We start from the raw sequence: 57,671 nt of genomic DNA on the forward strand, positions 1-57,671 counted from the left end.
CGGTTTACACGGATGCACGCAATGGCAGTGACCGTCATGTCGAATCCATTACCCGGGCTGTGGGAAGAGATGAGGTTGTGCTTTCTCCGCAAATTAAACAGGATATTTTCCGCTCGCTGGATCAGTTTTTCCAGGCGGATCGCTCCTTTTATCGAGATTACGATATTCCGTATAAACGGGGGATTCTGCTTTATGGACACCCTGGAAATGGCAAGACTACTCTTGTGAAGTCCATTGCGGGAAGCGTTCCGGGGCCTGCTGCATATTGGCAAATTACCGAATACACAAACAGTGAATCGGTGCGTGAAGTGTTCGAAGCAGCCAAACGTTTGGCACCGATGGTGCTGATTATTGAGGATATTGATTCCATGCCGGATGAAGTGCGTTCCTTTTTTCTGAATACATTGGATGGGGCAACGTCCAAAGAAGGGATCTTCCTGATTGGTACAACGAATTATCCGGAGAAAATAGACCCAGGGCTCATGAACCGTGCCGGTCGGTTTGATCGGGCTTATGAAATACCGCTGCCGGACGAAGCGCTGCGTCTGCAGTATTTGCATCAGCGCGGTTTCAAAACCTTTGCGGGGGAAGAGGGAACGCTTGAAGCCGCACGATTGACGGATACCTTCTCTCTTGCACAGCTGGGAGAACTGTATGTCAGCGCAGCTCTGGAATGGCATCAGAATGGACATACGGACATTGTGCAAATCATTCAGTCGATGCGGGGAGAGCTGGACAAGAGTCATAAACATAACTGGTTGACACAGCCAGGCAAGGGGCGTGCAGGTTTTTATTAATAGACTATAAATTTTTTGGGAAAACCGTAACCGGAACGGCTGCTTTGCTGTATGTTAAATTTTTAAAATAGACCAAAAATATTATCACCTCAAATGGGTATACTAAGGCTGTCTGATCCAACATACAATGACTTTCGGGAGGTACATATCGCAGTCCTGAACTGTGTAAGATGCCGGAAAGTGACGCGAACTGTTTTCAGTGGTTTGTTACATGTTGTATGACAGAGGAAAGAGCATATGAACAAAAGGTAATATACAACAATTTTCATGCCAATTGTTTAAATCCTTCTGTAGCGGTTAATAGTAGACAGACAACAACAAAAACTTTAATTAGAGGTGAATGATATGGGTTGGTTATGGTCATTAATTATCGGTGGTATCATTGGTTGGTTGGCAGGTTTAATCGTTGGTCGTGACATTCCAGGCGGTGTAATCGGGAACATCATCGCCGGATTTATCGGCGGTTGGTTAGGTGGAGTCGTTCTGGGAGACATGGGTCCGGAAATGGGCGGATTCCACATTGTACCGGCATTAATCGGTGCCATCGTATTGGTAGCGATTGTGAGCTTGATCTTCCGTTCGATGGGTCGTAGTCGCGGGTAACAAATTCAAGATCTCTTGAATTCAGTTATCAGCCATACAAGTTTTGATGAAGAGGTTGATTGAGAGCCATGATGATGGCTTTCAATCAACCTCTTGTTGTTTTATAATTTGTTTATATACACGAAGGGATGAGTGGGGATGGAAAAAGCAACATTTGCCGGGGGATGCTTCTGGTGTATGGTTACACCGTTTGAAGAGCAGCCAGGCATTCATGGTATTGTATCCGGCTATACTGGCGGTCATGTCGATCATCCAACATATGAGCAGGTCAAAACCGGGGAGACCGGTCATGTTGAGGTTGTTGAGATTACATTTGATCCTGAGGTATTCCCGTACGAAAGACTGCTGGAGCTGTACTGGCCTCAGATTGACCCGACCGATGACGGAGGGCAATTCCAGGACCGGGGTACTCAATATAGAACTGCTGTATTTGTGCATAACGAGCGTCAGCGTGAATTGGCTGAGCAGTCCAAACAGGAACTTGCAGCCAGTGGTCGATTCGTGCAGCCGATAGTCACCGAGATTCGGGACGCTGCTGTATTCTATCCAGCAGAAGACTACCATCAAGATTACCACAAAAAGAATCAGAAGCATTATAAAGAAGACCGTGCGTTATCCGGACGGGATGAATTCATTGAAGAAAACTGGAAATAATTGATTTCAGTACTTCAGTCAGGTGTCATCAGCTTGCATGGAAAAGCCGGGATTAGTTCCAACAGGAACTATCCCGGCTTTATTGGGTTGTTCAATGAACAGGAGATTGCTTAGGATGCTTGCAGCCTCAATGGCTACAGTTCTTATCTGCGTTTCCCCACAAGTATTTCTAAATCAATGGTGATCTGCGACAAGGACCTTTGAACGCTGGCTATGGCTGATTCTGTTCCATGCCAAGAGAGGGGTGTCATATGAATAATTGAATTCACCATAACTTCCGTTACGGGCAAGGTGTATGTCAGCGGAATGCTCTCTATAAAATGGTGATGGTTGCGAAAGCGGTCCAATACATATTCCCGGTTGTCTATATGGTGTTGTCGTTCCGGGAGCAAAAGCTCCCTGAGTTCCATTAGATATCGCTCACGGGGAATCACTTTGATGATCAAGCCATCAGGCTTCGTAATCCGTCCAAACTCTTCATAGTTCGAAGGGGAGAGGATATTCAGGATCACGTCCAGCTGCCCCTCTGCAAAGGGACTGTAAGCCAGATCACCGACAAACCAGACTTGCTGGTCGTAGGTAGAGGAAGCCATGGCAATCCCCTCTTTGGCAATGTCGATCCCCCAGCCTACTGCCGGAGTATTCTGTGTAATCTGCTCCAACAGGGTTCCTTCTCCTGCACCTGCATCCAGAATATGCAAGGGCTGACTGCTGTCAGTAGTATAATCTTCAATCCAATTGCGAATGAGTACAATCAGAGGCGTATAGATCGCAGATTGAGTTAAAATATTCCTTTTGGCCGTAAATAAACGTTTGTCATAGTTGCCCTTGAAAAAGCGTGTCATAAAATTGATATAGCCTTGTTTTGCCAAATCAAAGCTGTGTCTGGAACTGCATTGAATATTGTCCCGACTAATCATTGTCATTGTGCGATGACAGACGGGACACTTAAGCATATGGATATAGGCTTGAATAAGCGCAGCACTACGTTCTCTGCGATGGATTGACATGGAATAGCACCCCATTCATTCAGAACTGGATAACTGAAGAAAAGGGCATAACAAATAAACCTCTATCGTACATTTTTTAAAAAAAGAGGTTGATGTTATGCCCGCAGTTATCTGTACCGAATGAATTGAATAATCATGGGAGGGTTACGCTCCTTTTGCCAATTAAGAGTAGGGTGAAAAAGTTAACGATACTATTATAACAGTTTGCGCAGAGAGGATAAAAGAGAGGGGACTGCACTTTTTGTGAAATAAAAAAGCGCCCTGTCCAACCGTTAGTCGGTCAACCAGAGCGCTCTATTTTCTATTTAGCTGAGTTTGTCTTCAATACATACTTGGATAATACATCGTTATTGATTTGATAGATGATATGATCATTGTACGTTGAATATCCATCGAGCAATCCAGGAGAGGAAGCAAATACATATTCATGTTCGGTGTCCAATGTCTGCGGATCAAGGATATAACCTGCCTTGGCAAAATTCAGTTTGTAATTTTCATCCTGTGTACGCTCAACAACCATCAACGCTTCCTGCTGATCTTTGAACGTTCGCTCTGTGACTTTGCCCTTCATGGTGTACAGCTCCAGCTTCTGACCTGTAAACACGGTATATCCGTTGCCAGCGGTTTGAACATAGGCATCACCGGCAATGGCACGGCCCCAGGCCATCTTGCCATCGGTGCCAAAGCCCATCAGTTTGTTGCCAGTGTTCGCGAAATTCGCACGCATGATCACGGAGCCATCATCCAGAATGGCCAGTGATTCACCGCCGCCGTCTCCCAGGGTGTTGGCATTACCTGGGAACTGATAGAAAGAAAGACGATTCAGCGTGCGATCATAGATCTCCACTTTGGGATTTGCTGCTGCTTGCCAGAAGTTGCCGACTTTGGTTTGTTTGCTGGCGTCTACGACGATTCGATTGCTGCCTGCTTTGAGCACAGCGCCGTTAATGGACTTTTCCGTGATCAGTTTGCCCTTTTTGTCATATAGCGAGATAGCCGAACGCACGGAACCATTCGATTGTACACCTGCGCTTGAGGCAACCAGTAATGTATCATTATCCAGCAGGTAGATGGAAGATGAATTATTTAGGGTCTTGACCCAGTTGGTTTTGCCGGATGTATTATACGAATATACTTTCTTGGTTCCATCGGAATATTCCATATATACATAGGCTGTGCCGTTGCTGGAATAGAGGGAGTTGGAGTACGTCGTATAAGGGCCGCTTTTCTCATGGAAAATAACGTTCCACTTCAATTGTCCTGTCGTGGCATCCAGTGCCTGGAGCGAATCCAGCTGCCAATCCAGCTTGGTATTGCTGCTTGTTTTGATCACGGGCTGTGAAGAATGAACGTACACCAGGTTTTTGGACGGCACAGCATTCAATTCCTTGATGATGACGTCTTTCTCCGTATTCACTTCAGTGAGTGCGAGTGAAGATGAGGTCCATGCAGCCTTGGGCAGTGGGGCATTTGACTCTGCTGCGTAGCTTGGTGTATGCAGGCTGAAGAGGAGCGTGCCGCTGAGAATGAGGGCAGCCCATGTTTTGGACTTTCGTTTGTTGGATGTATGCAAGTTACAAACCACCTTTCTTCGATTCAAAATAGAACCGATTGTTGAATTCTACCATTTCATGCATATGTAATTCAACCTGAGTGTCTGTAACCTTTTATCATTAGAATATATGATTATTGTTGTTTTGCGAATTTTAACGGTTACAGGGAATTCATCTTCTTCCTGTTGTGAGAGAAGTCTGCTATATTTAGTCCGGTGACATTGGCTAATCAGGTAAGAGCCTGACAGATTAGAGGAACGACAAGGAGAACAGACATGAACTGGAATGAAAATGTGACCACTGTGGGTATAGGCGTGATTGTCCTTTTACTGCTCATCGCTTGGATCATTCGCCGTGTGATTCACCGAGGGCAACGTATACGAAGTGAAGCGAATCCGCGTAAGATTACGATTAAGGATATTGATAGAATGCAGGATGGATCGGAGTTTGAACTGTATCTGTATCACTTATTCCAACAGCTCGGTTATGACGAAGTACATAAGACGACAAGCAGCCGGGATTTTGGCGCGGATCTTGTATTTGTGGATAGAGCAGGCAGACGTAATGTCATTCAGGCCAAGCGTTACGGAGCAAATCATCCGGTAGGGCTAAGCGCAGTGCAGGAAATCTACACGTCCATGCGCTATTATGAGGCAGATCGATCCATCGTGCTCACTTCAGCCAGATATACGGAAGCATGCCGGACGCTGGCGGCGGTCAACGGGGTGAAGCTGCTGGATCGGGAAGATTTAGTAGACCTGATCATGTTGTTTAAGTCCAGAAGAATGGAAGAGGCACTGGAACTGATCGAGGAAGATGACCATGAACCTGTGGAAACGTGGCAATCGAGGCGAAAAAGGGTTCCACGTTAATCACCTTCACTTGTCTGGCTGCACATGATATATTGAGTGCATACCAATCAAGGGAGTGTGTTCATTACAATGGCACGTACACAAACGCAAAAAGCATTGCGCAAAGCAGAACGGTCAGGACAATGGTGCCCTGAGCAAAGTCGAAGAGTAAACGGAGATTATGGAGCGTTATCCCAGCATGTTCGACTCATGCCCACGAAACAGGAAAAATTGCAAAAGGTCAAACACAAGAAGCGGACCCAGGATGGTGGTGCTTCTTTTTATTTTGTCTATAATGTGTGGAGTTTGTGTAAGCATCACGTACCCAAAAGCGTTTCCTTCGGTTGGAATGAGTGACCTCCAAACATATTTCAAATAAAAATTTTATTGGCTGGGGTATTTTTAAATCTTTTTGTCGAAAATTGGAATAAATTATAGTATTATGTAATAATATCGCCCCTAATATTTTAGGGAAAGATTATTAGGAAATGAGGTATACATATGATAAAAAGAGAAGGTAATTATGTTTTACATCCAGATTCAAAAGAGGGGGTAGGGGAATTTTTTAAAATAAAAGAGTTCATTGATGAATATGCAATGAATTTTTCGGTTTTTAAGCTCTCTAGAAAAGAGGCATTAAAAGAAGTTTTAATTATACATTCAGAGTTTGTATTTATGCACAATCAAGGAAGAGTAAGGGCATTACCCGATATAAAAATGGATTTTAGGAATAATGAAGTATTAATACAAGAATCTTTAAAATGGGCTATTAAATTAATATATAAGTTTTGTGAAGAAAAGCCTAAAAAAAATAATTTGATTAAACCAACAAGAAAAGAAATAATCGAATTTATAATTTACTGTTATAAACTTGACTTGTTCTATAACTTGTTTAATTCTGCTGGAAAAGGACAATACCATATTAAGTTATTAGATAATAGAATATCCTTTCATTCATCTTCAGAGAATAATGGTTTTTTGGCATATAATTCTTGGAGACAGGCTTATAGAGAAAGAAAACAAATAAATGATATTAATAGCGTTGATAGGAAAGCTATACAAGAAGTTCATATGAGTGATTTTCATATGCCTGAAGAATGGGATCTGGGAGCCTATACTTTAGCAGAATTTAAAGAAGTTAGTAAACAAATCGATAAATTGTGCACTGCCTGGTTTATAAATCATCTTAGAGAAAATAAATATGTAGTTGTTGGAAAGTATAGAGCCGATGGATTAGTGAAAATAAACCATAAAAATTGGTGGGTCAACCAATTGGTTGATTTAACCGGATTTTCAACTAAAGTGATTGAAAGTATTGTGGATGACTTGACTTATGTGGATACAAATAACAGCGACCCTTGTTACCAGTTTTTTATTCAATTGAAAAATAATGAGTTAGCTTTACCAGCTGGGTTTGTTGCATCATTTGTTAGACCAGAAAGGAATCTAATTGCATATCTTCCTAAAAAAGATCAGAAGTTATTTAGCCGTCTTTCTAACGATTGTGAAGATCAACAAATTCAATATATCAAGAAGAAATTAAAAAATAGTGGAATAATAGTGATAAGTAAAAAGACAAAGGCTCAAGATAAAAGAGAAGGCATGGATTTAATGCTTTTAGATCCTAAGAGTTTGGATTTATTGATAATAGAACTTAAATGGAGAATACCTCCTGCAAGTGCCAGAGAAATGTATGGTACTGATGAAGCGATAAATAAAGGAATCAAACAGATAAAAAAAGCAGAAGAATGGGTTGAAAAGAATTTAAATTCGATTCTTAAAGAATACTTAGGGGAGGATTACTCTAAAACTGTTCCTAAGCGTATTTCATACTGTGTTGTCATCAATGAAAATATTGGTGCAGGAAGCGGTTGTGAATTACTTGATCCTATTATCACAGTAGATCATTTGTTAGAGCTGTTAGAGCATGGTCTTGGTCATACAATTAATTGTTTAGACACAAGGGAACACCGTATCCCTCAAAAATATATTAAAATGAAACCTTTAAGTTTTAATATTTCTAATTTTAAATTCGAATTCTCAGGGACTGAGCTGCTAGGAGAATGGTTAGATAAAGTTCTTGAAAAATAATTTAATTACTAAGTAAAGATAGTTTGAAAACCATGTTAACGAGTTGAGGGTGTATGAGGTAATAAAACAACCCTGTTTATTGTAAAAGTTTATGTGTCACAGTCATCAGTCAGAGTTGAATCCTCTCCACCCTTGGCTGTTAAAATCAATATATCTGTTGAATTTGAATTTGAATTGCTGCCGCTATATTTCCTCATATCTTAATTGAAGGGAAGAACCCTACATATGACCACAGTGCTGCGCATGAATAAAAGAATCGTTCGGCGTTTTTTGCTGCAAACGCAATCTTTATTGGCACGTTGGCCTGCCGCTACCTTGCCCTCGGGACCCGAACAGGTCATGCAGCTGATCCGCTCCCTTGGCTGCGTTCAGATTGATCCAGTCGCAGCCGTAACCGGAAATCAACATTTGGTGCTGGGCGCTCGTGATCCGGGCTATACCTCCGAGTATTTACATACCTTGCTGAGTAATCATCAAGTGTTCGAATATTTTGCCAATGCCGCATGTGTTATTCCAATTGAAGACTATGCTTTGTTCGAACCTGTGCGTGCCCGATTACGGGCGCGTCTGGCTCCCTCTTTGCAAGGGCTGGAGAAGACAGTGCAGCATGTGCTGAAGCGTTTGGAAGAGGAGGGGCCGTTACCCTCAAGAGCCTTTCGTGCCGTCGAACGGGTAAGTGGATATTGGGACAGTCCCGACGTACCGAAAACAAAGGACACCACACTCGCGTTGAACTTGCTGTTGGATTCGGCTGCCATTCGTGTTGTGGCAAGGCAGGGGAATGAACGTTATTTTCACATTACGGAATCCGGATTGATGGAGCAGGGCCAATCCATGACAGCGGAGATCGATCTTCTGACTCAAAGGCAGGCTCTGATGGACAAGTACATTCACGCATATCGGGTCGTGGACGTTCGGGATCCACGCTTGGGCTGGGTGAGATCCACGGCTGCTGAACGTCGGAATGAGATGGCTGCACGTGTCGCAGATGGTCGCATGATCCCGCTGGAGGTAGAGGACGTTGCGACGCCTTATTACATCCGTGCAGAAGATGAAGGTTTGTTGCTTGAGATGAAAAGGGAAGAACCGCATTTTGATCCATCAGGTCCGGTACGATTCCTGCCCCCGCTGGACAACCTGCTGTGGAGACGGGAACGGATTGTGGATTTATTTGATTTCCATTACAAGTGGGAAATTTACACACCAGAGGTGAAACGCACCTACGGATATTACGCGATGCCCATTCTTCACGGAGATCGGCTGATTGGACGCATGGACCCGCGACTGGATCGCAAAACGGGCGTGCTGACGGTTCGATTGTTATCTATGGAAGAGACCGCTCCGCCTGTGGAGGAATGGATCGCGGATTTTCGGGAGGGGCTCCAATTCTTTGCAACGATGCATGGAGCGCGTTCCATTACGGTAGAGAAGACAGTCCCAAAAGGGCTGAAAAAGCTGCTCAAGTCGATCTGATTCAAGGAGTGGTGAACAAGAAGGCGGGACGAAAAGAAAAGAAAAGAAAAGAAGAGAAAAGAAGAGTGTACACCCGTCCTGTAAAATGAACCTAAAAAGGGAGCCATGTCGGCTCCCTCTAATTACTATTTCACCATGAAACGCAAACCTTGCTTTTTCTCCAGCCCACGTAGGTTAATATGCATTTCAATTAACGCAAGTGCGGTACTTCAACGTTTGGATCAACATCTGCTTCATAATCCACGCCGTCGGTCTCGAAACCAAACAGCTGGAAGAATTCACGGCGATAACCTTCCAGATCGGACAGGTCGTAGATGTTCTCTGTGGTCAGCTCGCTCCAGAGCTTCGCCACTTCTTCCTGAACGTCTGCTCTCATCTCCCAATCATCGATACGAATGCGCCCTGCTTCATCGGTTGGAACTTCTCCTCCCGTATACAGGCGTTCAGCAAACAAGCGTTGTAACTGCTCCACGCAGCCCTCGTGCAAGCCTTTTTCCTTCATGACTTTGTACAATGCAGAGATATACAGCGGCACTACAGGAATGGCAGAGCTCGATTGGGTTACCAGAGCTTTGGCTACGGTGAGGTAAGCACGTCCACCTGTTGCACTCAGGCGATCATTCAGCTTGTGTGCTGTCGCTTCGAGATGGTTTTTGGCCTGACCGATGGAACCATCACGATAGATGGCATGCGTAAGTTCAGGACCGATATAAGAAAAGGCAATGGTTGTTGCATTGTCGGCGAGTACACCACCTTGTTGCAAGGCATCCATCCACAGTTCCCAATCATCTCCGCCCATCACGGCCACGGTCTGTCGGATTTCTTCATCGGATGCCGGATCAATCGTAACGGACGTCACTTCTCCGGTATGGAAATTGACTGTTTTGTTCGTGTACGATTGCCCAATCGGTTTGAGCACTGAGTTGAATACTTCACCTGTGTTGGGGTCGGTACGGCGTGCGGAGGCTACGCTATAAACGACCAGGTCGACTTGACCGAGTTCACTGCGAATCAGTTCAACGGCCTTTTCTCTTGTTTCATTGGCAAAGGCATCACCTGTGATGCTGTACGATTTCAGTCCTGCTTCTTCCGCAGCTTTCTCAAATGCAGCGGAGTTGTACCAGCCTGCTGAAGCCGTACGTTTCTCTGTGGAGCTGCTTGGGCGGTAAATGCCGATGGTGTTGGCTCCGGCACCAAATGCGGATACGACGCGTGAAGCGAGTCCATATCCCGTAGAGGCCCCGATAACGAGTACGTTACGCGGTCCGTCCAGCTTTGGCTGGGATTTCACATAATCAATCTGTTCCTGTACTTGTGCAGCACAGCCTACAGGATGGGAAGTCGTACAAATAAAACCACGTGTTCTTGGTTTAATAATCATTCATTTGCATCCTTTCATAGTCAACTCTTGTCATCATTAATGGATCATATTCCTGTACATACCTCCTTATTGTAAAACAATTGCCTCCGAAACGGAAACCGTTTCGATGGATATGACCAGAAGACAGGTATTCCAGCTTCTCTTCCGGGATGATATTATATAGAAGATTCTAAGGATTGAAACGAAAGGAATACGAGCCATGCTGAAGGAACGGATTGAATTTCTGAGCAAAAGAAAGCAAATCTCCCGTAAAGACCTTGTAGAAGGTCTGGTCACGCAGGCTCACTTTGCCAATATTCTGGCGGATCGTTATCCACTCCCTGAAGACTTGGCTGCAGCTATTGCTGAGCGGCTGGGCGTTAAACCAGCCTATTTGATGAATGCTTCAGCGCAGGACGAAGAAACATTGGAGCGGGCTGAAGCCATATTTGAACAAATGTCAGTTCCGGCCTCCGCTATATCCGAAGATATCGTGCACGGGCTGGAGGATCGGGATGATTCGCTGACTGTAGAGCTGACCACGGCCTTGATGAAGGCGGTCTATTATCAGCAATTAAATGATGCAGCAGCTTATGAATATATACATACATCCTATTTGAATTTTTATCTGGAGAAATACGGCCGTCCTGACGATGTTGATCTGCCGCGTCCGTTAGCGAAGGCGTTATTATATTACAAAGTGCAATACTATCGTTCCAAGCTTGCCTATGTGGATGTGTTAACGCACGCAACGAGGCTCAGTGAATTGGCCCTTCCTGGTAGTGAATTCTGGCTGTCTGTGCAAAATATCAAGATGGAAGCCTACATTCAAGTCAAACAGTACGAAGATGCCAAGCAGGTGTTCGATCTCACCATGAGACATGTCTATGATCAGCGGCTTTTCCATCGGTTGTCCGGGTTATATGTGGCGTACAGCGGATATTGCTTTGCGATGGGACTTGTGCAGGAGGCACTCTCGGCATTGACGATGGCGGAGGCGAATCTGGTGTATGCCGGGAATCAGGGAGATCTGGTCACAGCTATTGCGAACAATCGAATAGTCATGCTGACCATGACGGGGGAACTGGATCAGGCACAGTCGGAGATCGAGCGATTCGAATCCCTGTTGCAGCAGGAACCGGAAGAAACCCAGCAGGCTATGAAGCCGTTAGTCAGTGTGTATCGGTGTGAAGTGGCACTGGCACGAAAGAATTGGGGTGTACTTGCGCAGAGTGTGGATCAACTGTTGAAATGTGCAATGACCCAGGATCAGCAGATGAGCGTAACGTTCTACCAGAGCCATCTGGCTCTAGCGCATGGAGATCGCGAGGTGTTTATGGAGCGTGCACTTGCATGTCTGCCTTACTTTGAGTCCGTACAGCATTTCATGCGGCTTGAACCGTTATATGAGGGAATGGCCGTGGTGTCCGAGGATCAGCGTAAATATAAGGAAGCTGCCATGTATTATCGGAAGCTGGTTTATCTGTTACGCAAAAAATAAATGGAAAATCAGCTTGAAAAGGCCATTTTCAGGGTGGGTTTTGTACGTCAACAACGGATCTGCCACAAAATATAGTTGCTGATCCTTCATTCAAGAGCCGTGTAGCGGCTCTTTTTTTGCGGAATTAACTCCAATGTATACAAAAGAGACGATCATTCTGTGTTTCATTTGCCGAATTTTTCGTTTCTTTTGTATGCGGCCAGAAGGGTATTCAAGGACAAGCCCTCGTGATTATAATTTAACTATAACCAACAATAAAACAAATGAGGTGTTCACAATGGGATGGTTTGGTAAAAAGAACAAGCAGGAAGATGCGATTGCCAAGGCGGATAAAATGATGAATAAAGGACTCACCGGCATGATGATGAAAGGTTTTGTATCGAAGGAACATCGGGAGGCCATCAATCAGAGTCTGGATTCAGCGAAGCAGGCGCAACTGGCAGCAAGTGGTGCTCTTCCATTAACTGCAACTGCCACGGTACTCACGATTACGGATACAGGTAAATTGATCAATTTTGATCCGATTGTTGTGCTTGTTCTGGATGTGAAAGAGACGAACGGCAATCAGTATCAGCGAACACTGGAGACTCTGGTGTCCAAGATGCAGATTCCACGAGTGGGAGATCGGGTGGGATTGGGCCAAAATCCAGCGAATCCCTCTGAGCTGATCTATATGGGACTGTTATCCGTCTAGAAGATGCTCGGGTTACGAGAGGGTAGTCTACTATTTCAATAATGCAATTAACAACGAATAAAAGAGAGATAGAGAGGGTGGGGGATATGGTAGGATTCCTGAGATTCATTGGCGTATTGACTGTATTTGGGGTAGGGTTCTCCCCGTTTCTGGCACAGCAGCTGTGGAATGATCCTTTTATCATTATGCAGGCATGGTGGTATACACCGGCAATTTTTGCCGGATTTGGGCTGATCTTTATCCCCTCCATTTTGGGTAATATCTTTGGCGTAGGACGGGTGAAATCAGGTTTACCAGCGGTTGGTGTCATTAAGAGCGTCCAGCAGACGGGAACGTATATTAATGAGCAGCCGGAAGTTCGATTGGCTCTGACCGTTTCCCGCAAAGGGCGGGAGAAATACGATACCGAGTTAAGAACCATTATACCGTTGACGTCTATGGCTCAGTTCCAGCCGGGCAGCTTCATTCCGTTAGTCGTCTCCGTCAAGGATGAGCGCAAGGTAGGGCTGGATCTGAAAGGGCGACTGTCACAGGGAGATATGCAGCAATTGCTGGATGAGAAGATGATGCAGCAAGGTGTGGCCCCCGAGATGGTGGAGATTGCCCGAACGGGCGAAAAAGCGATGGCCAAAATTCTCGATGTTACCCCGCTTGGAAACGGAGGCCATAATAAAATCAAACTTCAGCTCCAGCTCAGTATCACGAAGTCAAATGGAGAAACCTTTAATGTGACGACACAAAAAGAGATCTTACCGTCTGCGCTGCCTCAAGTGCAGCAGGGTCATATCATTAACGTGATCTATTCGAAGCATGACCCATCCAAATTGGTGCTGGCATTGAATGTACAGGAGGGACAATTAAGCGATCTGTTCTCCTCTTGATCCAATCTGTAATAAAGAAACCTGTACCATCACGATTCAAGTGACGGTGCAGGTTTCTTTTGTGAGTTTCTTCTTTGTGTTTTGTTTTTGGGGCAAATTTTGATGAGCTTAGCTTGAGGTCAGACGATGCCAAGTCGCATCCGATAAGAGAACAAAACTTCTCTGGATTCACCGGAAAATATGCGGGTAGCCAAATGTCTGAACTCGTCTGCTGCCGCGAGCAGATCAGTGGCTCCAAGCTTAACCGCCGTTTGCAATCCTCCTTGACTAAGGGCCAGATTGACGTATCGGTCTGCATCGAATGTTTCCCGGTGATGAAACACAATTTCACGCGAATAACGGAATAAGCCGGATTGCTGAATCTGCTGCAAATGTCCGTCTTTACTCCATTTATGTGCCTGATTTTCCTGAGGGGCCAGACTGGCTGCTCGATGATCGGCTTCGGTATTCAGCTGTAGATACGCTTGCTCCAGTTGCCAATCCAGCACAGGGGGCCAGTCACAGTCGTAAGCGGCAAAAATGCCTCCCGGACGAAGTACACGCGCGAACTCGCGTAGTGTGGACTCGGGTTCCATCCAGTGGAACGACTGTGAGCAGGTTACGATATCCACACTGCCATCGGGCAGTCCCAGTTCATGAGACAGCCCGGACACAAAGCGAAGATGGTCCGGCTTGCCTGCCGCCTCCCATTTGGACTCCGCAACAGCTCTCATGTCGTCGCTCGGTTCCACACCAATAACTCGTTCTGCCTGATCCAGCCAAATCCACGAGGATAAACCGGTACCACAGCCAACATCTGCGACCATGCGAGGTTTGCTGCCCAAATAATTCGTCAGAATATCCACGACTTCGGTGGGCGCAGCAGGCCGGTTCTGGTCATACAGCGTACCGAAACCTTTGAATCGTTCCACATTGTTACGTCTAATGTCTTGCATGGACAAACCTCCTTCAGGAAATGGACGGATATGAAACCAAAAGATTCAACAAGATGATCATAGTTTCATTATATCATTCATTTTCCAGCTCGTTGTTAACGACCTGTTGCAAATGTTCTACCGCTTTGATATGTCGTCTGAGCAGTTCCTGTCCAATGTGTGGAGGCTTGACTACGGTCAGGTCCGATCCGAACGACATCAGGAAGGAGTACAGCCATTCTCCCTCATTCAGTTCAAGGGCAACGCGCAGCCTGCCATCGGGCTCTTTTTCAATGCGTGACGGTTCAAAAAAATCATATACTCTATACGCAATAGAGCTTGAGAACAATAGTTCCAGAGGAATTTGATGGATAGAGGCGTGAGCCTCATTTTCAGTTGAACCGATGTTCACGTTGTTCCTGGAAACCCTCGGAAGAAATTCCAGTTGGGTAATGCGTTTCATTTTGAACGTCTGAAATTCGTTTCGGTTAGGCTCATCGTGGATGTATCCCTTGAAATACCAAGTACTGTTCTTGAACAAAAGTTTGAGCGGTTCCACGGTTGGAACACTCTTCTCTCCATCCGAATTGACATAGTGAAACGTTATCCATTGATTTGTGAAGATCGCCTGCTTGACCTGATTAAACAGTTCTCTCTCCTGCAGCGGAATGCTGCCCCATGGTGAAAAATCAAACTCGATCCAATCCAGCTTGTGGTCAAACAGAGCAGTCAGTCGTTTCAGCATATGCGCACTGTTGAGGTGAGGGATGGCGCTGACACTATAGAGTCCCAGCAGAATTTCATTCTGATCATCCTCAGACAACAGGGATTTGTCCATCACAAAGTTGTCCATCAGATGGATGCCGCCATGCTTTCCGGTTGTTGTGTATACGGGAATACCCGCCGCACTCAGTCTGTCGATATCACGGTAGACCGTACGCACGGATATCTCGAACAAACGCGCAAGTTCCGGGGCGGTAGCTTTCTTTTTCTCCAATAGCAGCAATAACATTCTGAATAATCGGTTATTTTCCATGGTAATATTATACCATGACAATAGGTGTCAGGGTATGGATGGTACACTGAATGTACAGTGTTACGAAGATCATGAAGGAGGAATGGATGATGTCGATGAAAGACGGATTTTTCTGGGGTGGCGCAACGGCTGCCAATCAGTTTGAAGGTGGATGGGACAAGGGTGGTAAAGGCCCAAGCACTGCCGATATGATGACAGGTGGAACTCACACAACACCACGACGGATTACACCAGTACTGGAAGAGGGCACATATTATCCGAGCCACGAAGCGGTTGATTTTTACGGTCATTACAAAGAGGATATTGCCCTGATGGCCGAAATGGGCTTCAAAATGTTTCGCATGTCGATCAACTGGTCCAGAATCTACCCGAACGGTTACGATCTGGAGCCGAACGAAGAGGGATTGCAGTTCTATGACAACGTCTTTGCCGAGTTGAAAAAGTACAACATTGAACCGCTCGTAACCATTTCACATTACGAGACACCTTTCGGTCTGACCGAGAAATATAACGGCTGGGCTTCCCGCGAAGTCATCGATTGCTATATCCGGTATTGTACAACCCTCTTCAACCGATACAAAGACCAGGTAAAATACTGGCTGACCTTCAATGAGATCAACTGTCTGACGATGCCACTGGGGTCTTATATGGCTGCAGGAATCCTCTTTGAAGGCAAGCAAACGTTGACGGACGGCATCGATGATCCGCAGACCCGCTTCCAGGCGCTGCATCACCAATTTGTTGCAAGTGCAAAAGCGGTGAAGCTGGGACATGAAATCAATCCTGACTTCCAAATCGGCTGTATGGTCGCTTTCATGACAACCTATCCGAATACATGCAACCCGGACGATATTTTGCTCGCCCAGAAGAAGGACCAGCTGTCCAACATGATCTGTGGAGACGTACAGGTTCGTGGAGCATACCCTGGATTCGCCAAACGTTTCTTCGCCGAAGAAGGCATCCAGATCGAGATGCAGCCGGAAGATGCACAGACTCTGCGTGAAGGCTGCGTAGACTTCTATTCCTTCAGCTATTACATGTCTTTGGTCGAGAGTGCGGATGAGTCGTTGGATAGAGCAGAGGGAAATCTGCTGGGCGGCATCAAGAATCCGTATCTGGAAGCATCCGATTGGGGCTGGCAGATCGATCCGAAAGGATTGCGTTACACACTGAACCACCTGTATGACCGTTACCAGATTCCATTGATGGTTGTGGAGAACGGATTGGGTGCAGTGGATGTGGTGGAGGAAGATGGCTCCATTCAGGATGATTATCGTATTGATTATTTGAGAGGTCATATTGAACAAATGAAAGAAGCCGTTGCCGATGGTGTAGAACTTATCGCTTACACGATGTGGGGATGTATCGACCTCGTCAGCGCATCCACGGGTGAGATGAAGAAGCGTTACGGCTTCATTCATGTGAACAAAGACAATGACGGCAATGGTGATCTGAGCAGAACACCGAAGAAGAGTTTCTACTGGTACAAAAAAGTCATTGAATCCAATGGCGAGGAACTCTAAGCTGCCACTGTAAAATGGTTTCATAATTACGTAAAGAACCTCACTGGAGCAGGACGCCGTGAGGTTCTTTTGTATTCGACAAGGGTGTAATCAAGGATGTGCGCTGGCGGATTAGCGCACATCCTTCTGAAAAGTGCTTGTGAAAAAAGACAAGGTCTAGGCCAGCTTCCTGGACTGTAGCAGGGAGATTCGTTCCAAATAGCGCTGGTAGAACCATATGCATATGGCAAGCCAGCATCCACTTAAAAAGTAACCTCCGACTACATCACTGGGATAATGCACGCCCAGATAAATACGGCTCATGCCAATGGTCAGGATGAAAGCTGCACTCACAATGATCATGAATACGCGCCCGGCTGCTGTAGGTATATGCTTCCAGATCAGAAAAGCCAGTCCCCCGTACAAGCTGAACGCTGCCATGGAGTGTCCGCTGGGGAAGCTGTATCCGGTTACTTCAATGATACGGTGAATGGTTGGACGCGCACGATGAAACATGAGCTTCAGCAAGGTGTTCAGTATCGCTGAACCTGCGATGACACAGCCCAGAAATAGAAGTTCCCGTCGGTGCTTCAAAAAGACATACAACACGATCATTGAAATGATTGTAATACCGATGACGGGCAAGCCGCTGCCAATCCAGGTAAAGAACTCCATCCACCGGGTCATGCTGGGAGATTCCATGCCCTGAATCCACGCAATCAGAGAATCGTCAAATTGATGGATCTGGTTATCGCTGATGGACAGGGCAATGATTGCAAATACAGCAAGGCTTAGTGCTGCGGCGAGCAGTGGGATGGAAATGGTCTTTTTCAAATATTTCATCAGAAGTTATGTTCCTCCAGGTGTCTTTTTTCTTATCGTTCTCTAATCTCCCCTTAAAGCTGTTCCCAGAAAAGAGGGTTATGATCAAATGCAGGTTCTTTAAATTGGGAAAAGGGGATTGCCTATGTCTTTCATATTAATAGATTACCAGCTTTTTCACTGGATTAACCTGCAGTCGGCACAGCTCACATACTTGAATGGCATCATGATATTCTTTGCGAAATTTGCGATTTTTATGTTCCCGGTAGGAATATTTGCTTATGGGGTATCAAAGAGTCGTAGAAACCTCCTGATGGCACTGCAAGCCATTCTGGCAGCATGTGCCGGTACCGCCGCCAGTTTTATTATAGGTCACTTGCTGTACAGAGATCGCCCATTTGTGACTCATTCGGTCATTCAATTAATCAGCCATAGTGCGGATGCTTCCTTTCCAAGTGATCATGCAACGGTTGCATTTGCATGTGCCACTGCCTTTTGGCTGGGTCACGTCCGGTACCGATGGGGTTGGGTTTTCGTTGCCGCTTGTATTGCATTTGCCCGAGTATGGTCTGGCGTACACTATCCTTCGGATGTAGCTGCCGGCGCGCTCCTTGGTGTGGGAAGTGCGTGGGGAGTCAGACAGATCTTCATCCGGTTGAAACTTCCAGCGCTTGTCATCCGTTCACAGGCCAAAGCATCCCATTCAAAAAAAAGCAAATAAAATACTGTTCATCCGAAGCTTCAGATCAGCTGTTTCAGAATCGGGATTCCATGCTGCAGTGGTGGAAAAGAGGGCTGTTTTGCAGCCCTCTTATGCATGACCGGGTTCGGTTTGCCGCCTTTCAGAAGGCGGGTATGCGGGAAGCAGAATGGTCACGGTAGTTCCTTCATCTTCCTGGCTATCGATGAGTATCTTTCCGTTGTACCGTTTGACGAGACGTTCCGCAATGGCGAGTCCCAGGCCGGTACCGCCTTGTTCACGGCTGCGGGCTTTATCGACACGGTAGAAACGATCAAAAACAAAAGGCAAGTCTTCTCTTGGAATCCCCATGCCTTTATCGGCAACCTGAATACAGACATCGTTGTCACGTCGCGTTCCGCAGACCTGAATCTCTTTGGTCAGCGGTGAATATTTAACGGCATTATCAACCAAAATCCGCAGAATCTGCTCCAGATGTTGAGGAAGGATCTCCACTTCAATACCGGATAGGTGCTCCAGATCAATGTCAAAGGCAGCGGCCGGGTGCAACTGCACAACGTTGGTGAGCGCATGCTGGACAGTCTGGCGAAGATCGACCGCAGCGTCTACTGCAATGTGCCCGGACTCGGATTGGCTGAGCATTAACAGTTCATTCACAATGGTTTTCAACCGTTTAAGTTCCTGGGCCGAGACATCCAGGGACTCATTCAAGACGTCCGGGTCATGCTTGCCCCAACGGTTCAACAGGGAAATGTGTCCTTCAATGATGGCAACGGGTGTACGCAACTCATGCGAAGCATCTTCGACAAACTGCTTTTGTTGCTGAAACGAAAGCTCCAGTTCATCCATCAGGCGGTTGAACATCCGGGCGAGATTGGACAGTTCATCATGTTGATCGGGCACATCGACGCGCTCATGAAGTCCTTTCTGCTGGATCTGGATCATCGTTGCATTCATAGTCATAATGGGCTTGACGAATTGGCGTGATAACAGAAATGCGCCCAGAATGCTTAATCCCACAGCTGCAATTCCCCCGGCAAACATCACCAGCAATAGCATATCGCTTAATTTATCCGTAGTTTCCAGGTTAGTCACGATTTCAATCGTCCCGCTAAACTTCGTGGTCATGAGTGGGGACCTCATAATAAGCAGGTGATCTTCGTAATGCCATGCAGTAATCAAAATGCGTTTTTGCACCGTTTGCGGCTCAATCCACTGTTCAGGAAGGCGGTCGGTCACTTCAAGCAGCGCAGTTCCTTTCTGGTCCAGAATGCGGATCATCTGATTCTCCTGATTTAACTTGGTAATCAAAGAACGGTTATCTGCGATTTGTGCTGCTGACACTTCTTTCTCTTGCAGGTAACTTTCGATCTCATTCATGCTTTTCTCAATGTTTTGCTTTTCCTGAACAATGAGCCATTCGTTGATGACAAGGTATTGGACAATGTTATACACAATAAACAGCGCGCCCAGCAAGAGCGAAATCCAGATCGTCAGTTTCCAGCGAATAGACCAATGGGCACGGGGAAGATATTTTCGAATCCAGCGAATCATTTCTGAATCCCGTAACCCAAACCGCGTATCGTCTGAACAAAGCTGGGGGAGCCCGGAGCATCGATTTTACTGCGCAAATAACTGATATACACATCCACTACATTCGTCTCTACGTCAGCATCGTATCCCCACACCAGATCAAGCAGCATTTCCCGGGTCATGACACGGCCGATATTTTGCATGAGGATCACTAACAGGTCAAATTCGCGTCTCGTTAATTCAACAGCCTCTCCGTATTTCTGAAAAGTGCGCCCCTCCAGATCCAGCTGCAATCCTTGATGTATTAGTAAAGAATTTTCGCTGACCGTGTTGGAACGACGAAATAAGGATCTCATCCGTGCCAGCAATTCTTCAATTGCAAAAGGCTTCGGAATATAATCATCGGCTCCACTGTCAAGCCCCATGACCCGATCCATAACACCATCCCGTGCCGTAATCATGATGATTGGCGTTTGTTTTATGTTGCGTATTCTTCGGCACACTTCTACGCCATTAATGCCGGGCAACATGAGATCGAGCAGGATCAGATCCCACTCCTTTTCGAGTGCCAGTTCAAGTCCGTTTCTTCCATCGTAGGCTACACTTACCGTGTAGGCTTCATGCTGTAGTTCCAGTTCTATAAAGCGAGCCAGGTTTTTCTCATCTTCAATCAGCAATATGTTTTTCATTAGAATCGGTCCATTCCTTTAATTTGGAGGCAGCCAGATCGAGCTTACAGGTTAAGCTTACCAAGTCCAGTGTACAACATTCAAATTGGAAAAGATTAAAAAATGTAATGCGGTTTTCTTATCAAATTTTAATGAAGAAGGTTTAGACTGAGCTTTAACTCCAGTACAAGAGAGAAGTGATCATGATGAGCCGGCCGAATCGGGTTCAATCCATTAGTTCAACTACATATGCTAAAACACCTAATAACGAGATCAAATCTGAGCCAGCCAAAATCACGCCAAAAGTACTGCCTAAAAAGAAATCATCGGGGATGGGGTGGCTTGTTGCCCTGATCTGCATTGGCGCTGCCGGAGCATCCGCATTTTTTCTGGTTCCGTCTGTCAAGGACGCCGTACTGCATGCCGTGGAGAACGTGACTGGAGTTCATGCAACACCGACTGTTGCATCTGCCAATCCAGTCAGTCAAGCTCAGGCATCATCCATGGCTTCGTTGAAAGCACAGAAATCCGTTCAGCCACAGGCCACAGCTTCCACAACTTCGGTGGTTCCGGCTGTACAGTCAACGGTTCATATGGCTGCAGCGAAGGACGTTGCCAAGACTTATGCCGGTATGCCTGCAAACAAGGCTGCTGCTGCACTCGCACAATTGACCGATCTGGAGATCGTGTATGCCATGACCGAAATGTCCCCAGAACAAAGGGCGCTGATTTGGAGTAAAATGGACCCGGACCGGGTTGCCAGCCTTTCGATGCAAATGAAGCCTCGCTCTGTAGTTACGGATCATGATCTTGCGCTTATTCAGCGTAAAATCAACAAGCAGAATAGCAACATAGCTAACCAATCGGTCAAGGAACTGGTTCAAACCTTCTCCAAAATGTCTTCTCCAAGTGCAGCCCTGCTGATCCAAAAATTGTTCCAGGCCGACTCTGCCAAAACGATAGACGTACTGAAGAAGATGGATGTGAATACACGAGCGAGTATTTTAACGGTGATGTCCAGCAATTCGGTTATGATGGATACGGCGAAACAAATTTCCCAGTCTTTTCTGAAATAATAAAAGGCAGCTGGATCACAAACCAAGTGATAGCTCGAAAAAAATCCCCATTATGGGGATTATCATTATGTTATAATAATTTATAATTATGGAATTTGGAGGAATTTAGCAATTTACATATCATGGCATGTTCAATTCAGGAAGAAGGAGAACGGAAATGAAACGTTTAGTCTTGATAACGTTGGTTCTGTTAGTCATTTCAACTGGATTCACGGGATTTTGGGAAGTGAAAGCTTATGCTTGCAGTTGTGTCGATTCGAACGCCCAAGAGAAACTGAAGACGTACACATCGGTTTTTACGGGTAAAGTGGTGAAAAAGGGGGGGACGCAAATATTCAGCCCTGACCGATTGAGAGCATATACCTTTGAGGTGGACACCGCATGGAAGGGCGTTTCTTCCAAACGAATGATTATCATGGGAAATGATGCGGGCTCAGAATCTTGCGGGATTCAATTTGAAAAGAATCAATCCTATCTGATCTTTGCCTACCAGGATGAAAAGGGAAGTAAGCTGCATACGAATCTTTGTAGTGGAAATGTTTCCCTTGATCAAGCTGGAGACGCGTTAAAGCTGTTAGGAACAGGAAAAGTAGTGAGTCAGAATGATTTTGGAGAAACCATTCATGGACAAAGCTGGTCGTTGTATCTCATGATATATGGTGGACTTATTTTATTGCTTGTATTGGTCATGGGCTGGATCTGGAGAAGAAAGAGACGTACATGAACGTACATGATAGAAGGTCTAATGGAGGAGACACATCATTACGGCAAAAGAAAGAAAAAAATCAAATCCCCGCATGGAACGTAGAGGTATACTCGCGTTTGCATGCGGGGATTTTCTGCATAAGGTGGGATCAGTCGTACCGATTCAATTAGTTGAGTTGCAGCATATATTCATAAGCCGTGATACCGAATACCCGTTTAAAGTGTCTGTTCAGATGGGTCAGATCTACAAATCCACATTCGGCTACAGCAGAGTAGATATCCTTGTGTGTTTCGATGGATTGCCGGGCACGTTCCACCTTGCAGTTCAGGAAAAATTGGTAAGGAGATATGCCGGCTTGTGATTTGAACTCACGGATAAACTGAAACTTGGACATGTTGAATTCCGCACTCAGATCGTCCAGTTTCAGCACATCTTCGATGCTGGAAAACATCATTTCTTTGGCTTTTCGGACCAGACTATCCTGAGGTCGCCAAAGCTTGGTGTCCATTTCAGATTGGGAGAGCAATTGGATCAAGTCGAAGAGCAGTTCACTGCACTTTGCTTCGTCCTGACTGCTCTGAACAGCATTGTTCAGCAGCAGAATGCTTCGAGCGAGCTGGGGATCATAAACGATAGGGGTGGAAAAGCGCAATTCCTTCTTCCCCAGAATCTCTTCGACCAACTCCGGCTTGAGATACAGCATCACATAATCTATGCCAGCCTTGTCATAGGAGCTTCCATCATGGGACTGTTCGCGGTTGAACAGCATCACGCCATTTCTATGGGAGGCCTGATAATGTCCGTCCAGATGGTATTGCTGAATGCCGCGCAGGGTTACCCCAACCGCATATTCTTCATGGCAATGCTTTTTATAGGTAAAATCCGTAAAGCTGGCGGATAGAGCCAGTACATCTTGTGTTTTTTTATAGTTGAACAATTCCACGCTATACACCTCCAAGCGCTAGATGATTCCTGACACCATAATGGCTGAGTATAGCAAAAAGAGGGCCATAAGGATACTCAGTACTTTTTGATGACGATTCAGCAATGTTCTGAATACTGCCCCAAATACGACCCAGCTGGAATAGGCCAGAAATCCAATTACAGTAATCAGCATGACAAACAGAAATGATGATAACGAGCTATCGTAATAAGGCAATACATAACTGGGAATGACGGTGAACGTGAACAGGACTACTTTCGGATTCACAAATTGCATAATTAAACCGTTCAGAAAACCGGTAATGTGCTTTGCTTCTGTCTCGGTGGAACCCATTTTATAGACTTGATAGGCCAAGTATATCATATACATACTACCGACCAGTTGCATTACACGAAGAATGCCGGGCAGTACTCCAGCAAGAAGATGATTGAGAAATGCTGAAGCGGTAAGCAGCAGACCAAATGCAAGTGTGGCGCCCCCAACGTATGGCATGGTTTTTCGCGGGCCTACCTTCTGAGTGGAAGATAGAATGACGATATTGCTGGGTCCAGGTGTAAAGGTAACGACAATGCAATAGATCAAAAAGGATGTGAAATTCATAATGCCTCCCAGTGTGTTTGTTGCTTGATCATACTGCGGGATTGCATAGGCTTATAGTACATTATTGCAGCAGGTAGGTCCTTGGGTAGGGACAGAAGGATATCACTGGAAGATGAAGAGTGGTTTCTTTTTTTTATGATTGCGTTTACAATTTAATCGAAATGCAAGCCGACAGATTATTGGAGGAAGTGAACGGAATGAAAAAAATGCTGCTGGTTTATATTTTGCTAATCTCGGCATTTGCATTGTATGTGCTTCGGTTCGAATACTCCAGCCAGGTGAATGGCTCCTGGGAAGACAGGGGACTGCGCGGGGATATTGGCGAAACGTACATGATGATCACATTCCAGTCCGGGCTGGAATATTGGAAGAGCCCGCTGAAAGGCTTCGAGGACGCAGGAGATGCGCTTGGCGTAACCGTGGAGTATCGCGGTGCTACCCGGTACGATGCAAAGGAACAGACAACGGTGATCGAACAGGCCATTGCACGCAAACCAGCGGGAATTGCCATCTCTGCGATCGATCCGCAATCACTGATTCCCGCAATTAACAAGGCCATCGACGCGGACATTCCCGTCGTATTGTTTGATGCGGATGCACCCGCAAGCCGGGCATATTCTTTTCTCGGAACGGACAATTACAAGGCGGGTGTAACGGCTGCTGACAAAATGGCCGAGCTGATGGCCCGCGAAGGGGAAGTCGCCGTGCTGACTCTGCCTGGACAGCAGAATCATGAGGAGCGCGCCAAGGGCTTCCGCGATACGATTGAGCAGCGTTATCCATCCATGAAGGTGGTGGAAGTTGCGGATGGACACGGAGATGCGATGGTATCAAGGGACGAGACGCTTAGACTGATGAAGGCACACCCGAAGCTGGCGGGTATTTTTGTGACCGAGGCGACCGGAGGAGCAGGTGCGGGTGAAGCTGTCCAGAATTCCAAGGTTGGACGTTCGCTCAAAATTATATCTTTTGATACAAACAAGGCCACGCTGGATATGATCAAGGGCGGCACGATTTCGGCTACAATTGCGCAGGGAACCTGGAATATGGGGTACTGGTCGCTTCAATATTTATTCCATCTGCATCATCAGCTAACCGTACCTGCCCCATCCACTTCAGGTGAGAATGCACCGCTGCCGGTAACGGTGGATACCGGAATCTCTGTGGTGACAAGCGCGAATGTAGATGATTATTATGCCAAATAAACCCAATCGGCAGGGGAGCAGCCGGAGCAGGGAAGCGATCCGCAACAGGATGAAGAAGAGCCTGCACCGTTTGCGCTTGCGTAATATGCCGCTCCGTTATCAGCTGATGCTGCTCTTTTTGTTATTTGCAATCGTGCCTTCTGTAGGACTGGGGTTGTTGGTGAACTGGACCGTAGAGCGGATTGTGGAGCGACAGGTTGAGGGACATACGATGCAGCTCATCGGCAAAGTAAATGAAGCGCTTGACAGCAAGATGGAGAACCTGCAAAACATGACGTATCTGATTGCATTTGATCCCGACATTATCGCTTTTATGAAAGGAAAAACGGCGTCGGATAACGATACTGGCACGGGCACTATTACATCGGAAAGGGAACCAAATGTAACGGATCAGGATCAGCTGTATGGAATCAAGCAAACTTTGCAGGGGTTCACGACGTTGTATCCTGAGATTGCCGGAATCGTTCTTGCTAATGGAAGCGGTGACTATATCAGCAATGAAATGTACCCCCGCGCGAAGCAAAGTCTAACCCGGGAGGACTGGTACAAAAGGGCTTCGGCGAATCCTGGCATTTTTACAGTGCTGGGTCAGCCAAGGGAGCGAAATATTACGACACATGTACGGTATAAGGATAATGAAATCGTATCGGTTGCGCGCTCCATAACAGATGAAGTGTCAGGTCGTGTACTGGGTGTCATTATGATTGACCTCAAGCTGCGATCTGTCTCTCAGGCAGCCAGAAATGTAACCCTGGGAAAATCGGGCTATGTGATGGTGACGGATGCAGAAGGACGGAGCGTCTATATGCCGGAGCATCCGCTGGTTGAACAGATTCCTGCAGACTGGTTCAAGTCTGGTGACAGCGGGACATTTAACGCCGAAGCTGATGGGAAGGAGCTGTTATTTCTGTATCAATCCTCCACGTTCACGGGATGGAGAACCGTAGGGGTGTTTCCCGCCCGGGAATCCATAACGGAGGTACGCCAAATTCAGTTTTATGTGGTCAGTTTTGTATTCGTGGTTTGTTTGTTCGGTCTGAGCACTTCCCTGTGGTTTTCGCGCTCCATTGCGCAGCCGATCTTCCGGCTGATGTCTTACATGCGCAGGGCCGAAACGGGAAATCTCATGTCGGGCCGCTGGAGCGACCGTGCTGATGAGATCGGTATGCTGGGCAGAAGTTTTAACCGCATGCTGGCACAGATCCGGCAACTCATATCCCTTAATGAATTAAAGGAGCGGCAGAAGCGGGAGGCAGAGATGCGCAGTTTGCAGGAGCATATCAAACCTCATTTTTTATACAATACGCTGGATACGATCCATTGGATGGCTCGCAAGGAAGGCGCGGATGATGTATCCGAGATGGTTGGCGCCCTGTCCCGGCTTTTTCGCATCGGTCTCAGCAAAGGGAATGACTTCCTTACACTACACGCCGAGCTTGAACATATTACCAGTTATTTGAAAATCCAACAGACCCGGTACCGTGATCGTTTGCAGTATGAATTAATTGTTCCCGATGATATACGGGAGTTGTTTGTGCTCAAACTGTTGCTCCAGCCTCTTGTAGAAAACGCGATCTATCATGGGATCAAGGGCAGGCGAGGGCCTGGCAAGATTCGGGTCGAGGCCAAAATAGAACAGGGCAAACTGCTGCTGTTGATTCAGGACGATGGAGCAGGCATGTCCAGGGAGCGGTTGGCAGAAATGGAACAGCTTCTGGCAGCCCCTATGGAAAGTTTGGAATCGGCGTCGCTGTCCGGAAAAGCGGGAAAAAGCTACGGAATGTTGAATGTACAGGCCCGTCTTCGCCTGACGTTCGGCGAAGAATACGGTATTGTACTGGGCAGCAAGGAAGGAAATGGTACATGCGTGACGATCGTTCACCCGTTACTGCAAGAACTTCCGGCGGTGCAGTTATTGGACAGTAAAGCGAGGGAGGGGAGCGAATGAAACATTTTACAGCATCAACAACATGGACTTCTGCGGAAGGGATGACAGCATCGGCTGCAACAGAAACAGAGCCTTTGGGGAGATATTACCGGGTTCTGATTGCTGATGATGAGCCCATTATTCGGGAAGGCATCCGGGATTCGATCAACTGGACTGCACTGGGCATGGAGGTTGCCGGAGAAGCCGAGGACGGGGAGGAAGCGCTGGAACTGGCTGTAGATCTGTGCGTGGATATCGTATTGGTCGATATGAACATGCCCTTTCTGAACGGGATTGACTTGATACGCGGCCTTCAGGATCATTGTCCCAATTGCCGCTGTCTGATCGTGTCTGGACATGATGAATTTGCTTATGCACAGGAGGCTGTTCGGCTAGGGGTAGAGGATTACATCTTGAAGCCTGTACAATCGGAGCAGCTGTATGCTGCACTTGCACGTCTGCGTCAGCGTATGGATGAAGAGCATAAGCGAACAGCATATGTAAAACAGGCTGCAGATCAGATTGAACGCAATATTCCGCTGCTTCGTCAACGTTTTTGCCTGGATTGGCTGGAGGGCCAAATCGAGGGAAAAGGGCTGATCGAGCAGCTCACCTTTTTGCGTCTGCCATCGGAACCGCCTGTGCAGATTGGAATCGTACGCTGGCCCGCGGCAGAAGCACGCCAGACCCTTATGCGGGAGAATGATCGTCAATTATTCCTTTTTGCCACGGAAAATATCGTTGCCGAATTACTGGGGGACCTGCCGTATGTGCTGTTCCGGGACCCGAATGGACTGATTGGCATCTGTTTATGGCAGGCGGCATCGGAAGATCTGGAGTCTTCCATTGAGCAGACCGTCATTTCATGCCTGAACATCGCTGTCCACGCCCATATGGAGATGCATACCGGTACCGTGGAGGAAGCGCCGAATACGTATCGCGAGTGTCGTGAATTGGTATATGGCGAAGTTCGGCTGTCACCGCTGGTGCGCCGGGCAAGACAGCTTATTCAAGCGGAATATGCGAATCGGAATCTGACACTGGACACGCTTGCTTCCCGTCTGCAAGTGTCTCCGGTATATTTGAGTCGGGTGCTCAAAAAAGAGTTGGATGATTCCTTCGTGACCCTTGTTACGCATGCTCGCATCCGGAAGGCAGTACAGCTGCTGGATTCTACGGTACTGCCTGTGCACCAAATTGCTGAGCATGTGGGTTACGATACACAGCATTATTTCAGTACCGCATTCAAAAAAACGATGGGCATTTCACCTGCACAGTACCGCAAAAGTGGAGGTACGAGGATTGTGACGTCATCCAAGAGAGGATAGGCTGGTTGAACAAGGGATATTCATCAAGGGATTTGTTCTGCTTGTATCAAGCGGAGCAGCTCCCTTTTTTTGTTGTTAGCTGCTGTCCGCATTATTTCTTCTGCACGGCAAGTCTGCTCATCCGTAGTTCCATATTCCGCTCTTTACAAAAGTTGAAATTTTATAAAAAAGGTTCAAATGCAGCAAAGACCTCTCTTGTTTCGGCATGCTACGATGGATTCAGAAAGAAATAACCGCTTACATAAATGCGATACATTGTAAGCGTTATCCTAATGAGTCGTTGAAGTTCACATGATTTGAGGAAAGGGGAAGTTCTTATGAAAAAAGGAGCACTGCTCATCTGGCTTCTGGTGATGACCATAGTGCTATCTGCCTGCAATCTGGCCGAGAGTGGAACAGGCAGTAAGGAAAAAGGGTATGTCGGCATTTCGATGCCTACCAAATCCTCCGAACGCTGGGTTGGGGATGGGGAGAACATGGTCCGCCTTTTTCAGGAGCAGGGGTACAAAACGGATCTGCAGTATGCGGAGGACGTGGTGGAGAATCAGATTTCTCAGATTGAGAACATGATCACCAAGGGTGTAGACGTGATGGTGATTGCTTCTGTGGATGGCAATACGCTGACAGATGTAATCAAGAAAGCGCATGACGAGGGCATACAGGTCATTTCATACGATCGGCTTATCCGAAATACGCCGTATTTAACCTATTATGCGACGTTTGATAACTTCAAGGTGGGTGTGCTGCAGGCGTCCTACATCGAGCAAAAGCTCGGGCTTAAGGAAGGGAAAGGACCCTATAACATAGAGTTGTTTGGCGGCTCCCCCGATGACAACAACGCCTATTTCTTCTTTGATGGTGCAATGTCAATCCTCAAGCCATATATCGATTCCGGCAAGCTGGTTGTGCGAAGCAAGCAGACGACGATGGCCCAGATTGCAACGCTGCGCTGGGACGGCGCTCTGGCACAATCGCGTATGGATAATCTGCTCAGTGCCTATTACTCGGGAGACAACCTGGATGCGGTGTTATCCCCTTATGATGGGATCAGTATCGGGATCATTTCATCATTGAAAGGTATCGGTTATGGCACAGCAAACAAGCCGTTGCCAGTGATTACAGGTCAGGATGCCGAACTGGCTTCGATTAAATCCATTGTGGCCGGAGAACAGACGCAGACCGTATTCAAGGATACCCGCAAGCTGGCGGAGAAGACGGTAGAGATGGCCAATAGCATATTACAAGGGAAATCGGCGGAAGTGAACGACGATAAATCTTATAACAACGGAATAAAGATTGTACCGGCCTATTTGCTTGACCCGATTTCCGTGGATCGGACGAACGTAGAGAAGGATATTGTAGGCAGTCAATATTATACCAAGGAAGAAATCGGATTGAACTAGCGATTGAAAGGAGTAGATCTCATGGCCGGAATTATTCTGGAAATGAAGGGCATCACCAAAACCTTTCCCGGCGTAAAAGCGCTGGAAAATGTCAATCTCAAGGTCAGAGAAGGTGAGATTCATGCACTATGCGGTGAGAATGGTGCAGGGAAATCCACGTTGATGAAGGTGCTTAGCGGTGTATATCCACATGGAACATATGAAGGAGAGATTTTATTTCAGGGCAAACCGTGTGAGTTCAAGGATATTAAACAAAGTGAGGATCTGGGTATTGTCATCATCCACCAGGAGCTGGCACTGATTCCCTACCTTTCAATTGCGGAAAATATATATCTGGGTAACGAGCGTGCGAGCAAAGGGATCATCGACTGGAAAGAAACGTTTGTCGGCACACGGGAATTGCTCGCCAAAGTGGGACTGAGCGAAAATCCGAATAGTCTTGTATCCAGCATCGGTGTGGGCAAGCAGCAGCTGGTTGAGATTGCAAAGGCGCTCTCCAAAAAGGTACGACTGCTCATTCTGGATGAGCCCACTGCTGCACTGAATGAGCATGACAGTGAGAATTTGCTTCAGTTGATGCTTGAATTCAAGAAGCAGGGCATCGCCTGTATTCTGATATCCCACAAGTTGAACGAGGTGTCCAAGGTGTCCGATTCGGTAACAATCTTGCGGGATGGCAAGACCATTGAGACGCTGGATATGAAAAAGGATAAGGTGACGGAAGATCGGATTATTAGCGGAATGGTAGGCCGCGATTTGACGAGCCGCTATCCGGAGCGTCATGCGCAAATCGGTGAAGTGATTCTCGAAGTGAAAGACTGGACCGTGTATCACGAGCATCATGCTGAACGGAAGGTGCTGGATCAGGTCAACATGAACATCAGGCGTGGGGAGATTGTGGGCATTGCCGGTCTGATGGGGGCCGGACGTACCGAGCTTGCCATGAGCATATTTGGCAAATCGTATGGACGCGGCATTACGGGCCAACTCATCAAGGATGGCAAACCCATTCAGAACAACAGCGTAACTGAGGCGATTCAGAACGGCTTCGCTTATGTGACAGAGGACCGCAAGGAATACGGTCTGATTCTCATGGACGATATCAAGCGGAACATTTCGCTTACAGGTCTTGGCAAGCTGACCAGAAATGCGGTCGTGAACGAACGAGAGGAAGTGCTGGTAGCCGAGGATATGAAAAAAAGCATGAATATCAAAGCACCGAGCATTTTGCAGAAAACCGGAAATTTGAGCGGCGGGAACCAGCAGAAGGTGGTGCTGAGCAAATGGATTTTTGCCGGTCCGGATATTCTCATTCTGGATGAACCAACACGAGGGATCGATGTCGGGGCCAAATTCGAAATCTATACCATAATCCATCGGCTCGCCGCCGAGGGTAAAGGCGTGCTGGTGATTTCTTCCGAGCTTCCAGAGGTGCTGGGCCTATGTGACCGGATCTACGTGATGAATGCCGGGCGAATTACGGGGCAAGTCAGCCGGGAAGAAGCGTCGCAAGAAACGTTGATGAGATATATGACCAAGTCAGGAGGCGGGAAGCATGGAAATGTTAACTAGACTGTTCAAAAACAATATACGGCAATATGGCATGATTATCGCACTGGTTGTAATTATGCTGTTGTTCGAGGTGCTGACTGGTGGATTGCTGCTCAAGCCGATTAACATAACAAATCTGATCCTGCAAAACAGTTACATTCTGGTGCTGGCGATCGGAATGGTGCTGGTCATTATTACCGGACATATCGATTTGTCGGTAGGTTCGATCGCTGCTTTTGTAGGCGCGGTTGCAGCGATTATGATGGTTGATTGGCAGCTTCCGGCCTGGCTGGCGGTCATTGCTGCTTTGGTGGTTGGTGCGCTGATTGGGGCGTGGCAGGGCTTTTGGATTGCGTATGTGCGGATTCCGGCATTCATCGTAACCCTGGCAGGCATGCTGCTCTTCCGGGGGTTGACGATGATCGTGCTGGAGGGGCAATCGATTTCTCCTTTTCCAGGCGGGTTCCAGAAAATAAGTTCAGGCTTCCTGCCTGATATTCAGTTATCAGGTCTGGGTCTGGTGTCCATCATCGTTGGTGTTGTTCTCACGGTCTGGTATATCGTAAACGAACTGCGGGAGCGCCGTTCCCAGCGTAAATACGGATTCGAGGTTGTGTCTCAGGGGCTCTTCCTGCTCAAGCTGCTGGTCGTGGCTGCAGTAACGAATCTGTTCACCTTTATGCTTGCGAGCTATGCAGGCATTCCGAATATTCTGATTCTGCTGTTTGTATTGATTATCGTCTATTCCTTCATCATGAACCGCACCGTAATGGGGCGCCATGTATATGCACTTGGAGGCAATGAGAAGGCTGCCGGTCTGTCCGGTGTGAAAACGAAAAAAGTGACATTCTGGGTATTTGTAAATATGGGCGTGATGGCGGCCATTTCCGGCCTGATCTTCGCAGCACGACTGAATGCGGCTACCCCCAGAGCCGGTACCAACTTTGAGCTGGATGCCATTGCAGCCTGCTTTATCGGCGGAGCTTCCGCTTCCGGAGGAATCGGGACTGTATTTGGAGCGATCATCGGTGGTTTGGTTATGGGGGTTCTGAACAACGGCATGTCCCTGATTGGTTTGGGGATAGACTGGCAGCAGGGCATTAAGGGTCTGGTACTGTTGCTGGCAGTAGCTTTCGATATCTATAATAAAAACAAAAGAATGACATAGGTGTTTGGCAAAAAGATTTCTGCTGCAAGCAAACGTCTTGTATAAACCATAAAACAAACAGACCGATCCGGTGGATCTGGTCTGTTTGTTTTATGGTATTTTTATGGTTTTCCCGGTAGAGAAAAGCAGTTATTTACATCAATGCTCCCAGGAAACGGGTTGCGATGCCAAAATAGATAAACAGCGACAGAATATCATTGAGCGTTGTAATTAATGGACCGGAGGCGACAGCCGGATCGACGTTGAAGCGGCTTAACAAGAGCGGAATACAGGTACCTGTAAGTGTGCCGATGACGAGGGTGAAGAACAGGGATACACCAATAATGGCGCCGAGCAGCCAGTCACCTTGCCAAAAATAGGCGATAACTGTAATGAGCACGCCGCATACGAATCCAATCATCGTACCTACCTTCATCTCACGTCCAATTAACGCGAGCACTGTAGCTTTGTCAAGCTTGCGTCCAATCAGTCCGCGCACAACGACAGCAAGGGATTGTGTACCCGTATTCCCGGTCATACCGGCGATCATGGGCATGAAGAACGCCAGTGCCACAACCTGATTCAGCGTGTCCTCGAAAAAATCCACGATGCTGCCCGAGATCAGTCCGATAAATAACAATAAAATCAGCCAAGGAAGGCGACGTCTGACGGCAACCAGTGGTTTGGTATCAAAATCGATGTCTTTACTGCCGCCACCCATCTTGGCAAGGTCTTCACTGGCTTCATCCATAATAATATCAATGACATCATCCATTTGGATAACACCGCATAATCTCCGGTTCTCATCCACGACAGGCAACGCCATAAACTCATAACGCTGCAACAGCTGTGCAGCTTCTTCCTGGTCCATATCGACAGTTGCATGGATGACACGCCGGGTCATCAGCTCTTCCACTTTGGTCTTGTCATCTGCCTGAGCGAGGGACTGATAGCTCACGACACCAACCAACTTGCCTTCATCATCAGTGACATACAGGTAACTGGCCGCAGGGATGTGCAGCGTAGTCTGTGATTCTCTCAACGCCTCCTTTGCGGTTTCATGCGATAACAGGGTACGGTATCGATCGGTCATGATTCGTCCCGCCGTCTCCGGTGGATAGTTCAGCACGGAGCGGATGATCGAAGAGTGATCCAGGTTCATTGTAGATAGCAGTTCTTCCCTTCGTTTGAGAGGCAGATCATGCATGAAGCGAATCAGATCACTTTTGTCCATTTGCTGCATGACTTCAAGAGTGCGCTCCGGGCCTAACTGTTCGAATAGATGCACCTGTTCGTGAAGCGTGAGCGCTTCTGCCATATCGGCGAGAACGTTTGGTTTGAATAAGAGCAAGAAGCGTTTCGTCTCTTCTTCAGGGAATTTTTTATATACGAGTGAAAGATCGTACGGATGTAGCTCCTTGGCCCATTTGTAAAATTCGGGCAGGTTCTGGGTTTGCACAGATTGAACAAGGAGTTCCGTGATCTCTTCAACCGAAAAATCTTTTATGGAAGGGGATCGGTTCATATGCAGTCTCCTTTCTGAATGGAATTCAACTCCGTATTCTTAAACGAAATGGGACGGAAATTAAACAGCAACCACTGGAAATGGATATTGTAATCTTGCTAAAACATTCGATATGGGCTTACAAATGAATGCTGTCGGGATATACTTGATGTAGAAACCCCGATGAGGAGGAGTCATGTGGAATCGGTTGTAAGAACACAATTGTTATCTCTGGTCGAACCGGAATATCAGAAATTCGCGGCTGCGCTCATTCCGAATATCACGAATCTGCTAGGTGTGAGACTGCCTGAAATACGCAAGATGGCGAAACTAATCGTCAAAGAGGACTGGCGTGCCTATCTGAAAACCGCTGACGATGATTATTTTGAAGAAGTGATGCTGCAAGCGATGGTCATCGGTCATGCCCAAGCAGATATTGAGGAACTTCTGCAACATATTGCCTGGTTTGTTCCCAAAATAGATAACTGGTCGGTATGCGACAGCTTCTGCGGCGGCCTGAAATATACAAAGGCACATCTGGATCAGGTGTGGCATTTCTTGCAACCCTATTTGGTATCCAACCAGGAGTATGACATTCGCTTTGGGGTTGTGATGCTGTTGAACTTTTATATGGAAGAAAAATATATTGATGAAGTTCTTTCTTCATTAGATAACATCAGGCACGAGGCGTATTATGTGAAAATGGCTGTGGCCTGGGCGATTTCCATCGCTTATGTGAAGCAGCCAGAAGTCACTATGCGTTATCTGCTGCAGGACAATACATTGGATGACTTTACGTATAATAAGGCTCTTCAGAAAATAACGGAGTCCTATCGTGTTGACCCGGAGACAAAGCAGATTATCCGCAGCATGAAACGAAAATTGAAAAAAACGGTTCGTGTGTAGTATGTGTGAATAACGAGAAAAGAAACCAGATATAGAACCTACGAGGGGAAAGGACGATAGACGTATGAGAAAGAGCATCATGTGGACCAAAATGGAACTGGACGGTCGTCCGTGGGTATTGCTTGCCACCGAAAAGGGGTTATGCCGAGTTATTATGCCCAATGAATCGCTGGAAGACTGGAGCAGCTGGATTGGCCGCATTGCGCCTGGAGTGGAGCTTGAAGAGAATGAAGCAGCATTGAAGCAGACGGGCATGATGGATTGGCTGCAATCCTATTTTGCTGGAGAAAAAATAGCCTTTACCAATGAAATCCCGCTTGATCTGATCGGAACCCTGTTCCAACAGCAGGTCTGGACCGAACTGGGGCGTGTTCCATATGGTGAGACAAGAACCTATGGCGACATTGCAGCTGCAGTGGGAAGACCCTCAGCGGTACGGGCTGTTGGGGCCGCCAATGGAGCCAACCCCATTCCGGTACTGCTGCCATGTCACCGCATTATCGGGGCCAACCGCAAGCTGACCGGATTTCGCGGAGGGCTGGAGATGAAGCGCAGACTACTGGATATCGAGCAGATCGAAGGCGTAACCGATGGCGGGCATGCGCGGTTTAATTTCTGATTATAATATGTTCATATAATGCTCATATAAAAAAGAAGCAGCAGGATAATAGCTAAGTGTTCACTTGCTGAGACTTCTGAATACGTACAGACACTGGGTGCTCCCTAGTGCCTGTTTTTGTGTTTTCCGATGTTAGAAGTAGGGAGTAGGGAGTAGGGAAAATGGAGAAGGGCGACGAAAACGAAAATATTTGCGGAAGTTTCTTTTCCTTCTGGGCCACGACACTAATGAATCTACTACACCTTATTGTGAGGAATAGCGTGAAATGCAAAAGCTAACGAATCTCAGTCGTCTTATTCCAGTAAAAACCTGCAGATTGATGCGTAAAGACCCGCAAAGCAAGGGAATAAGGTGTCTACGATTCGTAACGATGCCTGATCCGTGGAATTAGGCCAAATAGAGTGTGTATGATTCATTAAATATAATAACGATTGGCAGAGAACAGCCCAGCCACTGGCGCTCGCGCTGGCTCTGATAATTATAAGTTGTTCGCATATTCCACATTTTGGGTTATGATGGAAGTTGCTTCTACAAACTGGAATACGAAGGAACTGGCGAAGCGGATTGAAGAAGTGAAACCATTTGGCGTAGTTGAGCGGTTAAATCGGAGCGTGTGCAAAGCAACAACAATGAAGAGGGATCTGAACACAGGGATCATCCAGAATAGAGGAAAAGAAATGAACCATAACAGAACATCAGTTACATATTTCAAAATAAGCATTGTATTAATCGTTGCTACTATAGGTTGTCTATTTGTTGCTGTATACTTGCGTTCCAAAACAAACACGAATATGTATCAATTTTTAACGTGGGACATTTTCTTGGCATGGCTACCATTCATCGTTTCTTCAACCATTAGTTATGTCAGCAATAAGAAACTTACAAAAACGAGCATCGCACTGGTCGGGGTGATGTGTGCATGCTGGCTGTTTTTTCTGCCGAATTCAGCATATCTTTTCACAGAAATTCTGCATGCATTTAGATACTTTGATCCTCAAGGGGAAACTAAATTCTGGGTTCATATTGATTTTTGGTATAGCCTCACCCTAACGTTTGTCGTAGCCATACTGGGTTTACTTCTGTCCATCTGCTCGATACATCAAATCCACGAATTGTTAAATAAACGACTAAACCAATTTGGCAGCATGGTAGTTGTAGGCGTTATTTTACTCCTGAGCAGCCTAGGGGTATACATTGGGAGATTTAATCGCTGGAATAGTTGGGATGTCCTGAAGCAGCCTGGCCTCATTTTGAAAGATATCATGACTGATTTAAGTGCAGGTAACAGCATTCTGGTTGAATTTGTGGTTATGGTATTTGTGATTCAAATTTTTGGATATATTACACTTCGTATACTAATGGGGAAGTCCAATAATATCTAAACGAAAATCGTATGGAACACCAACATTTTAACTATTTTTGCTGAATGAAATCCTATGGTACCATGGACCACAGATGAATCGGTATTCGATGTAAGATCGACCGAGTGGAAAGAGGGAATGACCATGTTGAAACAGGAATATTGGTTAACCAACGTATCATTGGAGCAAAGTTATATAATGGAAGACGGGCAGGTAACTGGCACCCGGACAAGCCTTGGTCATCTGCGGATTGAAAATGGAGTCATTGCAGCCATTGTGGATGGGGATGCGGAATTAACAAGCGAGTTGCCAAAGGTTGATGGTAAAGGATTGCTGCTGTTGCCTTCGTTCGAGGAAGCGCATATTCATTTGGATAAAACGTATTACGACGGACCATGGAAAGCGGTGCGACGCATCTCCAGCATTTTCGAACGTATCGAAGAAGAGAAGGTGTTGCTGCCCAAGCTATTACCCGATGCGAAGCGTCAGGCGGAGAGCATTCTGACCTTGATTCAGGGATATGGTTCCACCCATGTACGCAGTCATTGCAATATTGAACCGGTCAGCGGGTTGAAGCGACTGGAAGCAACACGGCAGGTATTGGGGACATTTTCGGGCAAAATCTCCTCTGAAATCGTGGCTTTCCCGCAGCATGGGCTGCTCCGCTCAAATTCAGTAGAGCTGATGCGTCGAGCTATGTCTGAAGGGGCTACTCATGTAGGCGGACTTGACCCTAGCACCGTAGACGGGAATATGGAAAAGTCCCTAGACGCGATGGTTGAACTGGCTATTCAGCACCAGGCAGGCATTGATATTCATCTGCATGAAGCTGGAGAATCAGGTAAACAAACGTTGCTGCAATTGGCTGCTCTGACCGAAGAAGCGGGGCTTCAGGGCAAAGTTACCGTGAGTCATGCATTCTGGTTCGCCCTAGCAGAGCAGCAGGAAGCGGAAGATATGGCCAAGCGAATGGCTTCCCTTGGTATGAGCGTGGCTTCGACCGTGCCTATCGGCAAAATGATGATGCCACTCCCGATGCTGCATAAACATGGGGTGAAGGTGAAGCTGGCGACGGACAGTTTGACGGATCATTGGTCTCCTTTTGGTAATGGAGATCAACTGGAGAAAGCGGGCCGTTTCGCCGAACTGTACGGATATAGCGATGAACGGTCCTTGTCTCAATCGCTTGCATTTGTAACAAATGGCATCACTCCGCTGGATTCGGAGGGGCAACAGGTATGGCCAAAGGTAGGGGACACAGCTAGTTTTGTACTGGTAGAAGCCAGCTGCTCGGCAGAAGCGGTTGCCAGAAGGTCTGCGCGTCAAACGGTATGGTTTGAAGGAAGACTGGTAAGTGGGTCGGTGTAGGATAAAACATACTGGAATGGATGGACCACGGGAAACCGTGGTTTTTTGTTCTGAATCTATAAGGAAAAGAAGTACAAATCAGCAGGTGAGAAAAGAGGAAAGAACTGTTCGCATATACCACTTTTTGGGTTATGATGGACGTAACGTAGTCATCATTTTAGCGCAAGGAGAGATCGATGTGCGAGCAGCAGCACAGCAAGTGAATCTACAACGTATAACCCCAGAGAACGAATTAGCGTGCATTCAGCTTAAACCGCGTGAAGACCAACTGAATTTGGTCGCAAGCAATGCAGATTCCTTAATTCATGCGACAAAGGAGATCACCTCGAAGCCATTCGGGATTTTTGCAGAGGACCGCATGGTAGGTTTTATTTTATTTGATAATGAGATATATAATGATGGGTATTATTGGATACTTCGATTCATGATTGATGAGAAATATCAGGGGAAAGGATATGCCAAACTGGCAATCAAAGAAGTAATAAGTAAGTTAAAAGAGAGAACCGATTGCAAACAAATCAGGGTATCTCATGTACCGCACAACAGGGTGGCAAACGCTTTGTATAAGAAATCCGGATTTCAGGAGACGGGTGAATTCGAGGACAATGGTGACATCATATTAAGTTACTATTTAAAATGAGGAGTGGAATCTGATGATCAGAGAGGCCGAAGCAAGGGATGTCGAGGTTATTGAAAGGTTGTACAACGAATTATTACCAAACAACCTGAATACGAAGGTACTGGCGGAGCGGATTGAAGAAGTAAGGAATAATCCCAACAGTTTCTTATTTGTTTACGAAGTCGGTGATCAGGTTATTGGGACAGCGCATTTACATATTTGTCTGGACGCTTTGGTGGAAAATAGACCGTTTGGCGTGGTTGAGCGGGTTATCATTACGGAGCATGTGCAGAGCAAGGGATATGGTTCTGAACTTATGAAGTATATAGAGGATGTATGCATACAGAAAAATTGTGTAAAGGTGTTTCTCACCAGCGGTTCATCCAGATACGAGGCACATGGCTTTTATACGAAGTTAGGGTACGATGGGGAATCCAGCAAGGCTTTTAAGAAATATGTATAAAACAGCTCAAGCTGGATTGTATATTCGTATCCTTTAATTTTCTGAAATGATGGGAGGATATATAGATGAAAGACATGAACTATTATGAAACTTTTATTGCAGTAGCAGAAGATTGTCCTGTTAAAGTGGCAGAGATCCCCAAAGCCAAAAACGGCGGCAAAACCGTTCCAGTTCTACAGTATGAAATGATAACAAACCACCCTTATCAATATACCCAAGAGGATGTCATGTTTGAAGTGTTCGCGCAGCGCAATGATATTCCCGACGAACAAAGATCCATAGAGAGAACCAAGTTTTTCTCCAAAGGACAACCCTGTCTTCGTACTTCTTCCTTGGGTAAACGTTACGGTTGGGGCATTCATCATAATTCACAAGGGAAAGTGGCGATCTATGCTGTTGAATCCGAAGAATATACAAACTTTATAAACGATAGCAGTTTAAAACATGTAAAGGCGATGCGTTCGAGCCGTCAATAGAGGAGGTATTATAATAGTAGACCTTATTCCGGTAACGTTGGCAGAGAAAAATATGTTATTGAATCTGTATCAACTCTACCATTATGATTTCAGCGAATTTACAAACGAGGATATCAATCAAGAAGGCAAATACGATGTAAATATTGAATACATTTGGGAAGGTGATAACAGGTGGAGGCCATATTTCATTATGATTTCTGGCACCATAGCAGGCTTTGTTACTGTACTTCTTGAAAATGTAGATACCGATCCAGATCCTACACATGTAATCTATGATTTTATGATCCTGAAGAAGTTTAGAAGAAGTGGAGTTGGATATGCTGCTGCGATGCAGACATTTGAGTTATACAAAGCAGATTGGGCACTTGCTCAGATGGAGAGTAACACTCCTGCAATAGCGTTCTGGCGAAAGGTGTTAAAAGATTTTACAAACGATCATTATACGGAAACATTCAGAGACGATGCCAGAAAGTACATTCAAACATTTAGTACAAAGGAATAGAAACAAACATAGGTTAAGGAGAAAAAAATGAAAATTCGTTCTGTCTCACTAGCTATTTTGAGGAAAGAAGATCGCATTTTGGTTCAGGAAATTAACTTCCCGGATATTTCAACTACTTTCTACAGACCTATTGGTGGAACGATAGAGTTCGGTGAGAACAGTAAGAAAACTCTGATCAGGGAGCTCAAAGAAGAGTTGGATCAAGAGATCGAAGAGCCCCGATTAATTTCCGTTATTGAAAATATTTTTGGAATAGAAGATGAATTAGGTCATGAAATTGACTTTATCTATGAAGCGTCATTTATAGATAAATCTCAATACAATCAGGAAGAATTTGTTGGATTAGAAGGTTCTATCCGCTATAAGGCATGTTGGAAACCAATCACTTATTTTTCAACAACATTGGATGATGTAAAGCTAGTTCCTGATGGATTGCTGGATTTGTTATTGGAACAAGAACTGGAAAATGGGTCTATGGTAAGGCATATAAGAACTAAGTAAATGGTGAAAAGAGGCTGGGGGAAAGAGATGCACGCTTTAACCAAAGAAACAACAGATGAATTATTGGAAGCGATGGACACGTACAAAAGAATTGCACAAGAACTGATCGACAAATTAATCTTGGAAACCAGCCAGGCTGAAAAGGAAGAGATCATCGATGGAGCATACTACTTGCTTTCCAATGAAGAAGTATTAAATGGTGAAGAATATTTAAGTGGAAAATGGCATTTCGATGTTCACGGAGAGCATTGTTTGTTCGAGAATGCAGAAACAGGCCAAACGTTGGAAGTTTCTCTCGGCAGTAAAGATGATGTGGGTAACATGGACCCCTATTTTTTCTATAACTTTTTAAAATCCACTGCAAATTATGAACACCTGATCGCCTATTTTGAGAATCCCTTTGGGGACATGTTGGATTTTTTCGAAAGGTTGGCAGCCCAGAACGTACTTATTCATGTTCATGGAGTTGAATATAGAAAACTTCTTTAACGGCGTAAAGCAGTATCCCGTTCTTTCAAATAAGGGATGCGTTTGAAGAGAAGAACGGGATTATTCGTTACTACATAAAGAAAGATTAACGATGTACGCGTATGACAATATCCTGGTCATGGTTGCCGAACCCTGAACCATAGAGTGTTAATCCTCCGACGTTAGCCCCCTCCTCGTCAACCGTGAATCGAAGTGTCCAGAATGGTTCCTCCAGTTGGATATCCTCGATCGTCACGTCTGACATCCACTCTCCATCCATATACGTACCCGAGTCATCAACACGAATCGTCTTTAATAATCCATATTGATTCACATTGCGATGCCACCATGCTGGTGTATATTTGCCCCGAGCAGCTCTTCCGAAATCAGCAGGGCTTGTCCAGGTACCAAGTGAAATACCGTTAAACGTAAAACGGATATCTGATGGCCAATGATCTCGTAAACCCGGGGCCTCAGAAGCCATTTCCACTGAAATTTCAATGCTTCTGGCAGTCTGATCAGGAAGCATATAGTTAGGTGTTTTGTATTCGACATACCCTCTTCCAAACCAGAGGATGGCAGCGTGAACCCGCTCAGGATCGAGAAAGTATCGTGGGTCGTCCCAAACACCGATTTCTTTCTCATGCGTCCCAAGACCGCAAGTAGGATGGACTTCAAATGCAGTATAGTGACCCACTGAAATGGTCTGCTCTCTGACTCTTGCTGTCCGGCTGGCGGATGGTAGTTCGATCTCAATGTTATTTGGTTTGAGGAAACATAATTTATGCGTGCCTCCATTCAGGCGTATCCTGCGGCTATCTATCAGTCCGGCTTGCTCAAGCTTTCGGATGTGCATCGTGACGATGGAAGGGCTGAGTTCTAACGCAGCCGCAATATCCTTCACATTCATTCCGCGATCTGCAATCAAATCCATAATTCTCCATCGAACCTCGCTTGCCAGTGCCTCGTATAACGGTATGAATCTTGCTTCTCCGTTCGCTTTAATCATTTTTAATAATCTCCTAACCAGATCTATTGAAATCACATATATATTCATTTAATGAAATTAACTTCACCCTTCAACTCTAACGCATTGAAAGTATGATTGCGATAGTGTTTAATTTTTTTATCTGCGTATGAAGTTGGATTCTCAAATATGCGAATTATAGAAAAAGAGGTGGATCAAATGAAATTCAATAATCCGGTCATTAAAGGGTTCTATCCAGATCCAAGCATTTGCAAGGTGGAGGACACTTATTATCTGGTGTGCAGTTCATTTCAGTATTTTCCGGGTGTCCCGCTTTTTGAAAGCAAAGATTTATTGAATTGGACCCAAATCGGTCATTGTTTAACCCGAAAAAGCCAGATTCAACTGGAGACGGTGAGCAGCTCAGGTGGCGTCTTTGCCCCTACGATACGATACAATAACGGGCGATTCTATATGACCACGACGAACGACACCACGCGTCAGAATTTTTACATTTGGACAGATGATATATACGGAGAGTGGTCAGAACCCATTATTGTGCATCAAGGAGGAATCGACCCGGATTTGTATTTTGAGGACGGTAAGGCCTTCTTTATGAGCAATGGGACCGACGATGAAGGCATTGGCGGAATCATTCAGTGTGAGATTGACATTGAAGCAGGTGACAAAAAGACCCCGAGCCGTTCAATATGGCAAGGTTCAGGCGGCCGTTATCTGGAAAGCCCGCATTTGTATAAAATGAATGGATACTATTACCTCATGGCATCGGAAGGCGGAACCGAATACGGTCATATGGTCACGTATGCCCGGGGAGATTCACCTTCAGGTCCTTTCGAACCCTATGCCAAGAATCCTGTTCTGACCAATCGTAACTTGGGCGGTTATGAACTGCAGGGGGTTGGTCATGGCGACCTGGTTCAGGACCAGGAAGGGAATTGGTGGATTTTCCATTTGGGATTCCGTCAGATAGGCCAATGGCTTACCTATCATCATCTTGGCCGAGAAGTATTCCTTACGCCGGTTACCTTCGATGAGGAAGGCTGGTTTACGGCAGGGCATAAAGGTACCGCGCTTATGAGCTTTGAAACCGATCGTATTCCCGACACAGTTATTCAACAAGAGAAAAAAAGCTATACGTTTGAGAACACGGATTGGAATCTGGACTGGTGTTATCTTCGTCATCCCAATACAGAAAATTACTTGTTAGAGCAAGGCAAAATAAAGTTAAAAGGAACCGAAGTAACACTGGATGTTCCGGTATCCCCGACATTCATTGGCCTACGTCAAAAAGACTTTGACGCGACCATCTCTGTTGATGTAAGTCTTACGAATGGCGAGGCAGGCATCACCATCTACATGGATGAACAGCATCATTATGACCTGGCCATTCGGAAAGAGCAGAGCGGGTATGAGGTGATTGAGCGTCTGAATATTGGGGATATAAAATCCGTCGAAAATGAAGTGGAACGGGGAAAAGAGCATCATGCCACTTTGGTTATACGGTCAAGTCATGAGCGCTATAGCTTCTTCATTCAGGCAGATGGCAAGGAAATCCTTTTAGGCACGGCACAGACGAGATACCTTTCCTCGGAAGTTGCCGGAGGATTTACAGGGGTACTCATTGGTTTATATGCTAGTGGTGAAGGTTCGGAAGCTGAGTTTTCAAAATTTAAGTGTGATTACAATTAAAGTGAAGGGAAGGGAAGGGACGTTGGTTCCTTCTCTTTTTTGCCAATTCTCGTAATTTATCAAACAAAAGTTTAGTAGCACGTGTTTATATATTATATGCCGCAACCAAATAATGAGTTGTGTGCTGAGAGAGTAGAATACATAGTACACCATATTGGGATTACCACCGAGAAATAAGTTGTAGTAGAGAAGGGAAAAGGCGATGAATGAAAATACTCCATATTCGCTAGTCGCAGCGAATCAAACCAGTTATGCCAAGTACTTTGCGACATATAGAAAGAATATTTGGTTTAGACCCAGTTGGGGATCTCTTCAAGAAATGATGCTAAGCGCAAGTGATTGTTATTGGATCTATCAAGACACTCAACGAGTGGGCGGGATTTCTTTAACAAGCAGCGAACTCGGATCGTTTTTCATGATTCCTCCGTCTATGTTAACTGTAGATCTGGTTCATTTCTTAAAGAATTATGCCATTCAAAATTCAAGGGAACAGTCGAAGGTAGATGCTTACAATGTTCTTGCTGAACATATTGATGTGTTGAAGTCAGCTGGTTTTGAAGTGTTAAACACAAGAAAATGTATGATTAGACCTACAGAGAAGATTGAAAATGATCTCGGTACTGATTTTATTACTATTAAACCCCAATTGGAGCATTTGCCAAGCATTGTTCAAGTCATGAACGAATCATATCGTGGAGGAATGGATGAAGGAAATCTGGATACATATCAAAATGACGTGAGTTATTATTTTGAACATAACCGTCAGGATGAGCTGTTAAATGCATCATCGGTTTTAGTAGATAAGAAGACGAACGAGGTTGTTGGGTTTTGTTTGATATCGATGTGGGAGGATATGCCTCTTGTATATGATATATCGGTTAAGCCGGGCTACAGTAATCAGGGTTTGGGAAGGTATATGTTATACAAGGCGATTTCTCTTCTGGAAGACTTCTCTCCAACCATTCGTTTGTTCGTTACGATAGGAAACAAGGCTGACTATTTATATACCAAATTAGGTTTTCTTTCAGGAGAGGAAGCATCTCACTTGGTTTATAGAGATCGTGCAGAGAATTGAGAATAGAAACTATACTTAATGGAATTGAAGGGAGGATTTCATGGAAAATCAATGGAGAATTGCAACGTATGATCCGGCTTGGAGGCATATGTTCCTCGATACCGGAATGAGTCTAAGAGAGGCGTTGGGAGAAAAGGCCTTACGGATTGACCATGTCGGATCAACTTCCATCGTTGGAATGGATGCCAAACCGATCATAGATATACAAATTTCCGTATCCAATTACGAAGATTTGCCTAACTACCAACAAGAAATCGAAGCGGTCGGTTTCATATTCAGAGAAGATAATCCGGATAAAACCAAACGATATTTTCGCGAAGTACCCGGACACAGGAGAACACATGTACACGTAAGGCAAGCGGGGAGTTTCTCTGAGCAGATGAACTTGCTTTTTAGAGATTATTTGAGGGAACATCCAGAGGAACGATTGAAATATGCAGAAGAGAAGCACAGGCTTATGGCCTTATACAAGGACCAGCGGTCAAAATACGTGGAAGGCAAAGGACCGATGGTGTGGAGCATATTAGAGAAAGCTCATATATGGTCCCAAGAAATCGGGTGGCAACCAGCAAAATCTGACGCATAGGAACATTCATTGTATAGGGATAACCTTATGGGAGTGGTGAGATGAACATTGGAAGAAAGCTGCTGACAACCGTTCTAACCATTATTAGTTTTACTTTAATTGCAAGTATAATATCCATGAATGAATCCTACAGCTTTGATTTTTATATTCTTGTTTATCTTGTATATGCGTCGCCCCTGATCACATTGATCGGGCTGCCGTTATCTTTATTGCTGGATTATCTGCTGAGTCGAATTCGTTTCGTTAATCAAGCCTTGTATCTAAGTTTCAGAATACTGGGTTACGCATGTGCTGGGGTCTTAGGTATGTATATCTATTATTTACTAATGGGCGCTGGAGAAGAAATTTTAAATTTTAAAGAGTCATTGATTGTAACCTTATTTGGCGTCCTAGCTGCTATAATATTTGTGTTGATCGATCTGGGATTGGAAAGTTTGTTAAAGGTGCGAAAACGGAAGAAGTATTCATAACAAGTGCTGATTTAATATTATTTTTCAGGAGGAATATAAGATGCCAACCCACTGTGCACTTCTTGTAATCGATGTTCAGGTAGCCATGTTCGATGAATCAGATCCCGTATATCAGGGGGATTTATTGCTTCAGAGAGTACAACACATCATTTCCAAGGCTCGGGAAAAAGGTCACTCCGTCATCTACATTCAGCACAGTGAAGGAGCAGGCAGTCCCCTTGAGCGTGGAACGGCAGGTTGGGCGATTCATCCGTCCATTGCGCCGATCACTGGTGACCTTGTTATTGAAAAGCAAACACCTGACTCGTTTCACGAAACAGATCTGAATCTGAAATTGCAAGAAAACGGAGTGACGGATCTTATTCTGACTGGCATGCAGACGGAGATATGCGTGGATACGACCTGCCGCAGAGCAAGTAGCCTTGGTTATGCAGTGACCTTGGTTCGTGATGCTCACAGCACATGGAATTCCAACATTCTTCAGGCTGAACAGATTATAGAACACCACAATTCGGTTCTGAGCATGTTTGCGAATGTGGTGGATACCGAAAATGTAATGAATGGATGAAATGAATTGACGATTAATAAAAGAACATTAAGAGAATGACGACGGAAAAAGAGTAGGGAGCTGCGACGATCGCAGCTCTTTTGTTTTTACCATATCATGGGTTATGATAGAAAGCACGAATAGATCGGAGGTGCTGATATGAAACAGATCCCAGCAGAGTGGAATTCAGACCGGCTCTTCATTTCCGATTTGAAAGAATCTGAGATTTTCGAATTGCAATCCATTGTTGATACGAGTAGCTATGTGCAACAATGGGACGGACGAGATCATGAGCCGGATTATGTGAGAACGTGTTTTGAAAAAGGGAACCTTCCTCCTGGAGGAAAACTGGAGAACTACCGAATTCAGACCATTCGTACGATACAGGAAAACAAAAATATAGGTGTGTTGAGCTTGTACCATGGTTACCCCATGGCGGATTCCGTTTATCTCGAATTTTTGTATATCCATAGTGAGACCCAGAAGCAGGGCTATGGGCAAGAAGTGATCCAAGCGTTAACCCGATTATTCTCCGAGCTAGGTTATAAGGAAATCAGAATCAACGTGGCACTCAAAAATTGGCCTGCACTACGATTTTGGACCAAATCGGGTTTTGATCAGATTAGCGGGATTTACGGAGACCTTGAACACTCAGACAAGACTTTTGCCAATATGGAACTGATCAAAAAACTTAAATCGCATGATATAAATTGAACTAAACATTTACACGAGAACGGAGAGGGCAGAAATAACCTGAAGAAGTGTAGCTAAAAGCTTTCTGAAAGAAAGCTGCATCGGAAGCATACACCTCGCCTTTATCCCCGGATTTTCCCCTTTGAAAAAGGGATTCCAGGGATAACAGCGATCGGAAGGTTGTTCTGTCATCGGAGTGCAAGTGTAAATATTCTTTAGTTCAATTTATATAGAAAAGGAGAATGGCTAAATGGAATCTTTCTTTCGTTATAACTGGATCGTGCGTGAGCAATGGTTTCAGTGGTGTGAGGACGTACCGCTGGAAGAGCTGCTTCGGCCCCGAACAGGCGGAGTAGGCAATATATTGCAAACGCTTTTTCATATCATAGATGTAGAGTGGAGCTGGCTCCAAGTATTGCAGGGTAAACCAGATGGTATGGAGAACTTTGAAGACTATAAAACACTGGAAGCTGTGCGACAATTCGAACGCAAGCTGCGACCGGATGTGGAGGCATTTGTTCTTTCCTGGAATCCCAGCATGGAAAAGAGACCCTATATCGATCCTGAATTGGATCGTACCCTAGTCAAGGAGTCGTGGGGAGAAGTGATGCGTCACGTGATTGCTCATGAGATTCACCATACGGGACAATTATCGGTATGGTCCAGAGAACTGGACAAGAAGCCTGTGTCTGCCAATTTCATTGGTAAAGGACTTATTACACCTGACAACTAGAGTGAAAAGGAGACTTTCAATCCGAAGAGAGTGCCTCTTTTGCCGAGATGGATGGCTTGGTTGTGGATGAGAATGATCTATTTTACAGAGAAGGGGCGGGCAAAATGAGGTTAACGTTGGAAAGCATCCGCTGGGTCGAGTTGGACGAAGAGATTCGCTGCCTGTTGGGAAAGCCATATCAGATGCTCCCCCTGTCACCAGGATTGGAAGCGGACGTTGTGAAGGTAGAATGCGCCGATCATTCTTGTGTGTTAAAAATATGGAACAAGGACTCCAAACCCAACATTCAGAACCAGTATGAGCTTTTATCTAAACTTTACGAAAGTAGAGTACAAGTCTCCAAACCATACGGTTGGGGAATGGACGTGGACCAGAATCAGGTTCTGTTAACGAGTTATGATGGGGAGCCTATAGCCAAGTTAAGCAAAACCAAACTGGAGCATTTGGCCCGACTATTAATTCAAGTCCATGGTTATGAGGTGAATGGTACGGAGAACGTGGGTTCAGACCTCATTCCCCAATATGATTTCCTTCAATACTTCTTTCCCTCGATCGACATCCATGAGGACATCCATCAGATCCTGACAAGCCTGCTTCAACAAATTGAATATAGGCAGGATAAGTTGATCCATGGTGACTACAACTTGGGAAATGTCCTGGAGGCAGATCATCAATACACCGTTATCGATTGGACGAATGGACAGCTCGGCGACCCGAGGTATGATATGGCGTGGTCCATTTTTTTGATGACGATATATGTGGGAGAACGAAACGGTAAGGTGTACAGTGCTCTATTCAAGAGTCTAACGGAATACACACCGGACGATGCGGAGATTTTTGAAGCGATGGCTTGTTTGCGCTGGATTCTATTAAAGCGAGTTGCTAATGTACCTATGGGTCCAGGTGTGATGCAGCGGATTAAAAAGATTATTGGCAATAATTCATATTTACATGATGAACTGCTGTAGTATTGTCCTAAACTATCCTTCCCTGCATACCTATGTTATAGAGGAGCGTGATAGGTATGGAACAGAAGGTGCAAACTTATTTTGAACTGAAACAGCAGCAGAAAGAAATTGAACAGCGTCTATCTGTGTTACGGGATGAGATTGTCGGGTATTGTGAGCAGCAGGGCGTCTATGAGACGCAAGTTGGCGGATATGCCGTAAAAACGGTACTTCAGCACCGGAAGGAATATGATGACCAGAAGCTGTACGCTTCCCTTCCCGATCCTGACATCTGGCGGCTGCTGTCCAAGGTGGACAGTCATAAGCTGAAAAGCCTGATCAAGCTGAACATACTGACGGAGGAGCAGATTAGTCCAGCTTGTACGGTGAAGCCTGTGACCTTATTGCAGGTGGACAAGCTGTAATCCTTCCACTATGTCATTATCATCAACTTTTTCATGGTCAGTACATGGTCAATACAAGACACCTCCCGTGGTATGTTGCGCTGTTGTCATCAGAGAGGGAATGCGGAGGTGTTTTGTATTGCTTTGGACGGAACTGGATGGAAATAGTAAAATATCAGGGGGTAAAAGGTTTAATTTGTTCATAGTAAGCGCATTCATAAAACGATATCATAAGGAAAAACCTGTGAGGGGGAAGCAATATGCCAACAGAAATTCCGTCTCTACATACTGCTTTTGATAGTAAATTCAAAATAGGCGCAGCCGTGAATACGAAAACTCTGCATTCTGAAGGGGCGTTTATCGCCAAACATTATAACAGCATTACGGCAGAGAACCAGATGAAGTTCGAGGAGATTCAACCGGAAGAGGGACGTTATACCTTCGAGGCTGCGGATGAAATCGTTGATTTTGCAGTAGGAAAAGGATTGGCTGTTCGCGGACATACACTGGTCTGGCATAATCAGACGCCGGCATGGGTATTCCGGGATGCTTCCGGTGCTCTGGCATCCAGAGAGCTGCTTTTGTCCAGGCTGAAACAGCACATCGACACCGTAGTGGGCCGTTATAAAGGACATATTTATGCCTGGGATGTTGTAAACGAAGCGATTGAAGACAAGTCGGATCTTGTAATGCGTGATACACCATGGCTTCAGCTATTAGGTGAAGATTACCTGCTTCAGGCGTTCAAAATGGCTCATGAGGCAGATTCCGGGGCTCTGCTTTTCTATAATGATTACAACGAGACCGATCCGATCAAACGTGAGAAGATATACAATCTGGTCCGGTCATTACGGGAGAAGGGGGCACCCGTGCACGGCATAGGCATGCAGGGTCATTGGAATATCCATGGTCCCTCGGTAGAAGAAATCCGGCTCGCCATTGAACGTTATGCTTCATTGGATGTGCAGCTGCATATTACGGAGCTGGATTTGTCCGTATTCCAGTTTGAAGACCGTCGAACGGATCTGACAGCCCCAACTGCGGAGATGGCAGAACTGCAAGAGCGTCGGTACGAAGAGATTTTCCAACTATTCCGTGAATATGAATCCTCGATTACGTCCGTGACGTTCTGGGGTGCGGCAGACAATTATACCTGGCTGGACAATTTCCCGGTGCGTGGACGTAAAAACTGGCCGTTTGTGTTTGATCAGCACTTACAGCCGAAGGAATCGTTCTGGAGAATCATTAAGGGGCAGCATCTGTAGCTCCATCGGAAATCATACGCCTTACTTTCAGCTACCCATTAGAGGCGGTTGCAAGTAGGGCTTTTTGGAATCGTTCATGATGTGAAGCTGGAGAGTCTTATATGCTCTCTGGGGGCCGGATTTTGCGGGGGACATGTCGAATGTCGATCGGAGTCATTCACATTACTAAAAAATATAAATTTATTGTCGGTTTTGCTGCTTGATGCCATACTGAGACAAAAACAGGGGAATGGCGGGTGAATCTATGTACAAGGTTATTGTGGCAGACGATGAACCGTTTATGCTGGAAGGCTGGAGGACGATGATTGACTGGCAAGCCTGCGGTTATGAACTTTGCGGAACGGCAACGGATGGTGAAGAAGCGCTCGCCCTGATTGGTACTGTGGAACCGGATCTTGTGGTAACCGATATCCAAATGCCTGTTCTGGATGGATTGGGACTGATTCGCACCATGCGGGAAGAGCTGGGACATACCGCCAAAGTCATTATTGTCAGCGGATATTCGGAATTTGCTTACGCCCAAGAGGCAATACGCTACCGGGTGGATGAGTACGTGTTGAAACCCCTGGTTACCGAGGAAATACATCAGGTGTTATTGGAACTGATCGGACCGCTGGACAAACGTAAAGAAGAGAAAAAACAGGTTGATGGCCTGGTTGCGGCGAAAGACACTCCCTTTGGTTCTGCGGATCTAGGGAAGATAGAAGAGTACGATCTTGAGCAAATGACGACCCTGTCCAGTCAAATCCTGGCCTGGATTGAAGCAGGTGATATAACCGAAATCGCCGCAGCAGTGGATGACATGTTGTATAAAAAGAGTAAGTCTGACGTTGGATGGATTCCAAATGTAGTTCGGTACATTCACGGTGAACTGCTCGGAAAGTATAGTGGAAATGATGAGGGGATGGTACTGCTTCGCGAGAAAGGGTGGCATGAAATCGATGGATGGTCATCAGGTACGTTGAAGCAACTCTTCATTCGTATAGCCCAGGTTTTGTCTCCATCTTCAGACTCCGGTTCAAGAGGCTTGGTTTCCGAGGCCATTGATTACTTGAAGAGGCATTATCGGAATAAAGTCACATTGCAGGAAGTAGCACAGTATATTCACGTGAACTCGGCCTATCTGGGCCAACAATTCAAGCGGGAAACAGGGGTTAGTTTCAGTGAATATGTGCACCGGATACGTATCGAAGAGGCGCGCAGGCTGCTGCGACGGACCAATATGAAAATTTCGGACATTGCATGCGAACTGGGGTATCATGATGCCGAGTATTTCACCCATAAATTTAAAGCGTTTACAGGCGAGCTTCCATCCGTGTACAAAAACAAAATTTAAGGGTGATCATGTGCGTAAAAAAATCTGGATGTTCCATAAAGTAAATGACATTCCTCTGCGATCCAAATTTTTGCTGATTTATGTGCTGAGCATCCTTCTTCCGGTCATTACGATTAATCTCTTTTTTTATCAACGTACCTCTGCCGACATTAAGGTTCGGGAGCAGGAAAATTTACGCAAGTCCATGGAGCGGGCGGCGGGCGAACTGATGGGCATGATCGATGAAAGTGTTGCACTCAGCCGAATGATTGCAGCAGATGATTCGTTGTATGAAGCATTGGATCGGACCTACCGTTCTCCTGTGGATTATTACAATGAGTACCATGGATTTTTGCGCGACAAATTAACTCGTTATATGTCTGCCAACATATTGGAGGTACGAATCTATACGGATAACCAGACGATTCAGACCGGCAGTCATTACATCGTAATGGATAAGGGGGCAGATTCTCTTCCCGGTCTAAAACAGTTGGAGAAAACCAGCGGCGGCATTATGGTTGTCGATTATAACGAAACTTCCGGATTTAATCCGGGCACACGAATCAGTGTCATTGGCAAAATGGATACCTACGATTCGTATGACAACTACGCGAAATATTCCAAGGTCGATCTCGAAGTCAGTCGAGTGTACAGCATTTTGAATCGAGAGACGGATAGTCTCCAGCTTCGTCTGGTCGACGGCACGAATCGTACCGTAGTCTCCAGCGGTGACGTAACCGAAGGGAACTTGGGGGCATGGGTCGATATGCCAACAACTGGAAGTAACGCAAAGTCTGAATACATGATGGAGAAATCACTCGGCAATCTGGCCTATCTGAAAGGCTGGAAACTGATTGGAATTGCAGATACAAGACATTTGGATCAGCTGTTGGAGGAAGCTCTTAATTCCATTTTGGGTCTGCTCGCTATCAGTATCGTTGTGCCTTCCGTGCTTATTTACATCATTCTGCGGTCCTATCATTATCGGGTTCGAAAACTGGCAAGACATATGGAGAAGGTGCGCAACGAACGGTTTGATCTCATAGACATTCATGAGGGGCGGGATGAGATTGGAGGGCTGATTCGTACATTCAACATGATGATTGGCATGATTCATTCGTTGATCAACGACGTGTACAAATTAGAAATCCGGCAAAAGGATCTGGAACTGGATCGGGTAAGAACTGAATTGTCCATGCTTCAAAGTCAGATGAATCCTCACTTTTTATTTAATACACTCAATGCCCTGCTCGTCGTAAGTACGAAGAATGGATATACGGAAGTCATCGAGATTATTAAAAGCCTGTCCTTGCTGATGAGACAGCTGCTCAGTCGTTCAGATAATCTGATTCCTCTTCAGGAAGAGCTCCAGTTTACTTCCCTTTATTTGCAAATTGAGAAATTTCGCTTCGGAGAGCTGTTTGACTATACCTTCGATATTGATCCAGAAGCAACGACTTTGCGTATACCGCGGATGAGCATTCAGCCTCTGGTCGAAAATGCATGCAAGCATGGATTGCAGGCCCGTAAAGCCGGGCGACTGATTAAAGTGACTGCCAAACTAAGCGAGTCTGGGCTGGATGTTCGTGTGATTGACAATGGTATTGGCATGGATGAAAGCAAGCTGAGTCAGCTGCTAAGAGACATGCGTTCCGACCGACCATTGGATGGAGGGCATGTGGGACTACGTAATGTTTATCGGCGATTGGAGCTTTTTTATGCAGGGGATGTGAACTTTACGATTAATAGTGAAGCCGGGACTGGAACAGATGCAGGGTACCATATTCCTTACGCCAGACTTGCATTGAAAGAATAGGAGGTGCAGACATGTACAAAGTATTGCTGGTGGACGATGAGCCATTTGCCATCGAAGGGCTCCAATTATTGATTGATTGGGAGAAGCATGGGTTTGAGATAGGAGGCGTATGTGCCAATGGTGAAGAAGCCATTGATGCCATTTGCACAGCACAACCTGATCTGGTCGTTACGGACATTCGGATGCCAGCCATGAGTGGGCTGGAATTGATTGAAGAAGCACGTCGTCGGGGGCATGATTCCACGTTATTTGTCATTACAAGTGGGTACAGCGACTTTAATTATGCCAGACAGGCGATCCGTTTGGGCGTATCCAATTATTTGACCAAACCGGTTGTTGGACCGGAAGCTGATGATATGCTGGAACGATTAAGACAAGAACTACAGGAACGGGAAACGCTCGAACGGATTCGTGAACAGGCGAAAGAGCATCGAATCAGGCGGGTTTTAACGGAGCTGGTTACGGGGGCAGAACTGGCTGATGGTCAGGAGAGAGCATGGCTCATGTCCGAGATGTCAGAAAGAGCGAATCAGTGGACTTATGTGCAGGTCATGTTTGAAGGGGAAGTTTCAAGTCATGCCCGTTCTGTCCTGCAGCAAATAGCAGAGAAAGAAAGCTGCTGTTATCTGATCGATAGTGGACAGACGACCTGTGGCATCGTATGGGGTGAAGCTCATTCCAAAGCAACCGGGGTGACAAGTTCACTTCGAGCTTTCGCTGAGAGGGCTCTCGCGAGTGTGCAGAATGAGGGCTCTGCCGAAGTGAAGATGGCTATAGGTCTGCCCGTGCATGAACTGGAGGAATTGCCCGTATCCTACAGTTCCGCAGTAGAGGCTGGTCGTTTCCTGTTTTTCAGTGAGAGTAGTGTCATGTTCGCTGAGGATATACAGGAGCAGCCATTGCTGTTTGATCCTGGAACACTGATTGAGGCCGACGATATTATGGAGCAGTTGGAGAATGGTTCGACTGAAGAGCTCTTGGTATCTGTTCGGAGAGCGTTCGACAGGTTCAAGCAGGACATGGCTGCACCGGAACTAATCCATATTTTTTCGACCCAAATTCTGTTTCGGGGTCTCGCTCTCTGCAAGGAGCTAGGGGGCGAACCCAATACTCTGATTCAGGAATCCGTACTTCAGATGAGTCGAAGGCATCATCGAAATATTGAAGAATCGGCCAGTATGCTGGAGGAATTCTGTCTGAAATGTCAATCGGAAGTGATGACACTTCGGCAAAAGCAGGTTGGAGGAACCCAGGCGATGGTGGCCGAATATCTGCGCAGTCATTATAAAGAGACGTTTACGATCAGGGAGCTTGCCGAGCAATTTTACATCAATCCAGTGCATCTGGGGCAGTCTTTCATGCGCAAATATGGCAAGGGTGTATTGGATGTTGTACACGATCTGCGAATGGAAGAAGCGAAGCAGCTCCTCCGGGAGACAGAGCAGACTTCCTGCGCCATTGCAGAAGAAGTGGGTTACAGAAGTTATCAGTATTTCCTGAAACAATTTGAGAAGAGGTTGGGCATGAAACCGGCAGAATACCGACAACAGTCTGTCAGGTAAAGGAACAATGACTTCGTTGTTCGGTTTTTACGTTTCCATATTCTGAAAAAAAGGGGGGGAGGAGCTTAAATCTGTTTATTTTGTAACCGCATACATTTCTTCATAATAAGAGCAGTAAGGCAAACCACTTCCAAGGAGGGGCAATACATGGGGGGATTGAAGAAAAAGAAACTTTGGGGTTCCGTTTCACTCGTTCTGGCCTTTAGTTTAGCATTGGCCGGATGTAGCGGAGACAGCGCCAAAACGACTACACCCGACGGCAAAGAAGTATTAAACATCTCAGCTTTTATTGGTACACCGAATCAGGCACCTACTCAAGACAACCGGATTTACAAAAAGATTGAGGAGGAACTGGGTGTCAAATTGAACATGGAGTTCCTGGTAGGAGACCTGCAACAAAAGCTGGGCGTTATGATTGCTGGTGGAGATTTCCCGGATCTGATTACAGCCGATACGAAGCTTGTCTCAGCCGGAGCGGTTATTCCGCTGGAAGATCTGATCGAGCAGCATGCACCTAACCTGAAGAAGCATTTTGCAAAAGACTGGGAACGGATGAAAGATTCCAGTGATGGACATATCTACTGGTTGCCGAACTACGGCGTGTACACCGGAGAATTTATCAGCAACTATTACTCTGGTCCTGCGTTCTGGATTCAGAAGTCAGTTCTGAAAGAGGCAGGCTATCCAACACCTAAGACCCTGGATGATTATATGAAGCTAATTCGCGATTATACTGCAAAGCATCCAACTACGGAAGATGGTCAACCAACTATTGGCTTCACCACACTTGCTTCCGACTGGAGAACCTTCCCGTTGCTTAATCCACCGGAGCATCTGACAGGTCATCCGAATGATGGCGGCGTCGTGGTAGATGATAAAGGCGTAGCAACCGTATTTGCCGATAAGGATATCTCCAAACAGTACTATAAAGAACTGAATAATCTCTATAATGAAGGTTTGCTGGATAAGGAAGCGTTTGTTCAAAACTATGATCAGTATCTGGCTAAAATCTCTTCGGGACGCGTCGTCGGCATGTTCGACCAGCACTGGAATTTCCAGCAAGGTGAGGACCCGCTCGTAGCCCAAGGTAAAATCAGTCAAACATACGTCGGATTCCCGCTTGTATATGATACAAGTATCAAAGATCACTACCTTGACCGACCGGTCATCAACCTGAATAACGGCTTTGGTATCAGTAAAGATGCCGAGGACCCGGTAGCGATCATCGAGTTCCTGGATAAGCTTATGGATGAGAAGTATCAGAAGCTTCTGTCCTGGGGTGAAGAAGGCGTAGATTACATGGTCAATGATGAAGGAAGATTCTATCGTACACCAGAGCAACGTACACAGCAGGAAGATCCGGCATGGAAGCTGGCTAACAAGGCAGAAGGCTTCTACGGTGCAGCACCGAAAATGGAAGGAACTTTCGAAGATGGCAATGCGATCGGAGCAACGAATCAGCCTGAAGAATTCTATGACAGCTTGAAGCCAGAGGATAAAGAATTGCTGGATGCTTATGGATACAAAACATGGAGTGATTTCTTCTCTCCTGCTCCAGAGAATCCAGTGTACTATCCAGCATGGCAGGTGGACCTGAAGGAAGGTTCGGATGCTTCGGTAGCGAACAAACAAATGACCGATACTTCCCTGAAGTTCTTGCCTAGAGCAATCATGTCAAAAGCGAATGAGTTCGATTCGATCTGGAACGAATATGTGGACGCTTACAAGAAAATTAACGTGAAGGCTTATGAAGAACGGATTAACGAGCAACTGCAATGGCGGATTCAGAACTGGACTGTAGAAAAATAAAAAAGTGGCAGTGGATGTTCCCCCGGGAGGCACGAATGGAATGAATGCCATTCGGAGCCTTCCGAGGCTTCCATGCAAACGGCCGCTGTATGTTAATAGGAGGAGTGAAGGATGGCAAACACGCCAGGAGCCATACAAGATCAATCCGCTCCAACCATCGTTGCCAAGACGCCTTTATTAAAGCGTTTACGCAGTCAGAAGCAATTGATGTTCATGTCTCTGCCCATTGTTGCGTACATTTTGGTATTTTCGTATTATCCAATCTGGGGCTGGGTTATGGCCTTTCAAAATTACAGTCCGGCGAAGAGTTTCGCGCAGCAGGAATGGGTCGGACTTAAGCACTTCAAGTTTCTGCTTACGGACGACGCGTTTCTGAACGTGCTTCGCAACACGATTGCCATGAGTGTCATTAACATGGTGCTTGGATTTGTAACGGCTATTGTTTTTGCGATTCTC

The 57,671-nt window shown here is 45.9% G+C and carries 57 protein-coding genes (2 of these 57 running past the window's edge); 45 read left to right on the forward strand and 12 right to left on the reverse strand.

The window, feature by feature from the left end; translation table 11 throughout:
- The 3 genes from ACFTRD_RS13575 to msrA form a co-directional block, all read left to right on the forward strand.
- On the forward strand, positions 1–797 hold the 3' portion of the coding sequence (locus ACFTRD_RS13575; RefSeq protein ID WP_379380568.1) for an AAA family ATPase. Its footprint begins 508 nt before the window's first position; only the last 797 of its 1,305 coding nucleotides appear in the window; its start codon lies beyond the left edge, outside the window; its stop codon occupies positions 795–797.
- Positions 798–1,142: 345 nt separating this feature from the next.
- A complete protein-coding gene (locus ACFTRD_RS13580; protein ID WP_062324914.1) occupies positions 1,143–1,400 on the forward strand; it encodes a GlsB/YeaQ/YmgE family stress response membrane protein in 258 nt (85 codons plus the stop codon).
- A 138-nt stretch (positions 1,401–1,538) separates the two neighbouring features.
- Entirely contained in the window at positions 1,539–2,054 is a 516-nt protein-coding gene (msrA, locus tag ACFTRD_RS13585) for a peptide-methionine (S)-S-oxide reductase MsrA (RefSeq protein WP_192270041.1), read from the forward strand.
- Positions 2,055–2,197: 143 nt separating this feature from the next.
- Here msrA and ACFTRD_RS13590 read toward each other — a convergent pair whose 3' ends face one another.
- Positions 2,198–3,064, reverse strand: a complete 867-nt coding sequence (locus ACFTRD_RS13590) for a putative RNA methyltransferase (RefSeq protein ID WP_379380571.1) — start codon at positions 3,062–3,064, stop codon at positions 2,198–2,200.
- A gap of 301 nt (positions 3,065–3,365) precedes the next feature.
- A complete protein-coding gene (locus ACFTRD_RS13595) occupies positions 3,366–4,637 on the reverse strand; it encodes a hypothetical protein (RefSeq protein WP_379380573.1) in 1,272 nt (423 codons plus the stop codon).
- A 255-nt stretch (positions 4,638–4,892) separates the two neighbouring features.
- Here ACFTRD_RS13595 and ACFTRD_RS13600 point away from each other — a divergent pair, with 255 nt between their 5' ends.
- The 4 genes from ACFTRD_RS13600 to ACFTRD_RS13615 all read left to right on the forward strand — a co-directional run bounded on the left by ACFTRD_RS13600 (position 4,893) and on the right by ACFTRD_RS13615 (position 9,032).
- Positions 4,893–5,489 carry a restriction endonuclease gene (locus tag ACFTRD_RS13600; protein ID WP_379380575.1) on the forward strand — a complete coding sequence of 199 codons (597 nt, stop codon included), beginning with the start codon at positions 4,893–4,895 and terminating at the stop codon, positions 5,487–5,489.
- 69 nt (positions 5,490–5,558) lie between these two features.
- Entirely contained in the window at positions 5,559–5,825 is a 267-nt protein-coding gene (locus ACFTRD_RS13605; RefSeq protein WP_379380577.1) for a hypothetical protein, read from the forward strand.
- A gap of 144 nt (positions 5,826–5,969) precedes the next feature.
- Positions 5,970–7,559 carry a hypothetical protein gene (locus ACFTRD_RS13610; RefSeq protein WP_379380579.1) on the forward strand — a complete coding sequence of 530 codons (1,590 nt, stop codon included), beginning with the start codon at positions 5,970–5,972 and terminating at the stop codon, positions 7,557–7,559.
- 225 nt (positions 7,560–7,784) lie between these two features.
- The gene (locus ACFTRD_RS13615; protein ID WP_379380581.1) at positions 7,785–9,032 is read left to right on the forward strand and encodes a DNA glycosylase AlkZ-like family protein; all 1,248 of its coding nucleotides are present in this window, start codon (positions 7,785–7,787) and stop codon (positions 9,030–9,032) included.
- A 190-nt stretch (positions 9,033–9,222) separates the two neighbouring features.
- Here ACFTRD_RS13615 and fabV read toward each other — a convergent pair whose 3' ends face one another.
- On the reverse strand, positions 9,223–10,413 hold the full coding sequence (gene fabV, locus ACFTRD_RS13620; RefSeq protein ID WP_379380583.1) for an enoyl-ACP reductase FabV: 1,191 nt from the start codon (positions 10,411–10,413) through the stop codon (positions 9,223–9,225).
- A 199-nt stretch (positions 10,414–10,612) separates the two neighbouring features.
- On the opposite strand from fabV, the gene ACFTRD_RS13625 reads away from it, so the two are divergent.
- The 3 genes from ACFTRD_RS13625 (at position 10,613) to ACFTRD_RS13635 (ending at position 13,468) form a co-directional block, all read left to right on the forward strand.
- Positions 10,613–11,893 (forward strand): XRE family transcriptional regulator, encoded by a 1,281-nt coding sequence (locus tag ACFTRD_RS13625; protein WP_379380585.1) that lies wholly within the window; start codon positions 10,613–10,615, stop codon positions 11,891–11,893.
- Positions 11,894–12,170: 277 nt separating this feature from the next.
- Positions 12,171–12,587, forward strand: coding sequence for a hypothetical protein (locus tag ACFTRD_RS13630; protein WP_379380587.1), 417 nt, complete (start codon positions 12,171–12,173; stop codon positions 12,585–12,587).
- A gap of 86 nt (positions 12,588–12,673) precedes the next feature.
- A complete protein-coding gene (locus tag ACFTRD_RS13635; protein WP_379381352.1) occupies positions 12,674–13,468 on the forward strand; it encodes a hypothetical protein in 795 nt (264 codons plus the stop codon).
- Positions 13,469–13,587: 119 nt separating this feature from the next.
- Here the strand turns inward: ACFTRD_RS13635 and ACFTRD_RS13640 are convergent, their stop codons facing one another.
- Together ACFTRD_RS13640 and ACFTRD_RS13645 are read right to left on the reverse strand one after the other, a co-directional pair.
- Positions 13,588–14,403: a class I SAM-dependent methyltransferase gene (locus tag ACFTRD_RS13640; RefSeq protein WP_379380589.1), complete on the reverse strand. Its 816-nt coding sequence runs from the start codon at positions 14,401–14,403 to the stop codon at positions 13,588–13,590.
- A 73-nt stretch (positions 14,404–14,476) separates the two neighbouring features.
- Entirely contained in the window at positions 14,477–15,418 is a 942-nt protein-coding gene (locus ACFTRD_RS13645) for a helix-turn-helix transcriptional regulator (RefSeq protein ID WP_379380591.1), read from the reverse strand.
- A gap of 89 nt (positions 15,419–15,507) precedes the next feature.
- Between ACFTRD_RS13645 and ACFTRD_RS13650 the strand changes: the two genes are divergently transcribed.
- Positions 15,508–16,941 (forward strand): glycoside hydrolase family 1 protein, encoded by a 1,434-nt coding sequence (locus tag ACFTRD_RS13650; protein ID WP_379381354.1) that lies wholly within the window; start codon positions 15,508–15,510, stop codon positions 16,939–16,941.
- 156 nt (positions 16,942–17,097) lie between these two features.
- Here ACFTRD_RS13650 and ACFTRD_RS13655 read toward each other — a convergent pair whose 3' ends face one another.
- Positions 17,098–17,763 carry a phosphatase PAP2 family protein gene (locus ACFTRD_RS13655; protein ID WP_379380593.1) on the reverse strand — a complete coding sequence of 222 codons (666 nt, stop codon included), beginning with the start codon at positions 17,761–17,763 and terminating at the stop codon, positions 17,098–17,100.
- Positions 17,764–17,887: 124 nt separating this feature from the next.
- On the opposite strand from ACFTRD_RS13655, the gene ACFTRD_RS13660 reads away from it, so the two are divergent.
- Entirely contained in the window at positions 17,888–18,463 is a 576-nt protein-coding gene (locus ACFTRD_RS13660; RefSeq protein WP_379380595.1) for an undecaprenyl-diphosphatase, read from the forward strand.
- 90 nt (positions 18,464–18,553) lie between these two features.
- Here ACFTRD_RS13660 and ACFTRD_RS13665 read toward each other — a convergent pair whose 3' ends face one another.
- Together ACFTRD_RS13665 and ACFTRD_RS13670 are read right to left on the reverse strand one after the other, a co-directional pair.
- Entirely contained in the window at positions 18,554–19,996 is a 1,443-nt protein-coding gene (locus tag ACFTRD_RS13665; RefSeq protein WP_379380597.1) for a HAMP domain-containing sensor histidine kinase, read from the reverse strand.
- The gene (locus ACFTRD_RS13670; RefSeq protein ID WP_379380599.1) at positions 19,993–20,664 is read right to left on the reverse strand and encodes a response regulator transcription factor; all 672 of its coding nucleotides are present in this window, start codon (positions 20,662–20,664) and stop codon (positions 19,993–19,995) included. Before ACFTRD_RS13670 ends, ACFTRD_RS13665 begins: the two co-directional genes overlap by 4 nt.
- 182 nt (positions 20,665–20,846) lie before the next feature.
- Between ACFTRD_RS13670 and ACFTRD_RS13675 the strand changes: the two genes are divergently transcribed.
- Entirely contained in the window at positions 20,847–21,719 is an 873-nt protein-coding gene (locus ACFTRD_RS13675) for a magnesium transporter (protein ID WP_379380601.1), read from the forward strand.
- 157 nt (positions 21,720–21,876) lie between these two features.
- A complete protein-coding gene (locus ACFTRD_RS13680; RefSeq protein WP_379380603.1) occupies positions 21,877–22,443 on the forward strand; it encodes a hypothetical protein in 567 nt (188 codons plus the stop codon).
- 148 nt (positions 22,444–22,591) lie between these two features.
- Here ACFTRD_RS13680 and ACFTRD_RS13685 read toward each other — a convergent pair whose 3' ends face one another.
- Both ACFTRD_RS13685 and ACFTRD_RS13690 read right to left on the reverse strand, forming a co-directional pair.
- Positions 22,592–23,368, reverse strand: a complete 777-nt coding sequence (locus tag ACFTRD_RS13685; protein ID WP_379380605.1) for an AraC family transcriptional regulator — start codon at positions 23,366–23,368, stop codon at positions 22,592–22,594.
- Positions 23,369–23,386: 18 nt separating this feature from the next.
- Entirely contained in the window at positions 23,387–23,968 is a 582-nt protein-coding gene (locus ACFTRD_RS13690) for a LysE family translocator (protein WP_379380607.1), read from the reverse strand.
- Between the two features lie 197 nt (positions 23,969–24,165).
- On the opposite strand from ACFTRD_RS13690, the gene ACFTRD_RS13695 reads away from it, so the two are divergent.
- The 6 genes from ACFTRD_RS13695 to mmsB all read left to right on the forward strand — a co-directional run bounded on the left by ACFTRD_RS13695 (position 24,166) and on the right by mmsB (position 32,550).
- Positions 24,166–25,173 (forward strand): substrate-binding domain-containing protein, encoded by a 1,008-nt coding sequence (locus ACFTRD_RS13695; RefSeq protein WP_379380609.1) that lies wholly within the window; start codon positions 24,166–24,168, stop codon positions 25,171–25,173.
- A complete protein-coding gene (locus ACFTRD_RS13700) occupies positions 25,154–27,121 on the forward strand; it encodes a cache domain-containing sensor histidine kinase (protein WP_379380611.1) in 1,968 nt (655 codons plus the stop codon). Before ACFTRD_RS13695 ends, ACFTRD_RS13700 begins: the two co-directional genes overlap by 20 nt.
- 41 nt (positions 27,122–27,162) lie before the next feature.
- The gene (locus tag ACFTRD_RS13705) at positions 27,163–28,428 is read left to right on the forward strand and encodes a response regulator (RefSeq protein ID WP_379381356.1); all 1,266 of its coding nucleotides are present in this window, start codon (positions 27,163–27,165) and stop codon (positions 28,426–28,428) included.
- A 317-nt stretch (positions 28,429–28,745) separates the two neighbouring features.
- Positions 28,746–29,831, forward strand: a complete 1,086-nt coding sequence (gene chvE, locus ACFTRD_RS13710) for a multiple monosaccharide ABC transporter substrate-binding protein (RefSeq protein WP_379380613.1) — start codon at positions 28,746–28,748, stop codon at positions 29,829–29,831.
- Between the two features lie 21 nt (positions 29,832–29,852).
- Positions 29,853–31,403 (forward strand): multiple monosaccharide ABC transporter ATP-binding protein, encoded by a 1,551-nt coding sequence (gene mmsA, locus ACFTRD_RS13715; protein WP_192270001.1) that lies wholly within the window; start codon positions 29,853–29,855, stop codon positions 31,401–31,403.
- A complete protein-coding gene (gene mmsB, locus ACFTRD_RS13720) occupies positions 31,387–32,550 on the forward strand; it encodes a multiple monosaccharide ABC transporter permease (protein ID WP_379380615.1) in 1,164 nt (387 codons plus the stop codon). The genes mmsA and mmsB overlap by 17 nt, the downstream gene beginning before the upstream one ends.
- A gap of 133 nt (positions 32,551–32,683) precedes the next feature.
- On the opposite strand, the gene mgtE is transcribed toward mmsB, so the two are convergent.
- On the reverse strand, positions 32,684–34,054 hold the full coding sequence (gene mgtE, locus ACFTRD_RS13725; protein WP_379380617.1) for a magnesium transporter: 1,371 nt from the start codon (positions 34,052–34,054) through the stop codon (positions 32,684–32,686).
- Between the two features lie 177 nt (positions 34,055–34,231).
- On the opposite strand from mgtE, the gene ACFTRD_RS13730 reads away from it, so the two are divergent.
- The 10 genes from ACFTRD_RS13730 to ACFTRD_RS13775 all read left to right on the forward strand — a co-directional run bounded on the left by ACFTRD_RS13730 (position 34,232) and on the right by ACFTRD_RS13775 (position 41,337).
- Positions 34,232–34,939, forward strand: coding sequence for a DNA alkylation repair protein (locus ACFTRD_RS13730; RefSeq protein ID WP_379380619.1), 708 nt, complete (start codon positions 34,232–34,234; stop codon positions 34,937–34,939).
- Positions 34,940–35,003: 64 nt separating this feature from the next.
- Entirely contained in the window at positions 35,004–35,558 is a 555-nt protein-coding gene (locus ACFTRD_RS13735; protein WP_379380621.1) for a methylated-DNA--[protein]-cysteine S-methyltransferase, read from the forward strand.
- 572 nt (positions 35,559–36,130) lie between these two features.
- Positions 36,131–36,940: a DUF1361 domain-containing protein gene (locus tag ACFTRD_RS13740; RefSeq protein WP_379380623.1), complete on the forward strand. Its 810-nt coding sequence runs from the start codon at positions 36,131–36,133 to the stop codon at positions 36,938–36,940.
- Positions 36,941–37,063: 123 nt separating this feature from the next.
- On the forward strand, positions 37,064–38,287 hold the full coding sequence (locus ACFTRD_RS13745; protein WP_379380625.1) for an amidohydrolase: 1,224 nt from the start codon (positions 37,064–37,066) through the stop codon (positions 38,285–38,287).
- A gap of 16 nt (positions 38,288–38,303) precedes the next feature.
- Entirely contained in the window at positions 38,304–38,927 is a 624-nt protein-coding gene (locus tag ACFTRD_RS13750) for a GNAT family N-acetyltransferase (RefSeq protein ID WP_379380627.1), read from the forward strand.
- Positions 38,928–38,940: 13 nt separating this feature from the next.
- On the forward strand, positions 38,941–39,369 hold the full coding sequence (locus tag ACFTRD_RS13755; RefSeq protein WP_379380630.1) for a GNAT family N-acetyltransferase: 429 nt from the start codon (positions 38,941–38,943) through the stop codon (positions 39,367–39,369).
- 65 nt (positions 39,370–39,434) lie between these two features.
- Positions 39,435–39,845 carry a DUF6157 family protein gene (locus ACFTRD_RS13760; RefSeq protein ID WP_379380632.1) on the forward strand — a complete coding sequence of 137 codons (411 nt, stop codon included), beginning with the start codon at positions 39,435–39,437 and terminating at the stop codon, positions 39,843–39,845.
- A 52-nt stretch (positions 39,846–39,897) separates the two neighbouring features.
- Positions 39,898–40,347: a GNAT family N-acetyltransferase gene (locus tag ACFTRD_RS13765; protein WP_379380634.1), complete on the forward strand. Its 450-nt coding sequence runs from the start codon at positions 39,898–39,900 to the stop codon at positions 40,345–40,347.
- Positions 40,348–40,374: 27 nt separating this feature from the next.
- Positions 40,375–40,848: an NUDIX hydrolase gene (locus tag ACFTRD_RS13770; RefSeq protein ID WP_379380636.1), complete on the forward strand. Its 474-nt coding sequence runs from the start codon at positions 40,375–40,377 to the stop codon at positions 40,846–40,848.
- Positions 40,849–41,337 carry a DUF6896 domain-containing protein gene (locus ACFTRD_RS13775; RefSeq protein WP_379380638.1) on the forward strand — a complete coding sequence of 163 codons (489 nt, stop codon included), beginning with the start codon at positions 40,849–40,851 and terminating at the stop codon, positions 41,335–41,337.
- An 85-nt stretch (positions 41,338–41,422) separates the two neighbouring features.
- Here the strand turns inward: ACFTRD_RS13775 and ACFTRD_RS13780 are convergent, their stop codons facing one another.
- On the reverse strand, positions 41,423–42,325 hold the full coding sequence (locus tag ACFTRD_RS13780) for an ArsR/SmtB family transcription factor (RefSeq protein ID WP_379380640.1): 903 nt from the start codon (positions 42,323–42,325) through the stop codon (positions 41,423–41,425).
- Between the two features lie 177 nt (positions 42,326–42,502).
- On the opposite strand from ACFTRD_RS13780, the gene ACFTRD_RS13785 reads away from it, so the two are divergent.
- The 15 genes from ACFTRD_RS13785 to ACFTRD_RS13855 form a co-directional block, all read left to right on the forward strand.
- Entirely contained in the window at positions 42,503–43,993 is a 1,491-nt protein-coding gene (locus ACFTRD_RS13785; protein ID WP_379380642.1) for a glycoside hydrolase family 43 protein, read from the forward strand.
- A 202-nt stretch (positions 43,994–44,195) separates the two neighbouring features.
- Positions 44,196–45,068, forward strand: coding sequence for a GNAT family N-acetyltransferase (locus tag ACFTRD_RS13790; RefSeq protein WP_379380644.1), 873 nt, complete (start codon positions 44,196–44,198; stop codon positions 45,066–45,068).
- 40 nt (positions 45,069–45,108) lie between these two features.
- Positions 45,109–45,654, forward strand: a complete 546-nt coding sequence (locus tag ACFTRD_RS13795) for a GrpB family protein (RefSeq protein WP_379380646.1) — start codon at positions 45,109–45,111, stop codon at positions 45,652–45,654.
- 41 nt (positions 45,655–45,695) lie between these two features.
- Complete coding sequence (locus tag ACFTRD_RS13800) at positions 45,696–46,124, forward strand: hypothetical protein (protein WP_379380648.1); 429 nt, start codon at positions 45,696–45,698, stop codon at positions 46,122–46,124.
- Positions 46,125–46,164: 40 nt separating this feature from the next.
- Positions 46,165–46,692, forward strand: coding sequence for a cysteine hydrolase family protein (locus ACFTRD_RS13805; protein WP_379380650.1), 528 nt, complete (start codon positions 46,165–46,167; stop codon positions 46,690–46,692).
- A 138-nt stretch (positions 46,693–46,830) separates the two neighbouring features.
- Entirely contained in the window at positions 46,831–47,385 is a 555-nt protein-coding gene (locus tag ACFTRD_RS13810; RefSeq protein WP_379380652.1) for a GNAT family N-acetyltransferase, read from the forward strand.
- A 229-nt stretch (positions 47,386–47,614) separates the two neighbouring features.
- Positions 47,615–48,097 (forward strand): DinB family protein, encoded by a 483-nt coding sequence (locus ACFTRD_RS13815; protein WP_379380654.1) that lies wholly within the window; start codon positions 47,615–47,617, stop codon positions 48,095–48,097.
- 104 nt (positions 48,098–48,201) lie between these two features.
- A complete protein-coding gene (locus tag ACFTRD_RS13820) occupies positions 48,202–49,065 on the forward strand; it encodes a phosphotransferase (protein WP_379380656.1) in 864 nt (287 codons plus the stop codon).
- Positions 49,066–49,121: 56 nt separating this feature from the next.
- Complete coding sequence (locus ACFTRD_RS13825; protein ID WP_192269948.1) at positions 49,122–49,469, forward strand: hypothetical protein; 348 nt, start codon at positions 49,122–49,124, stop codon at positions 49,467–49,469.
- A gap of 239 nt (positions 49,470–49,708) precedes the next feature.
- Entirely contained in the window at positions 49,709–50,713 is a 1,005-nt protein-coding gene (locus tag ACFTRD_RS13830; RefSeq protein WP_379380658.1) for an endo-1,4-beta-xylanase, read from the forward strand.
- A gap of 229 nt (positions 50,714–50,942) precedes the next feature.
- Positions 50,943–52,049 (forward strand): response regulator transcription factor, encoded by a 1,107-nt coding sequence (locus ACFTRD_RS13835; RefSeq protein WP_379380660.1) that lies wholly within the window; start codon positions 50,943–50,945, stop codon positions 52,047–52,049.
- 10 nt (positions 52,050–52,059) lie between these two features.
- Positions 52,060–53,844 (forward strand): sensor histidine kinase, encoded by a 1,785-nt coding sequence (locus ACFTRD_RS13840; protein ID WP_379380662.1) that lies wholly within the window; start codon positions 52,060–52,062, stop codon positions 53,842–53,844.
- 11 nt (positions 53,845–53,855) lie between these two features.
- Positions 53,856–55,406 (forward strand): response regulator transcription factor, encoded by a 1,551-nt coding sequence (locus ACFTRD_RS13845; RefSeq protein ID WP_379380664.1) that lies wholly within the window; start codon positions 53,856–53,858, stop codon positions 55,404–55,406.
- A gap of 147 nt (positions 55,407–55,553) precedes the next feature.
- Complete coding sequence (locus ACFTRD_RS13850; RefSeq protein ID WP_379380666.1) at positions 55,554–57,215, forward strand: ABC transporter substrate-binding protein; 1,662 nt, start codon at positions 55,554–55,556, stop codon at positions 57,213–57,215.
- Between the two features lie 111 nt (positions 57,216–57,326).
- Positions 57,327–57,671, forward strand: the beginning of a protein-coding gene (locus ACFTRD_RS13855; protein WP_379380668.1) for an ABC transporter permease. 621 nt of this gene lie beyond the right edge of the window; the window shows 345 of its 966 coding nt (coding positions 1–345); it begins with the start codon at positions 57,327–57,329; the stop codon falls past the right edge of the window.

The organism is Paenibacillus sp. NPDC056933, assembly GCF_042674385.1.
In the GTDB taxonomy this organism is placed as follows: domain Bacteria; phylum Bacillota; class Bacilli; order Paenibacillales; family Paenibacillaceae; genus Paenibacillus.

Coding starts and splice junctions, on each gene's coding strand:
- ACFTRD_RS13580 (WP_062324914.1), top strand. CDS start 1,143: ATGGGTTGGTTATGGTCATTAATTATCGGTGGTATCATTGGTTGGTTG.
- msrA (WP_192270041.1), top strand. CDS start 1,539: ATGGAAAAAGCAACATTTGCCGGGGGATGCTTCTGGTGTATGGTTACA.
- ACFTRD_RS13590 (WP_379380571.1), bottom strand. CDS start 3,064: ATGTCAATCCATCGCAGAGAACGTAGTGCTGCGCTTATTCAAGCCTAT.
- ACFTRD_RS13600 (WP_379380575.1), top strand. CDS start 4,893: ATGAACTGGAATGAAAATGTGACCACTGTGGGTATAGGCGTGATTGTC.
- ACFTRD_RS13605 (WP_379380577.1), top strand. CDS start 5,559: ATGGCACGTACACAAACGCAAAAAGCATTGCGCAAAGCAGAACGGTCA.
- ACFTRD_RS13610 (WP_379380579.1), top strand. CDS start 5,970: ATGATAAAAAGAGAAGGTAATTATGTTTTACATCCAGATTCAAAAGAG.
- ACFTRD_RS13615 (WP_379380581.1), top strand. CDS start 7,785: ATGACCACAGTGCTGCGCATGAATAAAAGAATCGTTCGGCGTTTTTTG.
- fabV (WP_379380583.1), bottom strand. CDS start 10,413: ATGATTATTAAACCAAGAACACGTGGTTTTATTTGTACGACTTCCCAT.
- ACFTRD_RS13625 (WP_379380585.1), top strand. CDS start 10,613: ATGCTGAAGGAACGGATTGAATTTCTGAGCAAAAGAAAGCAAATCTCC.
- ACFTRD_RS13630 (WP_379380587.1), top strand. CDS start 12,171: ATGGGATGGTTTGGTAAAAAGAACAAGCAGGAAGATGCGATTGCCAAG.
- ACFTRD_RS13635 (WP_379381352.1), top strand. CDS start 12,674: ATGGTAGGATTCCTGAGATTCATTGGCGTATTGACTGTATTTGGGGTA.
- ACFTRD_RS13640 (WP_379380589.1), bottom strand. CDS start 14,403: ATGCAAGACATTAGACGTAACAATGTGGAACGATTCAAAGGTTTCGGT.
- ACFTRD_RS13645 (WP_379380591.1), bottom strand. CDS start 15,418: ATGGAAAATAACCGATTATTCAGAATGTTATTGCTGCTATTGGAGAAA.
- ACFTRD_RS13650 (WP_379381354.1), top strand. CDS start 15,508: ATGTCGATGAAAGACGGATTTTTCTGGGGTGGCGCAACGGCTGCCAAT.
- ACFTRD_RS13655 (WP_379380593.1), bottom strand. CDS start 17,763: ATGAAATATTTGAAAAAGACCATTTCCATCCCACTGCTCGCCGCAGCA.
- ACFTRD_RS13660 (WP_379380595.1), top strand. CDS start 17,888: ATGTCTTTCATATTAATAGATTACCAGCTTTTTCACTGGATTAACCTG.
- ACFTRD_RS13665 (WP_379380597.1), bottom strand. CDS start 19,996: ATGATTCGCTGGATTCGAAAATATCTTCCCCGTGCCCATTGGTCTATT.
- ACFTRD_RS13670 (WP_379380599.1), bottom strand. CDS start 20,664: ATGAAAAACATATTGCTGATTGAAGATGAGAAAAACCTGGCTCGCTTT.
- ACFTRD_RS13675 (WP_379380601.1), top strand. CDS start 20,847: ATGATGAGCCGGCCGAATCGGGTTCAATCCATTAGTTCAACTACATAT.
- ACFTRD_RS13680 (WP_379380603.1), top strand. CDS start 21,877: ATGAAACGTTTAGTCTTGATAACGTTGGTTCTGTTAGTCATTTCAACT.
- ACFTRD_RS13690 (WP_379380607.1), bottom strand. CDS start 23,968: ATGAATTTCACATCCTTTTTGATCTATTGCATTGTCGTTACCTTTACA.
- ACFTRD_RS13695 (WP_379380609.1), top strand. CDS start 24,166: ATGAAAAAAATGCTGCTGGTTTATATTTTGCTAATCTCGGCATTTGCA.
- ACFTRD_RS13700 (WP_379380611.1), top strand. CDS start 25,154: ATGATTATTATGCCAAATAAACCCAATCGGCAGGGGAGCAGCCGGAGC.
- ACFTRD_RS13705 (WP_379381356.1), top strand. CDS start 27,163: ATGACAGCATCGGCTGCAACAGAAACAGAGCCTTTGGGGAGATATTAC.
- chvE (WP_379380613.1), top strand. CDS start 28,746: ATGAAAAAAGGAGCACTGCTCATCTGGCTTCTGGTGATGACCATAGTG.
- mmsA (WP_192270001.1), top strand. CDS start 29,853: ATGGCCGGAATTATTCTGGAAATGAAGGGCATCACCAAAACCTTTCCC.
- mmsB (WP_379380615.1), top strand. CDS start 31,387: ATGGAAATGTTAACTAGACTGTTCAAAAACAATATACGGCAATATGGC.
- mgtE (WP_379380617.1), bottom strand. CDS start 34,054: ATGAACCGATCCCCTTCCATAAAAGATTTTTCGGTTGAAGAGATCACG.
- ACFTRD_RS13735 (WP_379380621.1), top strand. CDS start 35,004: ATGAGAAAGAGCATCATGTGGACCAAAATGGAACTGGACGGTCGTCCG.
- ACFTRD_RS13745 (WP_379380625.1), top strand. CDS start 37,064: ATGTTGAAACAGGAATATTGGTTAACCAACGTATCATTGGAGCAAAGT.
- ACFTRD_RS13750 (WP_379380627.1), top strand. CDS start 38,304: ATGGATGGACCACGGGAAACCGTGGTTTTTTGTTCTGAATCTATAAGG.
- ACFTRD_RS13755 (WP_379380630.1), top strand. CDS start 38,941: ATGATCAGAGAGGCCGAAGCAAGGGATGTCGAGGTTATTGAAAGGTTG.
- ACFTRD_RS13760 (WP_379380632.1), top strand. CDS start 39,435: ATGAAAGACATGAACTATTATGAAACTTTTATTGCAGTAGCAGAAGAT.
- ACFTRD_RS13765 (WP_379380634.1), top strand. CDS start 39,898: ATGTTATTGAATCTGTATCAACTCTACCATTATGATTTCAGCGAATTT.
- ACFTRD_RS13770 (WP_379380636.1), top strand. CDS start 40,375: ATGAAAATTCGTTCTGTCTCACTAGCTATTTTGAGGAAAGAAGATCGC.
- ACFTRD_RS13775 (WP_379380638.1), top strand. CDS start 40,849: ATGGTGAAAAGAGGCTGGGGGAAAGAGATGCACGCTTTAACCAAAGAA.
- ACFTRD_RS13780 (WP_379380640.1), bottom strand. CDS start 42,325: ATGATTAAAGCGAACGGAGAAGCAAGATTCATACCGTTATACGAGGCA.
- ACFTRD_RS13785 (WP_379380642.1), top strand. CDS start 42,503: ATGAAATTCAATAATCCGGTCATTAAAGGGTTCTATCCAGATCCAAGC.
- ACFTRD_RS13790 (WP_379380644.1), top strand. CDS start 44,196: ATGAATGAAAATACTCCATATTCGCTAGTCGCAGCGAATCAAACCAGT.
- ACFTRD_RS13795 (WP_379380646.1), top strand. CDS start 45,109: ATGGAAAATCAATGGAGAATTGCAACGTATGATCCGGCTTGGAGGCAT.
- ACFTRD_RS13800 (WP_379380648.1), top strand. CDS start 45,696: ATGAACATTGGAAGAAAGCTGCTGACAACCGTTCTAACCATTATTAGT.
- ACFTRD_RS13805 (WP_379380650.1), top strand. CDS start 46,165: ATGCCAACCCACTGTGCACTTCTTGTAATCGATGTTCAGGTAGCCATG.
- ACFTRD_RS13810 (WP_379380652.1), top strand. CDS start 46,831: ATGAAACAGATCCCAGCAGAGTGGAATTCAGACCGGCTCTTCATTTCC.
- ACFTRD_RS13815 (WP_379380654.1), top strand. CDS start 47,615: ATGGAATCTTTCTTTCGTTATAACTGGATCGTGCGTGAGCAATGGTTT.
- ACFTRD_RS13820 (WP_379380656.1), top strand. CDS start 48,202: ATGAGGTTAACGTTGGAAAGCATCCGCTGGGTCGAGTTGGACGAAGAG.
- ACFTRD_RS13825 (WP_192269948.1), top strand. CDS start 49,122: ATGGAACAGAAGGTGCAAACTTATTTTGAACTGAAACAGCAGCAGAAA.
- ACFTRD_RS13830 (WP_379380658.1), top strand. CDS start 49,709: ATGCCAACAGAAATTCCGTCTCTACATACTGCTTTTGATAGTAAATTC.
- ACFTRD_RS13835 (WP_379380660.1), top strand. CDS start 50,943: ATGGCGGGTGAATCTATGTACAAGGTTATTGTGGCAGACGATGAACCG.
- ACFTRD_RS13845 (WP_379380664.1), top strand. CDS start 53,856: ATGTACAAAGTATTGCTGGTGGACGATGAGCCATTTGCCATCGAAGGG.
- ACFTRD_RS13850 (WP_379380666.1), top strand. CDS start 55,554: ATGGGGGGATTGAAGAAAAAGAAACTTTGGGGTTCCGTTTCACTCGTT.